At 63.0% G+C, this 54,573-nt stretch carries 60 protein-coding genes (1 of these 60 only partly in view); 25 read left to right on the top strand and 35 right to left on the bottom strand.

The window, feature by feature from the left end; genetic code table 11:
- The 6 genes from VK804_RS32255 to VK804_RS32230 all read right to left on the bottom strand — a co-directional run.
- Positions 1–200, bottom strand: partial view of a tripartite tricarboxylate transporter permease gene (locus tag VK804_RS32255; protein ID WP_414642876.1) — the 5' end (the start) only. 1,294 nt of this gene lie to the left of the window's left edge; only the first 200 of its 1,494 coding nucleotides appear in the window; its start codon is at positions 198–200; the stop codon falls past the left edge of the window.
- 62 nt (positions 201–262) lie between these two features.
- The gene (locus VK804_RS32250) at positions 263–721 is read right to left on the bottom strand and encodes a tripartite tricarboxylate transporter TctB family protein (protein WP_325752340.1); all 459 of its coding nucleotides are present in this window, start codon (positions 719–721) and stop codon (positions 263–265) included.
- Positions 722–1,125: 404 nt separating this feature from the next.
- Positions 1,126–1,251: a hypothetical protein gene (locus VK804_RS32245; protein ID WP_325752339.1), complete on the bottom strand. Its 126-nt coding sequence runs from the start codon at positions 1,249–1,251 to the stop codon at positions 1,126–1,128.
- A gap of 41 nt (positions 1,252–1,292) precedes the next feature.
- The gene (locus tag VK804_RS32240) at positions 1,293–1,478 is read right to left on the bottom strand and encodes a hypothetical protein (RefSeq protein WP_325752338.1); all 186 of its coding nucleotides are present in this window, start codon (positions 1,476–1,478) and stop codon (positions 1,293–1,295) included.
- Positions 1,479–1,580: 102 nt separating this feature from the next.
- Positions 1,581–1,742, bottom strand: a complete 162-nt coding sequence (locus VK804_RS32235) for a Flp family type IVb pilin (RefSeq protein WP_325752337.1) — start codon at positions 1,740–1,742, stop codon at positions 1,581–1,583.
- A 153-nt stretch (positions 1,743–1,895) separates the two neighbouring features.
- On the bottom strand, positions 1,896–2,879 hold the full coding sequence (locus tag VK804_RS32230; RefSeq protein ID WP_325752336.1) for an ABC transporter substrate-binding protein: 984 nt from the start codon (positions 2,877–2,879) through the stop codon (positions 1,896–1,898).
- Between the two features lie 151 nt (positions 2,880–3,030).
- On the opposite strand from VK804_RS32230, the gene VK804_RS32225 reads away from it, so the two are divergent.
- The 5 genes from VK804_RS32225 to VK804_RS32205 are packed head-to-tail and all read left to right on the top strand — an operon-like array spanning position 3,031 to position 6,640.
- Complete coding sequence (locus VK804_RS32225; RefSeq protein WP_325752335.1) at positions 3,031–3,918, top strand: TauD/TfdA family dioxygenase; 888 nt, start codon at positions 3,031–3,033, stop codon at positions 3,916–3,918.
- A gap of 36 nt (positions 3,919–3,954) precedes the next feature.
- Entirely contained in the window at positions 3,955–4,233 is a 279-nt protein-coding gene (locus VK804_RS32220) for a hypothetical protein (RefSeq protein WP_325752334.1), read from the top strand.
- A gap of 50 nt (positions 4,234–4,283) precedes the next feature.
- Positions 4,284–4,856: a DUF1214 domain-containing protein gene (locus tag VK804_RS32215; RefSeq protein ID WP_325752333.1), complete on the top strand. Its 573-nt coding sequence runs from the start codon at positions 4,284–4,286 to the stop codon at positions 4,854–4,856.
- A gap of 29 nt (positions 4,857–4,885) precedes the next feature.
- Complete coding sequence (locus VK804_RS32210) at positions 4,886–5,392, top strand: DUF1254 domain-containing protein (protein WP_325752332.1); 507 nt, start codon at positions 4,886–4,888, stop codon at positions 5,390–5,392.
- A gap of 33 nt (positions 5,393–5,425) precedes the next feature.
- Entirely contained in the window at positions 5,426–6,640 is a 1,215-nt protein-coding gene (locus tag VK804_RS32205) for a mandelate racemase/muconate lactonizing enzyme family protein (RefSeq protein WP_325752331.1), read from the top strand.
- Positions 6,641–6,705: 65 nt separating this feature from the next.
- Here the strand turns inward: VK804_RS32205 and VK804_RS32200 are convergent, their stop codons facing one another.
- Positions 6,706–7,035, bottom strand: coding sequence for a putative quinol monooxygenase (locus VK804_RS32200; RefSeq protein WP_325752330.1), 330 nt, complete (start codon positions 7,033–7,035; stop codon positions 6,706–6,708).
- Positions 7,036–7,240: 205 nt separating this feature from the next.
- On the opposite strand from VK804_RS32200, the gene VK804_RS32195 reads away from it, so the two are divergent.
- The gene (locus VK804_RS32195; protein ID WP_325752329.1) at positions 7,241–8,008 is read left to right on the top strand and encodes a hypothetical protein; all 768 of its coding nucleotides are present in this window, start codon (positions 7,241–7,243) and stop codon (positions 8,006–8,008) included.
- A 136-nt stretch (positions 8,009–8,144) separates the two neighbouring features.
- Positions 8,145–8,330, top strand: coding sequence for a hypothetical protein (locus VK804_RS32190; RefSeq protein WP_325752328.1), 186 nt, complete (start codon positions 8,145–8,147; stop codon positions 8,328–8,330).
- 26 nt (positions 8,331–8,356) lie between these two features.
- Here VK804_RS32190 and VK804_RS32185 read toward each other — a convergent pair whose 3' ends face one another.
- From VK804_RS32185 to VK804_RS32170, 4 genes are all read right to left on the bottom strand, one after another.
- Positions 8,357–9,424, bottom strand: coding sequence for an extracellular solute-binding protein (locus VK804_RS32185; protein ID WP_325752327.1), 1,068 nt, complete (start codon positions 9,422–9,424; stop codon positions 8,357–8,359).
- 78 nt (positions 9,425–9,502) lie between these two features.
- Positions 9,503–10,771 (bottom strand): oxalate/formate MFS antiporter, encoded by a 1,269-nt coding sequence (gene oxlT / locus VK804_RS32180; protein WP_414642874.1) that lies wholly within the window; start codon positions 10,769–10,771, stop codon positions 9,503–9,505.
- A gap of 238 nt (positions 10,772–11,009) precedes the next feature.
- A complete protein-coding gene (locus VK804_RS32175) occupies positions 11,010–11,639 on the bottom strand; it encodes a DJ-1/PfpI family protein (RefSeq protein WP_325752326.1) in 630 nt (209 codons plus the stop codon).
- Positions 11,640–11,654: 15 nt separating this feature from the next.
- Entirely contained in the window at positions 11,655–12,959 is a 1,305-nt protein-coding gene (locus VK804_RS32170) for an MFS transporter (protein ID WP_325752325.1), read from the bottom strand.
- A gap of 204 nt (positions 12,960–13,163) precedes the next feature.
- On the opposite strand from VK804_RS32170, the gene VK804_RS32165 reads away from it, so the two are divergent.
- A complete protein-coding gene (locus tag VK804_RS32165; protein WP_325752324.1) occupies positions 13,164–14,708 on the top strand; it encodes an FAD-dependent oxidoreductase in 1,545 nt (514 codons plus the stop codon).
- 15 nt (positions 14,709–14,723) lie between these two features.
- Here VK804_RS32165 and rocF read toward each other — a convergent pair whose 3' ends face one another.
- A complete protein-coding gene (gene rocF / locus VK804_RS32160) occupies positions 14,724–15,665 on the bottom strand; it encodes an arginase (protein WP_325752397.1) in 942 nt (313 codons plus the stop codon).
- 331 nt (positions 15,666–15,996) lie between these two features.
- Here rocF and VK804_RS32155 point away from each other — a divergent pair, with 331 nt between their 5' ends.
- The 4 genes from VK804_RS32155 (at position 15,997) to VK804_RS32140 (ending at position 18,728) form a co-directional block, all read left to right on the top strand.
- Entirely contained in the window at positions 15,997–16,266 is a 270-nt protein-coding gene (locus tag VK804_RS32155; RefSeq protein WP_325752323.1) for a hypothetical protein, read from the top strand.
- Positions 16,267–16,340: 74 nt separating this feature from the next.
- Entirely contained in the window at positions 16,341–16,568 is a 228-nt protein-coding gene (locus VK804_RS32150; protein WP_325752322.1) for a hypothetical protein, read from the top strand.
- Between the two features lie 453 nt (positions 16,569–17,021).
- A complete protein-coding gene (locus VK804_RS32145) occupies positions 17,022–17,282 on the top strand; it encodes a hypothetical protein (protein ID WP_325752321.1) in 261 nt (86 codons plus the stop codon).
- A gap of 162 nt (positions 17,283–17,444) precedes the next feature.
- Positions 17,445–18,728 (top strand): chloride channel protein, encoded by a 1,284-nt coding sequence (locus tag VK804_RS32140; protein ID WP_325752320.1) that lies wholly within the window; start codon positions 17,445–17,447, stop codon positions 18,726–18,728.
- 55 nt (positions 18,729–18,783) lie between these two features.
- On the opposite strand, the gene VK804_RS32135 is transcribed toward VK804_RS32140, so the two are convergent.
- Genes VK804_RS32135 through VK804_RS32125 form a run of 3 tightly spaced genes read right to left on the bottom strand, consistent with a single transcriptional unit; the run spans position 18,784 to position 21,891 of the window.
- The gene (locus VK804_RS32135; protein WP_325752319.1) at positions 18,784–19,746 is read right to left on the bottom strand and encodes an ABC transporter permease; all 963 of its coding nucleotides are present in this window, start codon (positions 19,744–19,746) and stop codon (positions 18,784–18,786) included.
- On the bottom strand, positions 19,736–20,728 hold the full coding sequence (locus VK804_RS32130; RefSeq protein WP_325752318.1) for an ABC transporter ATP-binding protein: 993 nt from the start codon (positions 20,726–20,728) through the stop codon (positions 19,736–19,738). Before VK804_RS32130 ends, VK804_RS32135 begins: the two co-directional genes overlap by 11 nt.
- Complete coding sequence (locus VK804_RS32125; RefSeq protein WP_325752317.1) at positions 20,725–21,891, bottom strand: NEW3 domain-containing protein; 1,167 nt, start codon at positions 21,889–21,891, stop codon at positions 20,725–20,727. The genes VK804_RS32130 and VK804_RS32125 overlap by 4 nt, the downstream gene beginning before the upstream one ends.
- Positions 21,892–22,191: 300 nt before the next feature.
- On the opposite strand from VK804_RS32125, the gene VK804_RS32120 reads away from it, so the two are divergent.
- Entirely contained in the window at positions 22,192–23,046 is an 855-nt protein-coding gene (locus VK804_RS32120; RefSeq protein ID WP_325752316.1) for an alpha/beta fold hydrolase, read from the top strand.
- 136 nt (positions 23,047–23,182) lie between these two features.
- Positions 23,183–23,407: a hypothetical protein gene (locus VK804_RS32115; RefSeq protein WP_325752315.1), complete on the top strand. Its 225-nt coding sequence runs from the start codon at positions 23,183–23,185 to the stop codon at positions 23,405–23,407.
- 318 nt (positions 23,408–23,725) lie between these two features.
- Here VK804_RS32115 and VK804_RS32110 read toward each other — a convergent pair whose 3' ends face one another.
- From VK804_RS32110 to VK804_RS32095, 4 genes are all read right to left on the bottom strand, one after another.
- A complete protein-coding gene (locus tag VK804_RS32110) occupies positions 23,726–24,079 on the bottom strand; it encodes a phasin (protein ID WP_325752314.1) in 354 nt (117 codons plus the stop codon).
- 95 nt (positions 24,080–24,174) lie between these two features.
- A complete protein-coding gene (locus tag VK804_RS32105; RefSeq protein WP_325752313.1) occupies positions 24,175–24,372 on the bottom strand; it encodes a hypothetical protein in 198 nt (65 codons plus the stop codon).
- A gap of 89 nt (positions 24,373–24,461) precedes the next feature.
- Positions 24,462–24,749, bottom strand: a complete 288-nt coding sequence (locus VK804_RS32100) for a hypothetical protein (RefSeq protein ID WP_325752312.1) — start codon at positions 24,747–24,749, stop codon at positions 24,462–24,464.
- 141 nt (positions 24,750–24,890) lie between these two features.
- Complete coding sequence (locus VK804_RS32095; protein ID WP_325752311.1) at positions 24,891–25,094, bottom strand: hypothetical protein; 204 nt, start codon at positions 25,092–25,094, stop codon at positions 24,891–24,893.
- A gap of 287 nt (positions 25,095–25,381) precedes the next feature.
- Between VK804_RS32095 and VK804_RS32090 the strand changes: the two genes are divergently transcribed.
- Genes VK804_RS32090 through VK804_RS32080 form a run of 3 tightly spaced genes read left to right on the top strand, consistent with a single transcriptional unit; the run spans position 25,382 to position 28,502 of the window.
- The gene (locus tag VK804_RS32090) at positions 25,382–26,431 is read left to right on the top strand and encodes a type III polyketide synthase (RefSeq protein ID WP_325752310.1); all 1,050 of its coding nucleotides are present in this window, start codon (positions 25,382–25,384) and stop codon (positions 26,429–26,431) included.
- On the top strand, positions 26,428–26,943 hold the full coding sequence (locus tag VK804_RS32085; protein ID WP_325752309.1) for an isoprenylcysteine carboxyl methyltransferase family protein: 516 nt from the start codon (positions 26,428–26,430) through the stop codon (positions 26,941–26,943). The genes VK804_RS32090 and VK804_RS32085 overlap by 4 nt, the downstream gene beginning before the upstream one ends.
- The gene (locus tag VK804_RS32080) at positions 26,940–28,502 is read left to right on the top strand and encodes a DHA2 family efflux MFS transporter permease subunit (RefSeq protein WP_414642873.1); all 1,563 of its coding nucleotides are present in this window, start codon (positions 26,940–26,942) and stop codon (positions 28,500–28,502) included. Before VK804_RS32085 ends, VK804_RS32080 begins: the two co-directional genes overlap by 4 nt.
- Before the next feature lie 819 nt (positions 28,503–29,321).
- On the opposite strand, the gene VK804_RS32075 is transcribed toward VK804_RS32080, so the two are convergent.
- The 4 genes from VK804_RS32075 to VK804_RS32060 form a co-directional block, all read right to left on the bottom strand.
- Positions 29,322–31,028 carry a caspase family protein gene (locus VK804_RS32075; RefSeq protein WP_325752308.1) on the bottom strand — a complete coding sequence of 569 codons (1,707 nt, stop codon included), beginning with the start codon at positions 31,026–31,028 and terminating at the stop codon, positions 29,322–29,324.
- A 27-nt stretch (positions 31,029–31,055) separates the two neighbouring features.
- Positions 31,056–31,820, bottom strand: a complete 765-nt coding sequence (locus VK804_RS32070) for an SPFH domain-containing protein (RefSeq protein ID WP_325752307.1) — start codon at positions 31,818–31,820, stop codon at positions 31,056–31,058.
- Positions 31,821–31,865: 45 nt separating this feature from the next.
- Complete coding sequence (locus VK804_RS32065; RefSeq protein WP_325752306.1) at positions 31,866–33,224, bottom strand: ABC transporter substrate-binding protein; 1,359 nt, start codon at positions 33,222–33,224, stop codon at positions 31,866–31,868.
- A gap of 452 nt (positions 33,225–33,676) precedes the next feature.
- Positions 33,677–34,729: a hypothetical protein gene (locus VK804_RS32060; protein ID WP_325752305.1), complete on the bottom strand. Its 1,053-nt coding sequence runs from the start codon at positions 34,727–34,729 to the stop codon at positions 33,677–33,679.
- Between the two features lie 224 nt (positions 34,730–34,953).
- On the opposite strand from VK804_RS32060, the gene bamA reads away from it, so the two are divergent.
- Positions 34,954–37,293, top strand: coding sequence for an outer membrane protein assembly factor BamA (bamA, locus tag VK804_RS32055; protein ID WP_325752304.1), 2,340 nt, complete (start codon positions 34,954–34,956; stop codon positions 37,291–37,293).
- Positions 37,294–37,323: 30 nt separating this feature from the next.
- Here the strand turns inward: bamA and VK804_RS32050 are convergent, their stop codons facing one another.
- Positions 37,324–37,788, bottom strand: a complete 465-nt coding sequence (locus tag VK804_RS32050) for a hypothetical protein (RefSeq protein ID WP_325752303.1) — start codon at positions 37,786–37,788, stop codon at positions 37,324–37,326.
- Positions 37,789–38,044: 256 nt separating this feature from the next.
- Between VK804_RS32050 and VK804_RS32045 the strand changes: the two genes are divergently transcribed.
- A complete protein-coding gene (locus VK804_RS32045) occupies positions 38,045–38,404 on the top strand; it encodes a hypothetical protein (RefSeq protein WP_325752302.1) in 360 nt (119 codons plus the stop codon).
- Positions 38,405–38,466: 62 nt separating this feature from the next.
- On the opposite strand, the gene VK804_RS32040 is transcribed toward VK804_RS32045, so the two are convergent.
- A complete protein-coding gene (locus tag VK804_RS32040; protein WP_325752301.1) occupies positions 38,467–39,018 on the bottom strand; it encodes a DUF6456 domain-containing protein in 552 nt (183 codons plus the stop codon).
- 66 nt (positions 39,019–39,084) lie between these two features.
- Positions 39,085–39,618 carry a GcrA family cell cycle regulator gene (locus VK804_RS32035; RefSeq protein WP_325752300.1) on the bottom strand — a complete coding sequence of 178 codons (534 nt, stop codon included), beginning with the start codon at positions 39,616–39,618 and terminating at the stop codon, positions 39,085–39,087.
- Positions 39,619–39,761: 143 nt separating this feature from the next.
- On the opposite strand from VK804_RS32035, the gene VK804_RS32030 reads away from it, so the two are divergent.
- The 3 genes from VK804_RS32030 to VK804_RS32020 all read left to right on the top strand — a co-directional run bounded on the left by VK804_RS32030 (position 39,762) and on the right by VK804_RS32020 (position 42,310).
- Positions 39,762–40,391 (top strand): S24 family peptidase, encoded by a 630-nt coding sequence (locus tag VK804_RS32030; RefSeq protein ID WP_325752299.1) that lies wholly within the window; start codon positions 39,762–39,764, stop codon positions 40,389–40,391.
- 173 nt (positions 40,392–40,564) lie between these two features.
- A complete protein-coding gene (locus VK804_RS32025) occupies positions 40,565–40,837 on the top strand; it encodes a hypothetical protein (RefSeq protein ID WP_325752298.1) in 273 nt (90 codons plus the stop codon).
- A gap of 51 nt (positions 40,838–40,888) precedes the next feature.
- A complete protein-coding gene (locus tag VK804_RS32020; protein WP_325752297.1) occupies positions 40,889–42,310 on the top strand; it encodes a lyase family protein in 1,422 nt (473 codons plus the stop codon).
- A 117-nt stretch (positions 42,311–42,427) separates the two neighbouring features.
- Here VK804_RS32020 and VK804_RS32015 read toward each other — a convergent pair whose 3' ends face one another.
- Positions 42,428–42,676, bottom strand: coding sequence for a hypothetical protein (locus VK804_RS32015; RefSeq protein ID WP_325752296.1), 249 nt, complete (start codon positions 42,674–42,676; stop codon positions 42,428–42,430).
- A 235-nt stretch (positions 42,677–42,911) separates the two neighbouring features.
- On the opposite strand from VK804_RS32015, the gene VK804_RS32010 reads away from it, so the two are divergent.
- Both VK804_RS32010 and VK804_RS32005 read left to right on the top strand, forming a co-directional pair.
- Positions 42,912–44,477 carry a Spy/CpxP family protein refolding chaperone gene (locus tag VK804_RS32010; RefSeq protein WP_325752395.1) on the top strand — a complete coding sequence of 522 codons (1,566 nt, stop codon included), beginning with the start codon at positions 42,912–42,914 and terminating at the stop codon, positions 44,475–44,477.
- A gap of 181 nt (positions 44,478–44,658) precedes the next feature.
- Entirely contained in the window at positions 44,659–46,002 is a 1,344-nt protein-coding gene (locus VK804_RS32005; RefSeq protein WP_325752295.1) for a sorbosone dehydrogenase family protein, read from the top strand.
- 105 nt (positions 46,003–46,107) lie between these two features.
- Here the strand turns inward: VK804_RS32005 and VK804_RS32000 are convergent, their stop codons facing one another.
- Positions 46,108–46,515 (bottom strand): carboxymuconolactone decarboxylase family protein, encoded by a 408-nt coding sequence (locus VK804_RS32000; RefSeq protein ID WP_325752294.1) that lies wholly within the window; start codon positions 46,513–46,515, stop codon positions 46,108–46,110.
- A 185-nt stretch (positions 46,516–46,700) separates the two neighbouring features.
- Between VK804_RS32000 and VK804_RS31995 the strand changes: the two genes are divergently transcribed.
- Positions 46,701–47,675, top strand: coding sequence for a Gfo/Idh/MocA family oxidoreductase (locus VK804_RS31995; protein ID WP_325752293.1), 975 nt, complete (start codon positions 46,701–46,703; stop codon positions 47,673–47,675).
- Positions 47,676–47,705: 30 nt separating this feature from the next.
- On the opposite strand, the gene VK804_RS31990 is transcribed toward VK804_RS31995, so the two are convergent.
- From VK804_RS31990 to VK804_RS31960, 7 genes are all read right to left on the bottom strand, one after another.
- Positions 47,706–49,178 (bottom strand): YncE family protein, encoded by a 1,473-nt coding sequence (locus VK804_RS31990; RefSeq protein WP_325752292.1) that lies wholly within the window; start codon positions 49,176–49,178, stop codon positions 47,706–47,708.
- On the bottom strand, positions 49,175–49,669 hold the full coding sequence (locus tag VK804_RS31985; protein WP_325752291.1) for a DUF305 domain-containing protein: 495 nt from the start codon (positions 49,667–49,669) through the stop codon (positions 49,175–49,177). The genes VK804_RS31990 and VK804_RS31985 overlap by 4 nt, the downstream gene beginning before the upstream one ends.
- 236 nt (positions 49,670–49,905) lie before the next feature.
- Positions 49,906–50,658 (bottom strand): type 1 glutamine amidotransferase domain-containing protein, encoded by a 753-nt coding sequence (locus VK804_RS31980; RefSeq protein ID WP_325752290.1) that lies wholly within the window; start codon positions 50,656–50,658, stop codon positions 49,906–49,908.
- A gap of 9 nt (positions 50,659–50,667) precedes the next feature.
- Positions 50,668–51,642 (bottom strand): quinone oxidoreductase, encoded by a 975-nt coding sequence (locus VK804_RS31975; RefSeq protein ID WP_325752289.1) that lies wholly within the window; start codon positions 51,640–51,642, stop codon positions 50,668–50,670.
- 141 nt (positions 51,643–51,783) lie between these two features.
- Positions 51,784–52,479: an ABC transporter ATP-binding protein gene (locus VK804_RS31970; protein ID WP_325752394.1), complete on the bottom strand. Its 696-nt coding sequence runs from the start codon at positions 52,477–52,479 to the stop codon at positions 51,784–51,786.
- Entirely contained in the window at positions 52,479–53,234 is a 756-nt protein-coding gene (locus VK804_RS31965; protein ID WP_325752288.1) for an ABC transporter ATP-binding protein, read from the bottom strand. Before VK804_RS31965 ends, VK804_RS31970 begins: the two co-directional genes overlap by 1 nt.
- Positions 53,231–54,394: a branched-chain amino acid ABC transporter permease gene (locus VK804_RS31960; protein WP_325752287.1), complete on the bottom strand. Its 1,164-nt coding sequence runs from the start codon at positions 54,392–54,394 to the stop codon at positions 53,231–53,233. The genes VK804_RS31965 and VK804_RS31960 overlap by 4 nt, the downstream gene beginning before the upstream one ends.
- Positions 54,395–54,573: the final 179 nt, after the last annotated feature.

Raw genomic sequence — 54,573 nt, 5'->3', positions numbered from 1 at the left:
TGGCATGGAAGATTCAAGAGAATCGAGCAGATCGCCCCGCCATACTGGGCACCGTAATAGACGCCGGACAGCATCAGGATCGCCGGCACCGGCGGCATTCCAAAGGTCAACGGCAGCAAGATCGAGATCGTCGCGACCGGGCCCATTCCGGGCAGCACCCCGACGAGATTGCCGACCAGCACACCGAGGAAGCAGTACATCAAATTGTGCGGCTCGAGCGCTACGCCAAAGCCGTACCAGAGATCGGTAATCGCCGTTGAGATCACAGGTTGAACCCTCGTAGCAGCGGGAACGGGATGCTCAGCAGGTAATGGAACAACAGCACACCGAACACCGTGACGCCGGCCGCCAGGATGAGTGAGGATTTATAGGTGGCGGTCTTGTCGCCGAGCGCACAGACAAAGACGCAGGCGAACACCGCCGGGATCATGCCGCCGTACTGCCCCAGGATGATGAAAAGGATGGGGCCGCCAATGATGCAGAGCCAACCGAACCATTGCGGATGTTCCGGCAGGAACTTCTTGTCGTCGGGTTCCGATGACCCCAGCGCGGTACCGGCGATCAGGATACCGAGAAAGGCAAGCACGATTCCGAGCACGACCGGCATGAATCCCGGCCCCATCCGGGCGAGGCTGCCGAACTTGTAGCCGGTACCGGTCACGGCGGCCCCGACACCGAGCAGCAACATCAGCGCGCCTGCATAATAATCACGTTTTATCATGAATTTCGCCGGCAACAGGCGGTCCTCCCGAATGGTCTTTGGGCGGGACCCTACCTGCAGAGGCGCTGCCTGTCGATATAGTCGGGGACCCCGATCGACGGCCGCCAGCGAACGAAAATACCGGTTGTCTGCTGGCCGTCATGCCCAACAAGGCAGCACCGGCATTCGCAGCGACTGCGACAGCCCGCAGGCGGTCGAGTTGCGGCCTATCGGAAGCGATTCAATGGCCCGCAACGCCTCTGGTAGTGCGTAAAGTCCGGCACTTTGCGACCGGGCGGCGAGCGGGAAATGGAGGACAACCGGCGATCAAACCCGATACGAGGAGGGCGCGGGCATTCTCGGTCTCAGCCAAGCGGTCGCGCAAATCTGCGACACTTTGGCCCATGCGCCCGATGTGGCGCGGGCTACTCGCTGGCGAATTCGGTCGGCGCCGGGCGCGAGAAGCCGCCGGAAACCTGGGATGCGATCAGGAATGCCACCACCACCGCGGGCACGCTTATCAGCCTCAGGAATTGATCCACCGAAAGCATCGTCTTCGTCCCCCAAAAACGCCGGCGCCGAAAGGCTGAAATCAATTCACCCGTTGCGCGGCCTGCCGATCGCTGGTCAGAATCTGATCCGTATAGGCCGCCCCGGAAATCGTGAGCAGCGCCAGAATCGAAATTACGGCCAACGTCCTCATGCCGGGATCGTCGTTTTGGATTGTGGCCAAAAACGTCAGAGCTTGGCGCGTTTTCTGGACGAACCAGAGAAACAATCGTGGCCCCATGCCTGTTTGGATGACCTTCGCCGCCGTGGGTGACAGGGTTTCGTTCCTGGAGGGCCAGCCCTCCAGAGATCCGCCACGCGATGCTGCCCGCTACTTCAACGAGCTGTTGATGGAGGTGAACTTGGTGTTCAGCCTGGTGCCAAGGCCGTCCACGATGCTGATGATCGCAAGCGAGATGCCCGCGGCGATCAAGCCATATTCGATGGCGGTCGCGCCGGTTTCGTCCCTCAAGAATTTCAAGAGCAATCGCATTGGAACCCCCAATTTCTTTCCAAACACCTTCTGGATCGAAACGCGGGATTCTCTCGCGGCCCTCCCTGCTTAGGGCAGCCGCATTGATCGCAGCCTAATGAAGAAGGTAAACAGGATTGTAATTTGACTCCTCTCGACGGCCGCCGGCCGCCTTCATTCGATCACCTCGTCGGCGCGCAACAGCACCGAGGACGGCACGCTCAAGCCGAGCGACCTGGCGGTCGCAAGATTGAGAATGGTCGTGAACCGGGTCGCCTGCTCGACCGGCAAGTCGGCCGGTTTGGCGCCCTTCAGGATCTTGTCCACATAGGTCGCCGCGCGCCGAAACATGTCGGGAAAGTCGACTCCATAGGCTAGCAGGCCACCGGCCCCGGCAAAATCCAGAAAGCCGCAGGAATAGAGACCGTGCTTCAAGGCGAGCGCCGCCACCGCCTTGGCCTCGCCGATCAGCATCGCATCGTCGAATACGATCAGCGCCCGAACGCGTTTTGCCGCCATGGCCGCGAAGGCGGCTTCGAACTCGCTGGGTGAACGCGCGTCGAATTGGTGCAGCTCCAGTTCGAGCGACTGGGCGACTTGGGTGACTTGGCGCAGCACCGGCTCGTTCATCTGATTGTCCGGATTGAGCAGCACTCCGACGTCCACCAAGTCGGGTATGGTTTCCTTGAGCAGTTCGAGTCGTTTGGCGTTCAGTTCGGGCTGGAAATATGTGAGTCCAGTGACATTGCCGCCGGGCCGCGCCAGGCTCGCCACCACGCCGGTCGCCACCGCATCGCCAACGACGGCGATCACGATCGGGATCGTCGAGGTCGCCTGCTTGGCGGCCATCACCCCCGGGGTACCATGGGTGACGATCACATCGACGTCGAGATGGATCAGTTCCGCCAGCAGCGCCGGCAACCGCTCGTAGTTGCTGTCGGCCCAGCGGTACTCGATGATGATATCCCGCCCCTCGTGATAACCGAGATCGCGCAAGCCGTCGCTAAACGCCTTGGTGCGTTTGGGCAGGCTGTCGGCGGAAGGCAGTCCCAGGAATCCGACGCGAAACACTTTTGAGGACTCAGCGCGGAGAGCACCCGACCGCAACGTCATGGCTGCGGCGACGCCGAGAAGTCCAACAAACTCGCGTCGCAGCATTGGCGTTACCCCGAGCCCAGACGGTCCGTATACCCGCCGGTTTTTAGCCAGTCGGCATAGCAGTGTATATGAAATTGAGGCCTCCCCTATCGTTGCCGCCCGAGCAGTTTTGCCCTAACGTCGCGCAAACAAAAACGGGGAGGATTTTCCGATGGACGTGATCCCGCTGGGTCCGGGGTTCGCCGCCGAGTTGCGCGGCGTGACGCTTGCGGATGTAGCCTGCGACGATGCCGCTTATGCGGCCGCGCGCGCGGCTTTCGAGGAACATTCGGTTCTGGTGTTTCGCGACCAGGAAGTCACCGACGAACTCCAACTCGCCTTTTCGCGCCGCTTCGGACCGCCTGAAGTGACCAAGGTCGGCTCGCAGGGCGAGGGATCGCATTTCGTGATCCTCTCTACCATCGGCCCCGACGGAAAAGTCGTTCCCGCCGATCACCGGCTGTCCCTGCGCAACAAGGCCAACCAGCTTTGGCATACGGATGCTTCCTTTAAGCGCGTGCCGGCACTGACCTCGATCCTTTCGGCGCGCGTCATTCCGGCTGAAGGCGGCGAGACCGAATACGTCTCGACCCGGCTCGCCTTCGAGCGGCTCGATGCCGGCATGCGCGAGAAGCTCGAGAATTACTTTGCCTGGCACGACTATGCGTATTCGCGAAGCCAGATCGCGCCCGGCCTCGCAACCCCCGAGGAGCGCGCAGCGCTGCCGCCGCAATGCTGGCGCATGGTGTGGAGGAATCCCGTCAACGGCCGCGGCGCGATCTACCTTGCCTCGCACGCCTATGGGGTCGACGGCATGGAGCCGGCGGCGGGAAAGCGGCTGATCGACGAGTTGATGACGCTCGCGACCGCGCCCGGCGCGAGCTATCTGCACCCATGGCGCAAGGGCGACGTCGTGATGTGGGACAATCGCGCCACCATGCACCGTGGGCGACCGTGGCCGGCGCACGAGGCGCGCCTGATGGTGCGCACGACGATCTCGGCGACCGAGGCCGACGGCGTCGGCACCATGCGCTCGCCGTCGTCGCAGGCGGCGGAGTAGCGGCGAGCATGTGGCCATAGCGCGCGCGAATTTCCGATGGCCATGAATGCAAGAGCAGGAAATCAGTCAGGCAAGCTTACGCCGTGGAAGATTCTCGTCTGTATTGCCATTGCGATATTCGCGGCCTATCAGCTCTACGAGTGGTATGAAACCGGGCGCATCTATGCTCGCAAGTTTGGGCCCGAGCACTACGTTTCCTACGCGGAACACCCCGTCCTCTTCACCTGCGCCGCGGTGATCTATGTCAGTTCGTTCCTGCTGTTCGGTGGCGGCCTGCTCGTGATGCTCATCAACAACATCCGCAGCCGGCGATAGGACGAGCCCATGGCGCTTGACGGAACAACGTCGGAAGGGTCGGCATCGAGATGCTTCGAACTCTGAAGGTATTGCTGACGCTGATCGCCGGTATCGCGCTGGGACTGGCCACGACATGGGCGACTGTCATTCACCCCAACGGGAGCGGTGGTGTTGCCGACGGTCCCTGGCGCACCAGCCTCGCAGCGGGGTCGAGCGAAGGCGGTCCCTATCTTCGCGCCTATGTCGCGGTGCATGCGTTGCTTGCGCTCAGCCGCGCGGAGACGATTTATTACAACGCATCGGAAGACAGCGAGGGCCATGCGCTGGATGGCCATTGTTCCTACCGAATCGAGGGGCGCGACCCACCCGCGCGGTGGTGGAGCATCACCGCCTACGGCGCCGATGATTTCCTGATACCCAACCCGGTGGATCGCTACTCCGTCTCGATGAATTCGGTCGCGCGTCACGCCGACGGAAGCTTTGCTGTCACGCTGTCGAAGGCGCAGGCCGAAGCCAACTGGATTCCGGTGGCCGCCGGACGCTTCGACCTGATGATCCGGCTCTACAATCCGGAAGCCTCCGTCGCCGCCGATCCCACGCATCCTGCTCTGCCCACCATCATGAAGGTGGCCTGCGAATGATCGCGAGGGGCTGGAAATGGATTGCAGCCATGCTGCTGGTGGCCGCGGTGGTACATGGCGCAACCGTGTTGTTGCTGCCGCGCTTGATCATGCTCCGCACCATGAACGGGATCACCAAGACGGCGGGGGCTTCCAATGCCATTCTGCACGGCCCGCGCGCGACGTGGCGCTCGCGCACGGTGGTTCGCCCCTCCCCGGACCTTTTGTATTCGATTTGCGTCTACGACCTCCGCGTGGCCGGCGCTGTCCGAGTCTCCACCCATGACATGCCGCAGACCTATTGGTCGGTATCGGTATTCGACGCCGACACCAACAACTTCTACGCAATCAACGACCAGCAGGCAAAGTCAGGTGCTGCTGATTTCATCCTGATGCCGCAAGGAAAGCCCACCGAGGCGAGCCGGTTGCCCGTGGTCGCGGCCCCGACCAATCGCGGCATCGTGCTGTTTCGCACGCTGGTCAATGATGAGGCCGATGTTGCCCAGATCGACGCCGCCCGCCACAATGCGGCCTGCGAGCCCTATAAGACCGAGTAAAGCCTCCCCGGCTCGCCCAAAAAAGGAAACGCCATGACAAAGGATTCGAAGGTAAGAAGCGTCGAACTGCTGGCCTGCGACGCCGGTTGGCGCAACTACCATTTCGTCAAGATCACGACCGAAAGCGGCATTGTCGGCTGGAGCGAATTCGACGAAGGTTTTGGCTCGCCCGGTGTGGGTGCTGCAATACAGCGTCTCGCGGCGCGGGTCGTGGGACAGAACGCCTTTGCGCATGAGCGCATCTACGCGGAGCTTTTTTCGGCAACCAGGCCGGCGGCCGGCGGCGTTGTGGCGCAGGCGCTCGGTGCGATCGAAAACGCCCTGCTCGACGCAAAGGCAAAACTGCTCGGGGTGCCCTGCTACGAACTGCTCGGCGGCAAGATCCGCGACCGCATCCGGGTGTACTGGTCGCATTGCGCCACCTGGCGCATCAACCATCCCACCTGGTACAAGCCGGCGATCACCGATCTCGACGGCGTCAAGGCGATCGGCCGCGAAGTGCGCGAGAAGAAATTCACCGCGCTGAAAACCAACATCTTCACCTATGACGACGGCAAGCCGACGGGCTGGCGACCGGGCTTCGGCGTGCCCTTCCAGCCCGAGATCAATGTCGATCGCAGGGTGCTACGCGACCTGCGCATGCATCTGGAAGCGATCCGCGACGGCGCAGGTCCCGATATCGATATCCTGCTCGACCTCAACTTCAATGCCAAGACCGAAGGCTATCTGAAGATCCTGCGCGCCATCGCCGACCTCGATATGTTCTGGATCGAGATCGACAGCTTTAGCCCGGAAGCGCTGGGCTATATCAGGCGGCAAAGTCCGCATCCGATCTCGTCCTGCGAGACGCTGCTGGGCTTGCGTGAATTCCTGCCCTATTTCCGCGAGCAGGCTGTCGATGTCGCGATCATCGATACGCCCTGGAACGGCGTATGGCAGTCGATGAAGATCGCGGCCAGCGCCGAACATCACGAGGTCAACGTCGCGCCGCATAATTTCTACGGCCACCTCTGCACCATGATGAACGCCCATTTCAGCGCGGCGGTGCCGAATTTGCGGATCATGGAGACCGACATCGACCGGCTGGCCTGGGATCACGAGCTCTTCACCCACGTGCCGGAATTCGTCGACGGCTATCTCGTGATGCCGGACCGGCCCGGCTGGGGCACCGAGCCCAATGAAGAGGGTCTCAAAGCCCATCCGCCGAAGGGCGTCGGCGGACTGCTCAATTATGGCCGCAAGCCCTGAAGGCTGTTTGTCCACGCAGGCGGGCGGATGAAGGCAGGACCCGGTCGATGGCCCGTCGGAGCGGCTCAGACCGCGGTGTATGGCACGAATGGAATGCGTTCGCGTCGGGCGGCGCGCGGCAGCAGCTCCTTGATGGCGGCTTCGAAATGCGGCGTTTCCTGATGGGCGCGCCATCCGTCTTCGTTCACATAGAGTTCGAAAATGAAAAATGACAGCGGATCGGTCGGCGAACGGTAGGGAATGAACAGTTTGACGCCGGGCTCCGCCAGCGTCGGAGCAACCAGACCGCCGAGAATGGCCGCCATGGCGTCCCCTTGACCGGCCTTGGCTTCGATCGTGATCGCCACGACGAAACCGTCGTTCAGCTCCGCCGGGGTATAGCTCGTCTTTTTCATGTGATGCCTCACCTTTGGCCGCCCTCAACCGGATAGCACAGGCGAACCACTGAAAGGTTCGGCGGGGACCGAAGTGTTGCCGATGCAAATTTGCGTTACCGGCGCGATGCCGCGCGCAATCGCCGCAAATCGAACATCGACGCGCCGCACAACATATCTGGCGGGCGGAAGTTGTCTCGTCGGTTACAGCGGCAACCGGATAGACATGCCCGAATCCTTCAGCAAGGTTCCCGAGGTCGCGCTCGGCTTCTGGATCATCAAGATCGCGGCAACGACGCTTGGCGAGACCGGCGGCGATACCGTCACGATGACGCTGAACTGGGGTTATCTGGCCGGAACCGCGCTGTTCCTCGCGGCCCTGATGGTGCTGATCAGCCTGCAGATCATCGCGAAGAAATTTCACCCGTTTTTGTATTGGGCGACAATCATCGCCTCCACGACGTTCGGCACTACCATGGCGGATTTCGCGGATCGCTCGTTGGGGATCGGCTATGCCGGCGGCTCCTCGCTGCTGCTGGTTTGTTTGCTGGCGACGCTCGGCCTTTGGTACCGATCATCGGGCTCGATATCGGTCGACGCCGTCAGCACCCCGAAAGCGGAGATGTTCTACTGGGCGGCCATCACCTTCTCGCAAACCCTGGGCACGGCGCTTGGCGACTGGATGGCCGATTCCACGGGGCTCGGATATGAAGGCGGCGCGCTGGTGTTCGGCGCCGCCCTGGCCATCGTCGCGGCCGCTTACTTCTGGACCGCTGTTTCACGGGTGACGCTGTTCTGGGCGGCCTTCATCCTGACTCGGCCGCTCGGCGCGACCGTTGGCGATTTTCTCGACAAACCCGTACACGATGGCGGCCTCGCCTGGAGCCGCCCGCTGGCCTCGGCGGTTATCGCCATCTTCATATTGGGGTGTCTGCTGGTGCTTCCGCAGCGGGCGGGCGCGCATCCGGTTCAATCCGGATTGGCGGGAAAGTAGCGCGGCTTTTGAAGCTAATTTTCCGAAAATCGAATGACCTGTCTCAAGCCTCGATGAGGGAGCGCGCGCTAAGCTGCGGCAGTTCCGGAGTTTCGAGACGTACCGTCTCCTGATTTCAGTTCGGAGGAAGGGTCCCATGTATTTCGTGGCCGCAGTGCTGGTGGTGCTGTCGGGTCTGTTCTATGCCGCCGGCCAGAACGAAATAGGCAGCTTCGGCGCCGACATGTGCCGATACGGCGGCGCGTTCTGCGACAATCCCGTCTACGTTCTCACCGGCGCCGGTCTCGCGGCGGCATGGGGCGCGTTTGTCAGCGTCCGCTGAGCGATCGCCGCCGCCGCTAACCCCGATCACACTTTGAAGAGTTTGACGTAGCGCGCCTTGATCTCTTCGCTCTGTGCCAGCACCGCCGCGGGATCAGACCTTAGCAATTTCAGGGTCGACAGCGGCGGATGACCGGGCCTTTCCTTGATCTGCGCATGGAACGAGCGAAGGCCGTAATCGTCGACCAGCAATTGCTGCCCTTCCGCGCCAAGGAAATAGCTCTGGAATAGCCGCGCGGCGTTGGGATTGGGTGCGCTGCGAAATATTCCTGAGGGAACGATGATCAGCGGCGCGCCTTCGGAGGCATAGACCACCTCGACCGGTTTGCCCTGATCCTTGAGCAGCAGCAGATTGTAGTCATTGCCGTCGGCCATCACCGCCCGCTCGCCGAGCAGCAGCTTCTTCGGCGGATCGGCGGCCGACTGCACCTGCATCACCTTCTGCTGCGCGAGCTTCTCGAAATACGACCAGCCGAGTTCGCGCGAGAGCACGAACGTCGCCGTCATGATCGCGCCGCTATAGCCGGGATGCGCCTTGACGATCTTGCCCTGCCACTTCGGATCGAGCAGGTCGGCATAGCTTTTCGGTGCGTCCTCGGGCTTCACCAGATCGGTGTTGTAGCCGATGACTTCCATCCAGGCGCAAGACGTCGCCCACAGACCATCGGGATCGAATTGATCGGCGGGGAAATTCGTCATGACATCGTCGGGGAGATAGGGCGCGAGCCAGTCCTTGGCCTTCCAATCCAGATAATGCGCGGGGTCGGTCGAGTTGGCGACATCGACCGCGTTGATGCCGCTGGCCTGCTCCTGCGCGATACGCTGGAAAATCCGCTCCGCGCCCGAACGCTCGACCCGGACCGCTATACCCGGGTATTTGGCCTCGAACGCCTTGGCCACCCGTTCCGCAACGTTCAGCTCGAGCGCAGAATAGTAAGCGACCTTGCCCTCCTTGCGGGCGGCTTCGATCAATTCCGGCGTCACGCTCGCCGGCGGCGGTGCTGCCGCCCGGACCGGCTCGGCGAACAAGACGCCGGCGGCGAGCGCACTCGAGGTCTTGAGGACATCCCGCCGCGACCATTTCTTGTTTTGCATCGCGTTTCCCCGTGAGTTGCCGCCGCCTCCATAGAACGCCGTGACGAACGGGGACTGCGTTTGGCAGCCCCCGCATTTTCAACCGGCCTGCATGTGCCGGCTCCGCATTTTTTTCAGTAGCGTGATCGCCAGCAGCGCGGTCACGGCATCGAGGATCGCGACGATGATGAACACCGAGGTCCAACTGCCCGTCGTCTGCTTGAGGAACGCCGCAGCCGGCCCGCCCAGGATCGAACCCACGCCCTGCGCGACATAGAGAAACCCGTAATTGGTCGCGGCATATTTCGGCCCGAAAGTGTCGGTCAGCGTCGATGGGAAGAGCGAGAAGATTTCGCCCCAGCCAAAGAACACCAGGCCGGTCAGCACCACGAACAAGGCAGGCTGGTCGATGAAGGCAAACAAGACGAGGATGGCGGCGCATTCCAGCGAAAAGGCCAATGCCATCGTCATCTCGCGGCCGATGTGGTCGGAGACCCAGCCGAAGAAAGGCCTTGTCAGCCCGTTGGTGAACCGCGAGAGCGTCAGTGAAAGCGGCAGCGCCGCCATCCCCAACACCAGTACCTGCGCTACCTTGTATTCGTTGGCGAAGGGACCGACATTGGACACGACCATGAGACCGCTGGTCGACATCATGCTCATCATGATGAACAGCAGCCAGAAGGTCGGAGTTTTCAGCATCTCCGCGGGCGAATAACTACGCTTCGCCTGCATGGTGGTCGCAGTTGCCGGCGAGTAACCCTCCGGCTGCCAGCCCTCCGGGGGAACGCGCAACCATTGCGCGGCAATGATACCGATGACTCCCTGAATAATGCCCCACACCACGAGGGTGTGAGCATAGCCGTCGCTCTTGATCATGCTGTCGATGGGAAAGCTGGTGAAGATCGCGCCGAAACCGTAGCCTGCGGCGGCAAGACCCGTCGCCAATCCGCGGCGATCGGGAAACCAGCGCACCATCAGACCGATGATCCCGACATAGATGATCCCGGTCCCGAATCCGCAGATCACCCCGTAGGTGAAATACAAAGCCCAGAGGTCGCTGACGTAACTGGATAAGACCCAGCCGCCGCCCGACATCAATGCGCCGACTGAAATCAGGAGCCGCGGGCCGAAACGATCGACCAGATAGGCCTGCAGCGGCGAGCACCAGGTCTGCAGAATAATCAGCAGCGAGAATGTCCACTGCAATTCGGCGAGCGTCGTTCCAAGCTTCTGGTTGAGCGGACCGGTGAACAAGGTCCATACATATTGCGGCGATGAGATCGCCATCATGGCGATCAAGCCCAGAACTAACTGGCACCAGCGGTTCCAGTACCACGCGCTCGGTATCGTTGGATTCACGACTGTCACGATAGCCCCCCAATTTTCCAGTCAGGTCCAGCCCCAACGGGATGAAAATCATTATTGGTCCGCTTGGGGGGAGACCGCAATGCCGCCAGGGCATCCAGTCGCGATAATCCGCCCAAGTTCAGGTCGGCCGCTCCTGTAGTTGCCCGCGCCCCGCGGCGTTTCCCGTAAATTGCGCACCGCCCTCGTGGACCGACGCATCGATTGACCGGGTCATAACACATGCCGACGATCCAATCTCCTAATCTGCGGTCAGGACCGGCGCAAACCCTTCACGGTTCGCACGCCAGGCGCGTTGATATTCCATGATACGGGCTGTCTCCTCGGCGACATGCTGGCCGAGCATGGCGGCGAGCAGATGAAGCGTGGTGTCGATGCAAAGCGAGACACCGCCGCCGGTCACCGTCGTTCCGCCTCGGTCCACCAGCATCGCCTCTTGCACGTCGATTTGCGGATAGTTGGCGCGCATCACCGCAAGCGGCGAGGTTTCCGGCGGCACGACTTCGCGTTTGGTAGTCGCAGGTCCACCATCAAGGATACCGCTCGCGGCCAATATCATGGCGCCCGTACATACCGACGCGATGCGGTTCGAGGCATGTACGCGCCTGATATAGTCGAGCGTGGTCGGCACCGCCGCCTGGGTGGTCCAGCCGGGTCCGCCGGTGACGATGACGAGATCGCAAGGCGGCGCATTTTCGATGCCGAAATCGGCGGTCACCTTCAGCCCATTGGCGAGCGCGACCGGCCCGGCACGGGGTGCGATCGTGCAGATCTCGATCTCCGGCGCAATCCGGCGCGCCATCGACAATACGCCGAAGGTGGCCAGATCGATCGGCTCGACACCATCGTAAATGAATATGCCAAACCGCACCGGGTCCCATCCAGTTCAGGTCAACGAGCTTCCCTTGGTCTCGCGCGCCGCGAGCGCGGCTGCAAGCGTGATCAGCGCCAGCACGATCATCATGACCGAGACGCCGGTGGTGCCGCCAAAATATCCGACCATCGCAGTGGCGATGATCGGCGCGAAGCCGCCGCCGATCGCCGCCGAGAGCTGGAATCCGAAAGAGGCGCCGCTGTAGCGGACACGCGGCCCGAACAGCTCCGGAAAATAGCATGATTCCGGGCCGAACATCATGCCGTGACCGAAATTCATGGCGATCATGACCGCGGCGAAGATCAGCGCGGTGCTCTTGCTTTCCAGCATCCAGAACAGCGGAAATGCGAACAGCATCGTAAAGACGGCTCCCAGGATGTAGAGCGGCCGGCGGCCGATCTTGTCGGCGAGCCAGCCGAACAGCGGCAGGCTGACCAGTTCCAGCAGCGCAGCATACATCACCGCGTCGAGCATCATCTGCTTGGCGAGGCCAAGCTTGGTCGTTGCATAGACCACGACGAACACGGTGAGCATGTAGACCCAGGAGACTTCGGAGAGCTTCAACCCGACCGCGATCAGAAACGCCTTGGTGTTCTGGCCGACGGCTTCGCCGAACGGATTGCCGGACAGGCCGTCGCGCGCCTTCAGCGCCTCGAACACCGGCGTCTCGGGTACGCGCGACCGTACGAAGGTGCCGAGCGCCAGCAGCACGATGCTGACCAGGAACGGAATGCGCCAGCCATAGGCCGCGAAATCGGCGTCGGGTAGTTTGCTGACCAGCCCGAACACAAGGCTCGCCAGCACCAGCCCAACCGGAAAGCCGATCTGCACGAAGCTCGTGTAAAATCCCCGCTTGTCGGCGGGCGCGTGCTCCAGCACCATCAGCGAGGCGCCGCCCCATTCGCCGCCGAGGCCGATGCCCTGAATGACGCGCAGCACGATCAGGAGGATCGGCGCGAACACGCCGATCGAAGCATAGGTCGGCAACAGCCCGATACAGAAGGTGCTCAACCCCATGATGAACAGCGTCAGAACCAGCATGGATTTGCGGCCAAGCCGGTCGCCGAAATGGCCAAACAGCGCGCCGCCAAGCGGCCGCGCCAGGAAGCCAACGGCGTAGCTGCCGAGCGCAGCCAGGGTGCCCGCGAGCGGATCGAAGGTCGGAAAGAAAGCCTTGTTGAAAATAAGCGCTGCCGCGGTTGCGTAGATCAGGAAATCGTACCATTCAATGATGGTTCCAAAGCAGCTGGCAAATACGATGGAATTGAGCCCCGTGCGCCCGGAGCCGGCGATCGGCGCCGTTGCCGTGATGGTCATTGCGGCCTCCTGCTGACGTACAATCCTCTGGAGAGGCGAGATATTCCGCTAGAATGGATGCAAACTGCATGCCGGATGGGCACCCTCATCGGTCCCGAACCCGCGCTTCGGCTTCGGAGTTATCTGTCGGGGGATTTTGCTATCGAGCTACATTCGGGTATCCGGGAAGCGCGACGCCTGGGATGCCGGTAAACGGAGAAACAGATGAAGCCGTGCGACGTTCTGATCATTGGCGCCGGGCCGACCGGTCTGGTGCTGGCGCTTTGGCTGACCAAACAGGGCGCCAGGGTGCGTATTGTCGACAAGACCGCCGAGCCGGGAACGACCTCTCGTGCCCTGGCGGTGCAGGCGCGCACGCTCGAACTCTACCGGCAACTCGATCTCACGGAGGCCGTGATCGCCAAAGGCCATCAGGTACCCGGCGTCAATCTTTGGGTGAAGGGTGAAAGAGCCGCACGCATGGGATTCGAGACCGTCGGCTCGGGACTTACGCCCTACCCTTTCCTGCATATCTTTCCGCAGGACCAGCACGAGCGTCTCTTGGTCGAGCGGTTGCTAGCGCTCGGCGTTGCGGTCGAGCGGCAAACTGAAATGATCGGTTTCACGGAACAGCAGGATCGCATCGCGGCTCGCCTACGCGGGCCGGACGGTCAGCAGGCAGACTGCGAGGCGCAATATATCGCCGGCTGTGACGGCGCCCGCTCGATCGTGCGGGAGACCATCGGGACCGGCTTTCCCGGCGGCACCTATCGGCAGATCTTCTATGTCGCCGACGTCGAGGCCTCAGGCCCCGCCCTGAACGGCGAATTGCACATCGATCTCGACGAGGCTGATTTCCTCGCCGTCTTTCCGCTCGCCGGACAAGGCAGGGCGCGCCTGATCGGAACCGTGCGCGACGAGCGTGCAGATCGCGCCGACACGATGACCTTCAGCGACGTCAGCGACCGGGCGATCACCCACCTCAAGGTAGTGGTCAAGCAGGTCAACTGGTTTTCGACCTATCATGTGCATCACCGGGTGACCGATCATTTCCGTAAAGGACGGGCCTTCCTGCTCGGCGACGCCGCGCACATCCACAGCCCGGCCGGCGGCCAGGGCATGAATACCGGGATCGGCGACGCCATCAATCTGGCGTGGAAACTCGCAGCGGTCGTCGCCGGCCGCGCATCCGACTCTCTGCTCGATAGCTATGAGGCCGAACGGATCGGCTTTGCGCGGCGGCTGGTCGCGACCACCGACCGCGTCTTCAGTTTTGCCACCGCCGAAGGGAGGATCGCCGAAATCATGCGCACTCGCGTGGCGCCGGTGCTGATCCCCAGGATCGCGGCATTCGATTCGGTCCGCGAATTCATGTTCCGTACCGTCTCCCAGATCATGCTGAATTATCGCAACGGTCCCTTGAGCCGCGGCGCCGCCGGACGCGTGCATGGCGGTGAACGACTGCCGTGGGTACGGGTCGACGGCGCGGATAACTTTGCATCGCTCACAGCGATGGACTGGCAAGTCCATGTCTACGGCTCGGCCAGCGCCGAGCTTACGGCGTGGTGCACGACACACGGCATACCGCTGCACCTCTTCGGCTGGCGATCCGAATACGAAGCGGCGGGATTTGCCCGCGATGCGCTCTATTTGCTGAGGCCCGACAGTTATGTGGCGCTCGTCGATGCCGCGGGCGCGCCCGGCGCGATTGAGCGCTATTTTGCCGATCACGGCATCAGGCCTGCGGCGCGGCCGGCCAGCGCGGCCTAGTCCGCGGATCGGGCTTCACTCGCCCGGTTCGATCGCGTTGCTCGGCGTCGTCCGGTCGGTGATCTGTTGGCCGAACAGGCTGCCGATCAGTTCGACCGCGGTGCGCGCCGTGCGTCCGCGCTCGTCGAGGAAGGGATTGAGTTCGACGATATCGGCGGACCGGACCAATCCGGAATCGTGCAGCATCTCCATCACCAGATGCGCTTCGCGATAGGTCGCGCCTCCCGGCACCGTGGTGCCGACGCCGGGCGCGAGGCTCGGGTCGAGAAAATCCACATCGAAACTGACATGCAGCACACCGTTGCGTGCCACCACCTTGTCGATGACCCGGCGGATCAGAACGGCCACCCCGAACTCATCGATCCGACGCATGTCGGCAATGCTCACGCGACGATCGCGCAGCAAATCCTTTTCCGGTTTGTCGATCGAGCGGACACCGAACAGTTCGAGTTGATCGGGGTCGAGCGATGCGCGCGGCTCATCGCCCAGAAGACCGTCGAGACCAGGCTCGCCGCACAGGAACGCCGCCGACATCCCGTGCATGTTGCCGGACAGCGTGGTCTTCGGCGTGTTGTAGTCCGCATGCGCATCGAGCCAGATCACAAACAGCTCGCGGCCGACCTCGTGCCAATGCCGCGCGATTCCGTTAACTGAGCCCATCGACAGGGTGTGATCGCCGCCCAGAAAGATCGGAATCGCGCCGGACCTCGCCAGTGCGTGGGCGCGCGGACTGAGTGCCCGGGTCCAACGCTGGATCTCCCGATAATGCCTGGCCGTGTCGGGCGGAGCATCGTCGAGTTCGGCCACCTCGCCGATCGAGAGATCGCCGTGGTCACGCACGTCGAACCCCAATCCGTCGAGCACGGTCAGAAGACCGGCCGTCCGCAGCGCCGCCGGTCCCATCAGGGTTCCCCGCTGTGACGCGCCGATATCGATGGGCGCGCCCAACACCGCTATGCTCTTGATTTCTGCTTTCGAAGTGTCAACCACGTCAAACCCTCTGAAGCAGGATTATCTGCCAACACCGGTCGGGAAAAGCCAGAGCCAACGCTCATGCCGGCGGGACATCTCCTCATTCCGTGGCTTGACCGTCATTTCGGGAGGCCAAATCCGGCCGTCATGGGAACAAAATTCTGGACGCCGCATTGTTTGGGCGGGCCGCCACCCGCCGTTCAACACGGCGCCTGTCGCGGATAGCCAAAGGTCTTCGGACCCGCTGTTCATAACAAGCGCACGCGCGGATAGCCAAAGGTGGCGGCCCATCGTGCTGGCGCTTCAAATTTGAGGCATGAAAACCGTGGATTTCGAGACACCCGAACCAACGCTTCAGCCCGGTATGGCGGAACGCGCCATCGATACCGCGACCGACGTGTCGCGTACGCTTACCGAGATCTCCGCGGGCCTGCGATCCGCGGTCGAGCAGTTGAGCGCAGCCATCACAAGCGCGCGGCAGCCGGGCAGACCGCTTGCGATCATCAGCGCGATCACCCGGGAGGCACCGCTCTCGAGTCTTTTCGTCGCATTTCTGTTCGGGGTTGCGGTGGCGCGCCGCCGCTGACTCCGATGGTCTCCGGGGAACCAATCGCCGCACCAGCGGATTGTCGCTGCAACTGGCCTTTCCGGAGAACCACCATGAAGCCGCTGATCTTCGCTACCGTCATTCTTGGCATGGCGTTCGCTCCCGCAGCCGCCGAGGCAAAGGGATGTATCAAGGGCGCTATCGTCGGGGGCATCGCGGGCCACATGGCTGGTCATGGCAAGGTCGGGGTGGTGGCTGGATGCATCATCGGCCATCACGAAGCCAACAAGCACGACGCAGAAAAGACAGATGCGAAGCCGTCTCAGAAGGCGTCGCAATAGGTCCCTCGAGACAACTCCATCGGGCGACGACACGGTTATTGGCGCATCAGGCCTGATTGCGCCGGTCCTGCGTGGAAGGAGTTGACCGGCGTCTGTGGCCAGATGCGCGGTGCGATCGCGCGACATTTCGCAGAGAACACCGAATGGCAAATGGGACTCTCGATGAGTCGGAGGACCCATCCTCCGAATTCGCCTTCTGGCGGAGACCCTGCGCGACCGCCAGCCCAATACTTGAGCAATATTGAGCACACGCAGGCCGGACCGAGCTTGCGGTTCCGGAACCAGGTTGAAAAATAAGGCGCTTGGTCCGGAACAGGACATAGCCCGGAATGCTTTCCCTCGCAGAAGCTTGCTATGTCGAGTTCAAACACTCGTTGTCGACTTATTTTCGGGCCGCTGGGCCGCGTGGAACTCGATCACCTCGAGGAATATGGATGACGAAGGGAGGCGCCCATGGTGGGCCTGCGAAATGATCGCGCTCGCGCTCGCTCCAGGGATTTGCTGGCGACGGTTTATCCGGTGCCGGACAACACGGAATCCCAACGTCTGCGCGAACTTGCCGCCGACTATATCCAGGAAGCGGAGCGGCTCGAGGCCGAGAACAGGGGTCGCGCCACGGAATCGGAAGAATTGATCTCGGCCGCGCTGGACGCAGTGGCGAGGGATTACTTCTCGCGCGCGCTTGCACGCGCCACGTCGCGAAGAAAGCGTTGACCGGCCGCCAAGGTCGATCGCCTTCCGCGCATCCTGATCCGGCCGTTCAGTACGGTGGGACCGAAATGGACCTGCCCATCGGTCATTTGCGTCACCCTACCCACAATCCTGGCCGCCACGAGGCTGTATCAGAACACGACTTCAGGGTTATGCTCGGGGGCAATGGCAGCACCACGTTTCTGGCTGGCGATCGTGCTCACCGGTTTCGGCACTGGTGTAAGCGCGGCTGCGCTGACGCTTATCTTGCAGGCCGTGCAACATCAGGCGTGGCCGGGCGCCAGTCTGCTGGAGGCAGCCAGTCAGGCGCCGCCGTGGCGGCATATCCTGGTGCTTCTAGGCGCAGGCCTGGCGACCGGCGCCGGCCAGATCGTGCTGGTGCGGCTGACCAGCGGCAACAGCATCGACATAACAGAAGCGATCTGGTTCTCGGCGGGACGACTACCGGCATTGCGAACGCTCGGCAGCGCGGTGCTCTCCGTGGTCGTCGTCGGAATGGGCGCTTCGCTTGGTCGGGAAGGCGCGCCCAAGCAGGCGGGAGCGGTTATCGCCAACATTCTGTCCGACAAGGGCGGCCTATCCGACGAACAGCGCCGGCTGCTGGTCGCTTGTGGCGCCGGCGCGGGCATGGCCGCGGCCTATGGCGTGCCATTGGGCGGCGCGTTGTTCGCGCTGGAGGTCTTGCGCGGAATCCTGGCGCTGCGGCTGGTGCTGCCTGCGCTCATGACCGCAGTCATTGCGACCGCTACCGCATGGCTGGTACTGCCGAATGCGCCGACCTATTTCATCCCGCAATTTGAAGCGTCCATTGCCAATATGGCTTCGGTCCTTGTCATTGGACCCGTCGCCGGATTGGTATCGGTGGCATTTGTGCGACTGGTCGCCTGGGGCGATCGAAACCGGCCGCGAGGCTGGTGGCGGCTGGTGGCGCCGGTATTGGCACTTGGGTTGCTTGGAGCAATATCGATTCCCTTTCCCCAGCTGCTCGGAAACGGCAAGGACATCGCTCAGCTGGCATTCGACGACCAGCTGCCGCTCGCACTGCTTGGCGCACTGCTGATTCTCAAGCCGGCCGCCACCCTCATGTGCCTCGGCAGCGGCGTTCCCGGCGGCCTGTTCACTCCCTCACTGGCCCTGGGAGCGCTGCTCGGTGGCCTCGTCGGGCACGTTTGCGCTCCGCTGTTGCCCGGTGTGCAACCGGCTCTCGTCGCCGTGATGGGCGCCGGCGCCGTGCTCGCTGCAACCACGCAAGGACCGATCTCGGCGGTCGTGCTGATGATGGAGCTCACGGGTCAGGACCGCTCATTCATCGTGCCGCTGATGCTCGCGGTGGTGATTGCAACGATCATTTCGCGCGTGATCGAACCTCGCTCGATCTACGATGCACGGCTAACCGATGCTGAGATCGCGGAGCGACAGAGGCTGCGTGAACCGCCGAGCCGCAAATGAGCTGCGTTCCCGCCGCTCCAACCGCATCATGCCTCCGGATCAATGCTTGATCGCATCAGGCCCGCACCTCCTGGCGCTGGAACACGATATAGCCGGCGACGAACAGCACGATGGTGCCGGCGATCAGCGCCACCGTTTGCGGCCAGGCGATGATCAGGCTTTCGCCCAACGGAAGCGGCGCGCCCATCACCGCGCCGCGCAGCTGATCGATGAATACCGGACCCAGCGATCGCGTGGTCGGCGACAGCACCGCCAGCATCGCCTCGCCGAACAAATGGTTCGGCGACAGGCGCGAGAGCGTTTGCGCCCAAATCGCCGTGTCGGGAGTCTGCAGCCCAAGCGCTGCGTAACGCGGATCCGGCGGCGCGATCACCTGGGCGAGAGCCGGCGCCAGCATCGGCCACAAGATGGTCAGGAACAGCCAGACGCCGAGCGCAACCAGCGCCGCGGTCGCGGGCGAGCGGAACACGATCGATAGCAGCATCGCCAGTGCGAGCCAGACGCCGGCATAGAAAATCGCTACCACCAGGAACGCCAGCGAGCGCGCGATCTCCTCTCCGCCCGGCGGGACGCCAAGGAAGAGCAGGCCAAGGCCGATCACCATCAGCCACAGCGCCGCCAGGTTGATCGCGAGCGTCGCAAGGCCGGCGAGGAATTTTCCCATCAGCAGCGCGTCACGGTAGATCGGCTGCGCCAGGATGCGCGAAAGCGTCCGCCGGTTATGCTCGCTGTTGACGGAATCGAAGCCAAGCCCGATCGCCATCAGCGGGATCAGGAATCCCAGGATCGCGACAAAGGACGGCAGGGGGTCGCGACCGACCGTGAACAGCCGCAGCAACAGGAACGGGTCTTCGGCCGTATTCTGCCGCAAACTGTCGATTGCGCCGTAGAGCGCGGCGAGCGCGGTGAGCACGATCAGGAGTTCGAGCACGAACATCCGCGCGCTCGACAGATTGTCGGACAATTCCTTGATCGCGACGGTGCCGAGACCCTGGAACGGAGAACCTTCACGCCGCATGACGCGCTCCTCCCGGCTGCTCGCCCTGGCCCTGGAAATAGCGGGCGTAGATCGCCTCGAGGGAGGGCTCGTCGACGAGGAGCCGGCGCAGCGATCCATTGGCGGCGACCACGGCGCGCGCCGCATCCGGCCGCACGTCGCGGTCCGCCGTCATGCGGAAGCGATCCTCGGCCAGCGTTTCGACGTTGGTCACCCCTGGAATGGTTGCGAGCCGTCGGGCAAGGCCTGCGCCATCGGCCTCGACTTCGACGACAAAACCCGCTCCCAGCACCTGGCGAGCGAGATCGGCGACCGGGCCCATCAGCACGATACGCCCTGCCTGGAACAGCGCGACGCGGTTGCACACCCGCTGCACCTGATCGAGCATGTGCGACGACAGCAGCACGCTGACGCCTTCGGACTTGAGCTCCCCGATCAGGTCGAGAAACTCATGGGTGGCCTGCGGATCGAGCCCCGAGGTCGGTTCGTCGAGAATGGCGATCTCGGGCTGCTTGACGATAATCTCGGCGAGGCCAAGCCGCTGCCGCATGCCGCGCGAGAAGGTCGCGACGCGCTTGTCGGCGACATCGGACAGACGCACGCGTGCCAACGCCGCCGCGATGCGGCGCGTTCGCTCGGGGAAAGCAAGGCCCATCAGCTTGGCGGTATAGGACAGGTTCTCCACCGCGGTGAGATTGTCGTAAAAGCCGACCGAGTCCGGCAGATAGCCGACCCGGCGCTTGACCTGGAGCGGCGCGCGTGCCGGATCATAGCCGAGTACGCTGACCTGGCCCGCGGAAATGTCGGTCAGCCCGAGCATCATCAGGATCGTCGTCGTCTTGCCGGCGCCGTTCGGCCCGAGCAGTCCGAATACCTCGCCCTTGACGATGTCGAAATTGATGGCGTCGACGACGCTGACCTCGCCATAGCGCTTGGTCAGGCCGCGTGCCGCGATGACGATGTCGTTGGCTGTGGTGGCCGCCTTGCCTTGAATGTCGTTCATCGGCGTCCAAACCTTGCAACCGCACCCAACATCAACAGCAGCGCAATTCCGATGACGCCGGCGCCGGCCATTCCCCACACCGTCGAGGTATTCACGGTAATGCGGAACTGGCTGGAGGCATTCTCGCCACGCGAGGTGGCGCTGACCGAGGTCATGTAATCGCCGGCCAGCGACTTGTCGCTCGGCGTCACCAGCGCCTGGACCTCGGCGTCCTTGCCTGGAACCAGCCGTTCGATCGTGGCCGGTTCGAACGTCACCTTCCAACCGGTCGGCGCGCTTGCCGAGAGCGTGACGTTGTCGGCCGGCGCGGTGCCGGTATTGCTGACGACGATCGGGATCGAGCTTTGCTGCGCCGCTACTGCGCGGGCGCTCAAGAGCCCATCGCGTCCCGACACCTGGAGCTGCGGCTGACCCACCACATCAAGCGCAAGCTCCGTATTCGCCGAAGCGTCCTCGGCATTGACCGTCACCTTGACCGGAAAATGCCCGGCATCGATCGTGCTCGGTGGACGAACTTTTAACTTGATGTCCTTAGACTGGCCCGCGTCGATCGGAATCGAAGACAGTTCCTGGCTGCCATAGGCTTCCGTGAACGAAGTTTCGAAATTGGACGGCGCTTGCGCGGCGAAGCTCGCGACCAGATTGCGGCCGCTGTCGTTCTTGATGTTCAAGGTGAACTCGAAGTTCGATTTCGAGCTGCCGCGCAGCGATGGAAGTTTCGACGTCACTGTAAGTTTCGCCGGCAACTCCTTGGCAAGCGATACGTTTATCGGCAGCTCGACCTGGCTTCCCTGCCCTTCCGCCTTCACTGTAAGAGTCTGCCCGCTGAGGCCGGCATTGGCCGGGACATCGAGGCGCAGTTGAAGTGTTACATTAGCGTCCGGCCCCGGCATCGCGGCGGCGACAGGTTGTCCACCGCCCAACAGCGTGGCGGTCCACCCGCTAGGTACGCCCGTGACCGAGAGCTGATATCGTTGCGGGGCCAGCCCATAATCCTGCAGGCGCAGCGGAATGTTCGACGTGGTACCCGGCCGCACCGTGACCGCCGGGTAGTCGGTCATCAAATAAAGCCCCTTGATATCGCGCGGCGTCTCCGCGGCGTGCGCCGCAGGGACGACCAGGGCAACGGCAAATACGAGAGGGGCGAGATCGAGGGCTCGCATCGCAACACTCCTGCTATAGCAAAACACACGGATGTCGGCAATTCGGCCGGTCGGCCAAGACTGCGACGGCGAAGTGCGTGCGAATAAGCGAGGCGATCGTGACAAAATACGGCACGAGCCAATTACGAGTCGGTGATGTCCGATAGGAAATTAGTCTAGGTGCGGGAAGCGGGAAGGATGTGCACCGCTTTGCTGCGGAGCAGCAAGATTTCCGAAATTTAATCCAGGCTGCCCCACCCTGCCTCAGCTGTGGCGCGTTTCTACACCATATCTTGAATCAAAGTGATCGGGACGGAAACGATGAAGCGAGGAATCGCGGTTCTGACGTGCGTCTGTGCCCTCACCGGTGCGGTGTATTTCGGCATCAGCAAGTGGGGCATTGCGCACGAGACGCTCAATCTGTTCGACACCGCGCGGCAGCGGCCGGTCGCGGTCGACCTTGCCGTGCGCCGGGACTACGAGATGAAGGCGGATGACGGTTACTGGAAACTGCCGGTCGCCATCATCAGCAACGGCAACACCGTCAAAAACACCGAGTATTCGTTCCTCGCCAACGTCTTCGCGGCCAGGGGCTATCTGGTCGCCAGCATCCAGCAGGATATTCCGACCGACCCGCCGTTGATGACGAAGGTCGGATTGCCCTATGTCGGGCGGCGCGAAGTGTATGAAAAGGGCGAAGCCAACATTCTGTTCGCGATCGAACAGTTGAAGAAACTGCAGCCGAACGCCGATTACGAGCACCTGACGCTGGTCGGTCATTCCAACGGCGGCGACACCGCGATGTACTTCGCCAAGCATCATCCGGAACTGGTAACGAAAGTCGTCACGCTCGACAATTTGCGTGTCCCCTTCGTACTCAGCAACAAGCTGAAGATCCTGTCGTTCCGCTCGTCGGATCCGAATTTCCAAACCGATCCCGGCGTGCTGCCGACGTCCCAGCAGGCCAAGGCGGACGATATCGATATCATCCATACAAAATTTCAGCATACTTGGATGAGCGACCGCGGCCCTGATTCCGTAAAAGAGAGGATTCAGGCCACCCTCGATCAGTTTTTGAGCGATGGCGGCAGCAGCGCCAAGCTGGCGCCCGCGGACGACGACAAGGCGCCCGCGAACAACATGATCGCTTACAACGACAGAGCGCGGTTTCCTTGAGGGCGGCCTAACCCCAGGAGCGGCTCTCTCCAACTCCCTGCGGCCGCGGTTTGAGCGCAATTTTTGCAACGGCCACTGGAACCCGGGAACGCCTGCTTTCATTGTCCCGGGGCCTATGTTCCAACAGGAGACCAAAATGCGAAATCTGCTCATTGCGGCGTGCTGTGCGGCCCTCGTCGGAGGCGTGTCGGTTGCTTCAGCCCAAACCAGCGGCCCGACCTCCCAGGATTCGATGAAGACCAACAGCCCGGCGAACGCCAACGCCAAGATGAAGAAAAAGAGCACCAAGAAGACTACCAAGTCAGACGACAGCATGAAGAGCGATGCGACCAAGGACGGGATGAAGAAAGACAGTAAATAGCTTTCTCCGGGACGGAAGAGGCCGCGCTATCCCTCGGGCAGCGCGGCTTTTCCTTGTCGGCCGTTCTCCTGCCTGGCGGGGTCGGTCCTGAGAGAGGCGCTGCCCAGGTAAAACACTTCGCGTCCCGCCAAATGCAAATCCCTGCCGGTGGGACCGACAGGGATCAGCAGAAAAGTCGACGGACGGCGAGTGGATCACCCGGTGGCCCGTCAAGGACCTGCGCTCAAATTGAAATCTACGGCGCAAGGCCACGCAAGACTATATTATGGGCAAGGAAATGTTCATCCCCAGCCGTCGCAACGGCCTTCCGCCCGCCCGTCAGTATTTGCCCTTGGTCGCATCCTTTGCCGCGGACATCACGCCGCCGGTGATCTGGCGCATATGCTCCCCGGCATTGGTGAACTGGCTCTTCAGGAACTCGGATTGAATGCGCATGGCCTCCTGCAGATCGGTGGCGTGGACCAGCTTTCGGGCATGCTCGAACGCAGCCTTGATATTCTGCTCGGTCAGGGACAGGGCCTGTTTCGACATCTCCGTTCCGGGGCTCGGAACCGATGCGATCGACTTGTTTGCCGCATCGAAGAACATTCCGAACGCCTTTTCCGCCTGATCGATGGTCTTTTCGGCCAAATCGCGCAATTCCGCCGGGACTTCCAGTTTCGGTTCAATCATCGTCGCCATCCTCCAGTATCGATGAAGGGTTAGCACAGTTCAGGAACCGCGTCTGTGTAGTAATCCGACGCCACCCGGTCCGTCCCGGCTCGATGTCACCGCCCGCTCGTGTCCGTTCGGTGGACCTGCTGAGCGCGCGCTTTGTCGCGCGGTTGTTCCTGTCCTTGCTTATCGCGCACGATGCCCTGATCGGCACCATGTGGAGGCTTGGTTTCGGGCTTCGGCATGCCCTTCTGGCCGCCATGTTTGCCGCCTTGATCCTGCACACCTTCCAGGTCGTTTTCTCTGGGCATCGCGTTTTCCCGCCTTCTTCAGTGAATGGCTCTCAACTTCTTGAATACTTCGCAGGCCGATTAACGCGTTCCCTTGCCGTCGGGTTGCATTAGCCGCAGGCCTTGCGTTTGAAAAGCTGCGCGCTCATGGAACCCAACCCCGGATGGCCGGTTAATCCTTTCGCATCACAATCCGAGGAGGAGATTGCCATGCGATGCAAGCCAGCCATCACGGCCATCGTCGTCGCCGCATCGTTCGCAGTGACGGCGGTGGCATCGGCCCAAACGCCCCCGGCTTCCGGAGCGTCGAGCGAAGCCAAACCTGGATCGGACGCGACCAAGTTGAACATGAAGACGGGCACGACGACGGGCTCGGCAACCAAGGCCCGCACCATCAAGGGGGTCGCGCCAAACCCGGCCTTGCAGAATCCCCGGGACGCCGGCACCGGCCGCGGAAAATAGCCGCTTCACGCGTTGGCGGGCGGACAGGCCCTTCGATGAAGCAAGGGCCCCGACGCGGGGCCCTTTTCCTAGCTCGATCAGTGGTGATGATGATGATGGCCCCGGTGGTGCCAATGCCGATGCCCCATATAGGCATAATCGTTTCTCCCATACCCCGCCCGGTAACCGCCGCCGGTATAGGGATTGCCCGGCCCGTAGTTCTGGCAATTGGCATTCGGATAATACTGCGCGCATTTGCCGGGGTTAGTGATCACCTCCTGCGCCGTCACGGGCATTACCATCGCGGTTGCCGCGATGGCAGCAGCAGCTCACTGCGAATTTCATGTCGTCCTCCCTCGTTTGCCACCCGTGGCCAAATTGGGTCCGGGGAATTGCGTTCCGCCGGTCGCCCAACCGAAGAAGGCTGCTTCCGGTCGATCACCACACATTGGAGAACAACGGAACGCGAAGCTTCTTCCAACTGTCACGTTTAAGTGACCCGTTCGGTCTGATTTTCGCGCCGGCTGCGAAATAAAACGCCGATGCCGCTGTTCTCGTTCATAACGCAAGCGGCAGGAGAGTCCTCGCGATGCCAACGGCTGCCCTGGTTTCGCTGGCGACATCGGTGCCTCCCCACGTTTTCCTGCAGAAGGATGTTCTGGCCGCCGCATGGGAGGGGTTCGGGGCGCGCTTTCCCGACTTCGAGCGGTTCTCGAGCATCTTTACCAACACCGGAATCGTCAAGCGTCACGCCATAAAACCATTCGACTGGTATCTGCAACCGCGGGGCTGGCCGGAACGCACCGAGGCTTTTCTGCAGGGCGCGGAAACCTTGTTCGTCGATGCGGCCAGCAAGGCGCTGGCAAGCGCGCAACTGACCGGCGCGGATATCGACACGGTGGTGACCGTCTGCTCCACCGGGATTGCGACGCCGAGCCTGGAGGCGCGGGTCGCCCGCCGCATGGGTTTCCGATCCGACGCGATGCGCGTGCCGGTGTTCGGCCTCGGCTGCGCCGGCGGAGCCTCGGGCCTGTCGATCGCCTCGCGTCTGGCGCAAGCGCGGCCGGGCAGCAACGTGCTGCTGGTGACAATCGAGCTCTGCTCGCTGGCGCTTCGCCACGACGAACTCACCAAGGCCAACATCATCGCCATCAGCCTGTTCGGCGATGGAGCTGCCGCGGTGGTGTTGCGGGCCGGCGATGGCGGCGCCACCCAAATCGAGAATGCCGGCGAACATCTCTGGCCCGACACACTCGGTATCATGGGCTGGAGCGTCGACCCCGAAGGCTTTGGCGTGATCTTCCAGCGCACCATCCCCGATTTCGTCACCGCCCATCTCAATCCCGTTGTGACTCGGATCCTCGCCGACATGCAGTTGTCGATGGCGGACATCGACCGCTTCATCTGCCATCCCGGCGGCGCCAAGGTGATCAATGCGCTGGAGACGGCGCTCACGCTCGATCAGGGCACGCTCGATTGCGAGCGCCAGGTGATTTCAGACTATGGCAACATGTCCTCGCCCACCATCCTGTTCGTGCTCGAGCAAGTCCGCGCCAAGGGGCTGCCGGCGCGCTCGCTGTTGACCGCGCTCGGGCCCGGCTTCACCGCAAGCTGCGTCGCGCTGCGCCACGCCGCGTGACACCCGCCGAAGTCATTCTCGGCCTGGCCACGCTGCAGCGTGCGGCAGAACTCGTCATTTCCAGCCGGAACACAAGCAGGCTCAGGGCGCGCGGTGCGGTCGAGCTGGCGCCGAAACATTATCCACTCATTGTCGCGGTGCACGCGGCGTGGCTGATATCGCTGTGGCTGCTCGGGCGCGATCAGCCGATATACCTCCCGGCCCTATCGCTTTATCTGGTGCTGCAGGGTTTTCGCATCTGGGTGATGCGCACCCTCGGCCCGCGCTGGACGACGCGGATCATCGTGCTGCCGGGCGAGCTGTTGGTGTCGGCCGGTCCCTATCGATTCATGTCGCATCCCAATTATGCCGTAGTGGCCGGCGAAATCGCCGTGCTGCCGCTGGCGCTGGGCCTGCCGATCGCGGCCGCCATCTTCACGGTTCTCAACGCGGCGGTGCTTGCGATCCGCATCAGCGCCGAGAACCGGGCGCTCGCGGCGTTGCGTGAACCGATGACGCGCGGCGCCCGATGAACGAGAACGCCACCCGGCCGACCGAGGCCAACGCGGCCATCTGGGCGGGCTTTGCATTGATGTGCCTCGGCATGTTCATGGCGATCCTCGACATCCAGGTCGTGGCGACGTCGCTGCCCGCGATCCAGCAAGCGCTTTCGATATCGCGCGAGGCGATGAGCTGGATCCAGACCGCCTATCTGATCGCCGAGATCATTGCGATTCCGCTGACGGGGTGGCTGACGCGCGCGCTGACGTTGCGATGGCTATTCGCAGGCGCGGTCACCCTCTTCACCCTCGCCTCCATTGGCTGTGCGTTCAGCGGCGGCTTTGCGACCCTGGTCGGCTTCCGTGTGCTGCAGGGATTCGCCGGCGGCATGCTGATTCCAGCCGTGTTCTCCGCGGTCTTCCTGCTGTTTCCCTTTTCCCAGCATCCGATCGCGACCACGATGGCGGGCATCATGGCCGTGCTGGCGCCGACCATCGGGCCGGTGGTCGGCGGCTTCATCACCGAGACGTTTTCCTGGCATTGGCTGTTCCTGATCAATGTCGCTCCCGGTGTGGTCGCGGCGGTGGTGACGCCCTTGCTGCTGCCGCCCGGAAAACCGCGGTTTGCCGATCTCGTCACGCTCGACGGATTGTCGCTGGCGCTGATGGCGACAGCGCTCGCGAGCCTCGAGATCGGACTGAAACAGGCGCCGCAGGACGGTTGGCTTTCGCCCGTCTGTTTGCTGCTGTTTTCGATCAGCGCTGCGGCGACGTTGATATTCGCCATCAGGACGCTGCAAGCAGGGCATCCCATCGTCGAGCTTTCGACCTTGAAGAACCGTTCGTTTGCGATCGGCTGCGGCTTGAGCTTCTGTCTCGGCGTCGGATTGTTCGGCTCGGTCTATCTGATGCCGGTGTTCCTCGCCTATGTCAGGCGTCACGACGCTTTCGAGATCGGCACCATCATGCTCGTGACCGGCGTTGCCCAGCTCTTGACCGCGCCGATTGCCGGCCACTTCGAGAGCAAGTATGACGCGCGCTGGTTATCGTCGCTTGGGTTCGCGCTGTTTGCGCTCGGGCTTGGCTGGAGCGCGCTGCAGAGTCGCACCGCTGATTTCCACGAAATGTTCTGGCCGCAGGTGTTGCGCGGCGTCGCCATCATGTTTTGCCTGCTGCCGCCGACCCGGCTGGCGCTGGGCGCGCTGGCGGAAGCGCAGGTGCCCGACGCCAGCGGCCTGTTCAACCTGATGCGAAATCTCGGCGGCGCGATCGGCATCGCGCTGATCGATACCATCCTCTACGGCCGCACCGGCGGACACGCCGCAGCGCTGCGCGACCGGCTGATCGCGGGCGACATTACCGCGGCGCAGGCGATCGGACTCGATCTGCAACTGTTCCAGCACCCTCCATCTGGTGTATCCGACGCCACGGTGGAAGCGTATCTTCGCCCGATGGTCGAGCGGGCCGCGTTCGCGCAGAGCACCAACGAAGCCTGGGCCCTGCTCGCCTGCATCGCGCTGCTCGGGCTGCTGCTGATGCCGTTCGCGGGGTCTCTTCCGTCAAGCCCCGCCGCGGACGCGAGCGAGCGGTGACCGGAGCGCGCGCTCTGATTCAATTTTCAAACAGCCTTATCAACGTCATTGCGAGCCAACGGGTCGCGCGAATGCGCGCCCGATGACAGGCTCCGCGAAGCAATCCATAGAGCAACAAAAAGAAAGAAAGAGTGGATTGCTTCGTCGCAAGCGCTCCTCGCAATGACGTTGAGACATGACTCCGCGATCTCGCCGCATGATTTTTTTTGCGCGAGGTGTTCATTTATTCCCGCCCTTCAAACAAAGGGCGCAGGGAATGCCGGGCGGCCGATGCGCCCGATAGCCGCGTGTGCGATGGGTAGTGATAGAGTGCACACGCGTTAGTCAGGTCACACCGGAATCACCCGGCATTCCCCACGCAATGGTTTACGGATTATAACGTGCCCTCCCCGGTGCTCGGGCTCTTTGGTCACCGTCACCCGCGAAAGTTTCCTTCCACGAACTTGACACCAGCGTCGAGGTGCCAGGACCACACGTCTTTTCCGTCCGCTTCAAGTGCCTTCGTCAAGAGCACCGTCGGCGTCCACCGCATCCCGCCCCGCGTTGTTGACGTTGCGCAACGCCCCTTTGGTGGGGCGGGATGGGAGGAATATAGGGGTGATTTGGGTATTCTGAAAAGCCGAATTGTCTGCGGCAAAACGACCCGTCGGGCAAATCACCTGTGCGGTAGGGCCGATTGGAGCCCAACGGTTCGCGCAAAGCGCGGCCCGTTGGGCGTAATCCGCCGTCACAAGCCCCTTGCCAAGCGCCGGTGTGAAGTCGAAGAGGCGGGTTACGCCTTCGGCTACGACCCGCCCTATTCGCTAATTCCCGCCGCCGCTAACACCACGTCCAGCCGCAGCCGATGATGCGAATGCGGCGATAGATGACGTAGCGGCGCGTCGGGCCGGAGGCGCGGGCTTGTCGATGCGACTGGTTTTCGGCGGCGATCTTGCGAAACACCGCGACCGATTCCGGTTGCCTGCTGCCGTCGGGATCGACCTGCTGCGCCCGCAGCCGCAGGGCGCCCGCCTTTTCCGGATTGGGCGATCCCAACAGGCCGACCTCGTACATGTTGGCGAGAAATCGCAGCGCGTATCCGTTGTTGAGATCGGCGGCCTGCTGAAAATATTGCGCAGCCATCGCATAATCCTTCGGCACGCCGTGGCCGTTGAAATACATGTTGCCGATCTGCTGCAAGGCGTCGGCATTGCCGGCCTCGACCGACTTCTCCAGCCAGTCGAGCGCCTTGCCGAAATCCTGCTTGACATAAAGCCCGTTGGCATAGGCGCCGCCCAGGCTTTCCATGGCGACCGGCGAGCCCGCGGCCGCCGCCTTGCTGTAGAGCTCAAAGGCCTTCTGGTCGTTCTTGACCACGCCAAGCCCCTTCTCGAAGCAATAGCCCAGCGCGTTTTCCGCCTCCGGCACCGCGTCCGCGGCGAGCGCGAGATGACGCGCGGCTTCGATGTAATTCCTGGCGAAGAAATAGGCCTTGCCGAGCGCGAACTGGAAATGCGGCTCGCGCGGCTCGGCCTGCAGCGCCGCCTCGCAGGCGACCACGGCCCTGTTCCAGTCGGTCTTCACGACGACGGGACCAGCGGTCTGGTCCGGCGGCGCCGTCAGGCGATCGCATTCACCGACGACCGCGGGCAAGGTGCTGGCGCGATCGGTCGGCTGAACCGATGCTATCGGCGGGACGACGGCGGGCGCGGGCGGCGCGGGCGCAGTGGTGACGGCCGGGGCCACGTTTGGCCTGCTGCTCGCGGCTGCATCAGCGGCCGGTGCGCCCGCCAGATAAACGTCGCCCACGAGCGAGGAACTGTCCCACGGGGTCTGGCGGCGGTCGGTCGCCTGCAACACGTCGCCGCGCACCCTGGAAATCATCTGCCGGACTTCGAGCCCTTGGGTACCGACATGCTTCAGCAGCGCGGCCGTGAACGGCGAATTGCGTCCCGAGCCGTCGAGCGCGACATTGTTCGGCTGCGTCGAATAAACGATCAGCGAGCCCTCCCCCGTCGCATCGACGCGGCCGAGGCCGCGCGTGGTCACGCCGCGGCCGCCGCGCGCGAGCTTTTCGGCGAACGGATTGTTGCGGCAGGCATCGAGGATGATGATGTTGGCGCGCCCGCTGCCTTCCATCTCCTGCTGGATGTCGCTGAGATTGATGGTGTTGAAGCGCACGTCGGCGGCGCTCTCGATCCTGGCGTCGACCGGCAGCAGATAGTTCTCGCCGTTCATCTGCAGGCCATGCCCGGCATAGAAGAACAGCGCGACGTCGGCGCCGTGCAGCCGCTCGGAAAAGTCGCGCACCGCCTTCGCCATGACGTCGCGGGTGGCATCGCGCTGCTCGATCACCTCAAAGCCTGTGGCGCGCAAGGCCTGCGCCAGATCGGCGGCATCATTGGCGGGGTTTTCGAGCACGGGGACGGCTTCGTACTTCGCATTGCCGAGCACCAGCGCCAATTTTACCCCGGCGGACGCCGGTGAAAACGCCGCCCCAAGGCAGAACAGGGCCAGAAACACAACGAGAAATCGATGCCGTTTCATCACGGTCTCCGGGCAGTGTCGGTCGGGTTATTTCGGCGACGAATCCCTTGATAGCAACGCGATCGCCTCCTGCACCGTGGTCATGAATTGCGCGGGGAAGATGATGGTCGAATTCTTCTCCACCGAGATTTCCGCCATCGTCTGCAGGGTGCGCAACTGCAGCGCCACCGGATGCTGGGTGATGATGTCGGCCGCCTCGCCGAGTTTGACCGCGGCCTGATATTCGCCTTCGGCGGCGACGATCTTGGCGCGGCGCTCGCGCTCGGCCTCGGCCTCCTTGGCCATCGCCCGCTGCATGTTGTCGGGCAGCGTGATGTCCTTGATCTCGACCGCGGTGACCTGGGTGCCCCACGGCTCGGTATGGGTGTCGATGACGTTTTTGATCTGGTCGTTGATGCTGGCGGTATCGGACAGCAGCTGATCGAGGCTGAAGCGGCCGACCACGTTGCGCACGGTGGTCTGGCTGATCTGGTTGATCGCGTTGTAGACGTTCTCGATGGCGATCACGGCCTTTTCCGGATCGGTGATGTGATAGTAGGCGACCGCCGCGATATCGATCGACACATTGTCCCGGGTGATGATCTTTTGCGAGGGGATCTGCATGGTGACGGTGCGCAGCGAGACCCGCACCATCTGCTGGATCGGCACGAAGATCAGCGTCAGTCCCGGTCCGCGGACGCCGGCGAACTTGCCGAGCAGGAATACCACGCCGCGCTCGTATTGCCTGAGCACGCGCAGCGAGACGATGACATAAAGGACGATCAGAATGACCAGAACGGAAATGAAGCCCATGGCGTCCTCATCGGTTGTTTTGCCTTCAAGACTAGCACTTTGCGATCAGGTAGCCAGCGGAAACCCGTGCCGGCGCGCTTCCCCGATCGCGGGCGTACGGGCAGCAAGCAGCAGCCGGCGCTGATGGACGAGATTGTCGATCCGATGCGCGACCCCGATCAACGCATGGATTTCCGACGCGCTGTCCTCGCGATCGGCGGATTTTGCCAGCTGCGCCCGGAGGATGGCATCGACTTCGTCCTCGATATCGGCGAGTTCGGCTTCGTTGTCGACTTTTCGTATCCGCGCCGGCAGGACACACAATTCATCCAGCGTCGTACATGCCGTTTCGCTCGAGCGGACCCCCAGGAATCGCCATGCCGCCGCAAACATCGACGCGAGCGCCCCGAGCGCCATCGGGGTCAGGTAGATGGCATTGCCGTATCGGTCCATGAAACTTTCCAGGGTGCCGTTATAGAAGGCTGCTGCTCCCGGATGCACCGGGAGGTAAGCGTCGGCATCAAGGTCGGGCGCCGATATCCCCGACAGCAGCGGTTGCTCACCGATGAGATCCCTGCGGACGCTGATGACCTTGCGGGCGAGCTCGCCGACCAGGCTGGAGCCAAGGTGCCGGTTCGCAACCAGATAATAGCCGACCCGCAGGCTCGTCACATCGTCATCCGGCACCGGCGGCGCGCCGCGCAGCGTGCCCTTGGGAATGTCGAAGCTTTCGTAGGGTCCCTTGACATCGGCGATCGCGCCGGCGGAATCGATCGGTATCAGCACCGGCGTGGAGTTCGCGCCTTCGCGAAACAGACCCTTCACATAGGCGAGATGCTTCTCGGTCAGCGGCACCACCAGCAGGAGCGCGCCGACCTCCTTCGCCTGCAGCGCGCGGCGGGCGTCCGCCGGCGCGACGTCCTTGAAGACGACATTGGCGCGGCCGAGGTCATATTCCTTTTCCAGCACCTCGACGAGGCCGTGATTGATTTCACCGCCGACCACGCCGACGGTATGGCCGCGGAGCTTTTCGATGCTGGTGATGCCGGATCCCGGTGGCGCCACGATCATCGCGACGCCGTGAGCGGTCAGCGCGACGGTGCGGGCCAGCTGGCGATCGACGCTGTCCGCCCGCACCACCGCCAGATCGGCCGTGCCGGCGGCAAACGCCTTTGAAACATCGAGGGCGTTGCCGGCGTTGACGACCTTCAGCCTGATCGGCGACTCCGTCGTGGCGAGCCCGCCGGCGATGATCGAAGCGATCTGCCTTGCCTCGCCGTCGAACGACCCCACCGCGATGGTCAGCGTCGTCGGCCGCAGATAAAGCCGGTAGCCGATCAGCCCGGCGCCGGCCAGCAGGCAAAACAGGCCCGCCAGCAGCACGGCGCGGAGGCGGAACGGCAGGGCAGTCTGAAAGGCTTTCATGGGCGTCCGGTGCGGAAACGATACGCGAGACAACGATCTCAGTTATCGGTATCGCCCGGCCGCGCTTCGGTTCGAAACATCCGCATTACCGATCGGAAACGGTTGGGGCGGAGCGACGAGGAATCATCGCCCCAAAGGGCCGCCATGGCCGGCGCGTTACTTGAGGCATCATGCCGGTGCCGGATGCTATGCCGCTTCGCCACGCGATGCTGACGGGCCGCCCGCAGGACAGACCATGACAGGCAATGATACCGCGACCATGACATCGTCTTCATCGCACTCTCCATCGGCACGCAGATTGGTCGGTCGCGATCAATGCGTCGTTCGAAACAGGGGGATTACGATTTGGAAAGTGTGCCGCGGACTTACGCCGTCCGCCCGCGGCAGGCCGATAGCCGGTGGACGACAGTACTTGAGCGGCCTTCCCGATGAATCCGGGCGGGCCCGCCGGTTCACTGCTGCTTTTCCCAGAACGACAGCAGGCCTTGCGAGGCCGAGCCGCCGATCACGCAGGGGATGCCGACCTCGACCTGGCCGAGCGCCGCCGCCGAGACGCAGCCGAGCGCGACCGCGCCGACACCGACCTGGCCCCAGAAGTCGAGATTGCGGTGCGAATCCGAACCCTTGGTCTTGAGTTCGTCCACGGCGGCGAGCGCATCGCGGCGCACCGCGCCGAGTTGCACGGTGTCCGCGGCATCGATGACCTCGCCGAGCGGCAGCTTGACCGCTTCCGGCTGGTTTGCCAGTTCACTGCGGAGAAATTCGCGCAAGCCGGTATCGCGGACCGCATAGCTCGCCAGCGTATAGCGCGCCATGCTGCCGACCGTCAGCTTGTCGACGGTATCGCGGCTCTTGCTCCACGGCAGCATCTGCATGATGCGCAGGATCGGAAGATGCGAGCCGGTCGCGAAATAATAGCCCCACAGCGTATCCAGCAGATCCTGATTGCTGGCGAAGGTCTGCACCATCCTCAGCCTCTTGTCGTCCTTGGCGAACGGATTTTTGGTGAAGACGCCGCGCAGTTTGTCGAACATGCCGGGTTTTGCCTCCTCCAGCGGGATGTTGGCGAGCGTCGGCAGCGTGTTGGCGAGATAGCTGTCGATCATCACCTTGCGTCCCGGCATCCGTGGGGCGACCTTGCGCAGGAGATTGCGCCAGTCCGGCAGTCCCGAATAGGCGATGGCGCGGACGATCACCCATTCGTCTTCGGGAGCCACCGGAAAGAAGCTGGTGACGAGTTGCTCGGCCTTGGCCGGGTTCGATCCGATCGCGCCGGCGATGAAGCCGAGATAGATGCCGGAATTCTCCGGCTCCTTGAAGCTTTGCGCGTGAAACAGCACGCGCACCGCGGCGGGGACATGGGCGTAGTCCGGCTTGGCCCGGTAATTGTAGATCCATTGCTGGACCACGCTGAGCGAGGCGCGCGGGTCGATCTCCGGCGTGACCGCGGCGCTCGCGGGCGCAATCAGCATGATGGTAGCGGCAAGGAAAGCGGCGTAACGCATGTGATACTCCCGGCAAGCCCGTTCGCGAGCGCGGCGACCGCAAGCCGCGAACGTTTCCGCCCCTCAGGCTAAAAAGAATTTGAAGCGGCTATACGACGCGCGCGGTGCGGCGCTGCGTCGAAATTGTGGCAACGCGTTAACGCTTAAGGCGGCAAGTCACCTTGCCCCCGACATTCTTTTGCCCCGGACAGCCCCTTCGATGACCCTGCCAATCGGAGACGGTGATGACGAACGCAAGGGCGACGGCCGCGCAACGCCGCGGGACGATGGCGGCGGGTGCGCTGCTGATCGCAGCAGCCGCGCTGTTTTCCGCGCCGGCCGCCGCGGCCGAGACCGTCGAAGTCGCAGGCAATCGCCGCGTCGATGCCGAGACGGTTCGCTCCTATTTCCACGCAACAAGTGACGGGCGGTTCGACGACGCCGCGCGCGATGCGGCGCTGAAGGCGCTGGTCGCGACCGGCCTGTTCGACAAAGTCACGATCGAGCGCAGCGGCGACCATCTTGTCGTGCACGTCACTGAAGCCCCGGTGCTCGACAAGGTCGCCTTCGAAGGCAACAAGAAGATCCAGGACAAGGAGCTCAATGCCGTCATCGAGTCCAAACCGCGCGGCACGCTGCAGCGCGCCGAGGTGCAGACCGACGTCGGCCGCATCATGGAAGCCTACCGTCACGCCGGACGCGACGATGTCGGCGTGGTGCCCAAGATCATCAACCGCGGCAACGACCGCGTCGACCTCATCTATGAGGTGACCGAGGGCAAGAAGACCACGGTCCGCCAGATCAACTTCGTCGGCAATCACATCTTCGGCAAGCGGCAGCTCGCCGCGGTGATCAAGACCTCGGCCACCAACATGCTGAGCTTCCTGACCGGCGGCGACGACTACGATCCCGACCGGATCGCAGCCGACCGCGAGCAGCTGCGGCTGTATTACCGCAGCAAGGGTTATGCCGACGTCAGCGTGACCTCGGCGACGGCCGAATACGATCCCGCGCTGCACGGTTTCACGCTGACGTTTACGATCGACGAAGGCCCGCTCTATCATTTCGGCGGGATCACCGTGGCCAGCGAGGTGCCGGGACTGGATGCCGAAAAACTTCGCAGCCTGCTGGTGGCGCGGCCCGGCGCGGTATTCGACGGCGGCGCGCTAGACAAGACCGACGAGGTCTTGGCGATCGAACTTTCAAAACTCGGTTTTCCGTTCGCGCAGGCCACCCCGCATATCATCCGGGACGCCACTGCGCGGCGGATCGATGTCGCCTTCACCGTCGATCAGGGGCCGCGCACCTATATCGAGCGCATCGACATCCACGGCAATACCAGCACCCGCGACTATGTGATCCGCCGGGAATTCGACATCGCCGAGGGCGATGCCTACAGCAAGACGCTGATCGACCGCGCCGAACGTCGGCTGAAGAACCTGAACTATTTCAAGACCGTCAAGATCACGCGCAAGCCCGGCTCGACGTCCGACCACGTCGTTCTGGATGTCGAGCTGGCCGAGCAATCCACCGGCGAATTCAACATTTCCGGTGGCTACTCGTCAACCGATGGCTGGCTCGCCGAGGTCAAGCTGGGCGACCGCAGTGTCCTGGGATCCGGCATCGCGGTCAATTCGTCCGTGACCTACGGCCAGTACGCCAGCGGCATCGACCTGTCGGCGACGGATCCGTATTTTCTCGGCAGCCGCGTCTCCGCCGGCATCGACCTTTACGGCAGGCAAAGTGAATCAAGCCCATATCAATCCTACGGCAGCAATATCTACGGCGCGACCATGCAGCTCGGCACCCCGATCACCGAGCAGATCGGCGTGCAGTACCGCTACTCCATCTACAATCAGGACGTGACGCTCGACCCGGCTTCGCTGGCCGGGGTACCTTCGCTGCCGATCCAGCTGGCGGCGCTAGCCGGCCCGCAATGGGTCTCCTCCGTCGGCGACACCGTCACCTACAGCACGCTGGACAACGCAAAGAACCCGACCAGCGGCTTCAACTCGCAGCTCAAGGAGGATATCGCCGGCCTCGGCGGCGATGTGAAGTTCCTGCGCACCACCGAGGACGCACGCTACTACCAACCGATCAACGACGACGTTGTCGCGCTGGTGCGCGGGCAAGGCGGCTATGTTACGGGCTGGGGCGGCCAGCAGGTGCCGCTGCTCAACACCTTCTTCGGCGGCCCGTCGATGGTGCGGGGATTTGCGCCGAACGGTTTCGGTCCGCGCGACCTCACGCCGGGCAGCACCATGGATAATGTCGGCGGCAGCATGTACTGGGCAACCACGGCGGAGCTGCAGAGCAACATCCCCGGCGTACCGAACGAGTACGGCCTCAAGGCATCGGCCTTCGTCGATGCCGGCAGCGTGTTTCGTTACAGCGGCCCAACGGCGTTTCCTGGCTCCGCGCAATCCCTGCAGGTCGCCAACAACAACATCCTGCGGTCATCGGTCGGCGTCGGCCTGAGCTGGGCCTCGCCGTTCGGCGCGCTGACCGTCAGTTACGCGGTACCGGTGACCAAGGCCGCTTACGATGTGGTGCAGCCGATCAACTTCGGCGCCGGACCGTTCTAGTGGATTGGTCGCCGCGCCGCTTGGCGACCGCTACTGCTTCTTCAACGTATAGACCTTGTCGTTGAGGCCGATTTCCGCGGTCGTCGCATCGACGAAATGAAAGTCCATCTCGCATCCGGTTTCCAGCGTCTTGATGTTCTTTCCCAGAAAGCCGAGCGAGGTGGCAAGCCTGTCGGGATCGACCGACTTGTCCTTTGACTGCATTTCCTCGAAGGCGCCCTGAAAAATCATGTCGGCGGAAAAATCGCTCTCCTTGTAGTGCGGCGCCTTGCAGGCGAACGGCGGCGGCCCGTCGATCTCGCCGGCCTTGAAGACGATCGCCTTGCCGAGCAGCCGCGCCTGCTCGGCCCGGTCAGGCTTTTGCGTCGGATCGGCCCACGGCGCCGTCACCGCGCCGGAGATCTTCCATGTCCCGAGATAGAAGGTATCGGCCGATTTGGCCGGCGTGCCGGTCGCGACGGCAACGCCGATAAGGGCGAGGAAAGCGTATCTCATGTTGGTCCCCCGGAAAGCGGCAACCGCGGTTTGACTGTTCCGCCGCCGGTCAGGTTCATTCATCCAAAGGCGGACCGCAATATCTCTCTAGCGCGGGAACCTACCGAGCGCCCCCCCCGACTGCCCGCCGCATGGCGTGAACTCAAACGCCTCAGGGCGCGACCAAGCCTTCGTGCGATCAAGCCGCGTCCGTTTCACCGCGCCAGTGGTGGAACGTCGGAGACGCGTGCGTCACCAGCCAGCAAGGGGCGAAAACATGGTTTCTCAGCGCCGTCAATTGAAGTACGCCGCGCTTGCGGCTTTCATTCTGGCCGGCTCCCAGGCCGCGCGGGCCGAGGAAGCCAAGATCGATCTGTTCAAGGTCGTCACCGTCAAGGACGAAATCATCATCGGACTTTCGGCCGACGAACTCAGCGCGCTCGGCGGGCGCGACGCGAGCGCGGTAGCGCACGCACTGGCGCAGAAAGGCGACCTGACGGTGTGGCAATACAACGTGCACCGCGGACCCAACGGCGAATTGCAGCAGGCACCGACGGCGAAAATCGGCCTGCTCGCCAATTCCTCACTGCGGGTCGAGCCCTACACCACGCCTTACGCGATAGTGCCGCATCAATGAATTTTCCGCCTCCCGCGTTTGGTCGAGAATGGCACGGCTAATGGCGCGCTCGCGCGGCGGCACTACCGCCGCTCCGTCGCAAAGCCGTAGATCAGCGCCAGCCGATCCAGGCATTCGCGCAGCCGCCGTGAGAAATAATCGGCCCAGCGCTGGGTGGCCAGGCCACGCCGTTGCCCGACCTGTTCCATCGTCATGCCGAGGATCAAGACCTCGTGCACCAGCGCCGAGCCGTCGGCACCGAGTTCGCGCTCGGCGCGGTTGAGCCGCAGCACCGCCTTGCGCTGGCGCTCGGTAATCGGCTCCCGCGCCCGTCCGCCATCGACATATTCCCGGGTCGGATCGACCGCGCGCGGACCGCGCTCGGCCTTTTCCCAATCCTCCTGGAACGCGCGACCGCCCTGATACTGCGCCTCGTCGACCTGGTGGTGCGAGTGCAGCCTGCCGAGAGGATCGTTGCGCAGCGAGCGCAGCGTGACGATCCTTTCGCCGGGCTCGAGCGCGAGCGGATCGTCCACCTCGATCGCCGCCACTTCGGCGTTGCGCGGCAGATCCGTCGACCGCCGGTCGTGAATCTTTTGCCGCTTGTGCAGCCTGCTGCGTCTAGCCTGTGCCATGTCGGCTGGTTCCCTTGAGTGAGAGGAGTTTGAGGGTGAATTGCGGTCGCGGTTTCATCCAGTGCGTCATGCCGCCACCAGCCGCAGCAGGACGGCGCCGGCGGTGCGCTCCGACAGCGTGCCGGGACCGCGCGTCAGATGAAAATGCGGCGCGCAATAGCTCGATCCCTCGCGCCGCGGATGACCGCAGAACGTAATGGCTTCGCCGTCCCGATCGCCGCCGTACGGATAGCGGCAATCGGAGGCTTCAAGCTCAAGCAATGAAAGATGGCGCGGGGCGATTTCAACACAGCGCAGTTTTGGCGCCCTGACGCGTTCGAAGACCGCTCTAGGCCGCGGGGCCTCGGGAACGTGCTTGCACGGCGGCGGCGCCTTCGCTTTCGCCTTACCGAGCCGTTTGGGCAGACGCTTGATTCTACCTTTCGGCCGGTCCGGACGGGCGAGCCCCATCCGCCTGGCACGGCCGATCGCGGCACTGCGCGTATAGGCGGTCCCGAACGCCGTGTTGATGGCGGCGGCGATCTGCGCAAAGGACAGGCCACGCGCAAAATGCTCGCGCAGCGCGGCGCAATGCTCCGGAGGCCAGTCGAACGCCTGCATTCCCGTTCTGCTCCCGTTTCCAGCTACGGGGGATATATTATGGTATTCCGAATTCAAGGTCAACTACGATTTCCGAAATACGTAATTGATTTACTTTCTGGAATTCGGAATGAATAGCGCCATGTTCAGAAAGGGATAGCGTCATGATGGATGCCAAATTGATCGAATACGGGCTGAAGAGGACGGGCAAGTCCAAGGGCGGGCTCGCGATCGCCATGGGCGTGCGCCCGGGCGCCGTTTCGGAGATTTTGAGCGGGATCCGCCTGGTCAAGGCGTCCGAAATCGAGCCGATTGTCACCTATCTGGAGCTGAATCGGGTGCCGATCATGGGCCGGGTCGGCGCCGGCGCGGTGATCGAGCCGGACCTCGAGCAGATACCGCCGGAAGGCTTGGGCGATATCGAACTGCCCTTCCCGCTTGCGGGGGAAACCATCGCGTTCGAGGTGGTGGGCGATTCAATGCTTCCGAAATATGAAAATGGAGACGTTATCGTGGTCTATAAGGACCAGCGCCATCCGGTCTCGACCTTCTACGGCGAAGAGGCGGCGGTGCGGCTGAAGACCGGCGAGCGCTACCTGAAGACCATTGAACGGGGCAAAACCGCCTCCCAGGTCAACCTGACCAGCTTCAATTCCAAGCCGATCAACGGGGTGAAGCTGGACTGGATCGGGGAGATCTGCGTCACCTTGCCGAAGGGCCAGATCGGGCGTTTGCGGGCCAAGGCGGCCGGCCGGGCTCGCAAGGCGGCAAAGGCGCGCCTGGCCGAAAAGTGAGGGGCGAGGCCGAATCGGCTGGAGCCCCGATTCGCTCCGGCCGCGGCCGTCCGGGGCCACCTGCTCCGCTAATTTACGATTTTCGGCATTATCGGGCTTGACTGCATTCCGATTTTCGGAAACAATGCCGGCATTTCGAGCCTCTTGCTTCGGGGCGACAGGGCCGGCGCCATATGCAATATTTCGTCGTGATGATCGACTACGGCCGGCGCGGACGCGAGGCCATCGTCGATCCCGAGATCACCCGGCGCGAGGTGGTCGCGCGCATCACCTCCGGCGAGTACAGGAACATCAGCTTCATCCACGAAATCGCCGATTCCGCGGTCTGGGACATCACGGCCGAAATCCTGGCGGAGGCGGCGCTGCCGGAAATTGCCGCTACCGGCGCCGATCTGCAGGCCAGCCGCTTCGACCATCTCCGCGACCTGCGCAAGGCGGAGACGTAGCAAGCGATATTTCGGTCCGTCGCCGCTAAAAACAAATCAAAGGAGTAGGTCGTGGCAAATCTCTCACTTCCGGGGAACCCCCGGTATCAGCCGAAGGACCTGCAATCAGTCTTCGGCTACGACAACCTGTTTCGGGCTGTTGCCGAAGTGGAAATCGCGACGCTTAAAACCCTGGCCGAGATCGGGATCATTCCCGAGGCCAACATCGCATCGCTCACGCCCGTCGTTGAGCAGGAACTCCTCGCCATTTCGACAACTGAAGTCGATGACGTGGAACGCGAGGTGACCAAGCACGACATTCGCGCATGGGTGCGGATCGCTCAGAGCAAGGTGGACCCGGGGCTGCGGCGCTGGATTCATGTTCCGCTCACAAGCTACGATGCGCTCGACACCGCTCGGGCTCTGCAGTTCGTGCGCGGACACGAAGCGGTAAAGCGACTCACCGACAAGGTGATTGGTCTGTTCGTCGAACAAGTCGATTTATTCGCGCTACAGCCTCAGATCGGCCGGACACACGGACAGCACGCGCTGCCTATCACCGTCGGCTTCTGGTTCGCAACGATCCTCAGCCGGATTCTCGCCAACATCCAGAGTGCCAACAGCGCCGCGGAAAAGCTGGTGGGAAAAATCTCCGGCGCTGTCGGCGTCTACAACGCTCAAGTGGGTCTCGGCATCGCAGCTCGCTGCGGTGACAAAACCTTTGAGGAGCGCGTGCTCGAAAAGCTCGGCCTCAAAGCGGCGCCGATCAGCACGCAGATTCTGTCGCCGGAACCACTCGCTGATTACCTGTTCGCCTGCGTCAAGCTTTCCGCTGCCTTCGGCCAGTTTGGCCGAGACGGCCGACACTTGATGCGGACCGAGATCGCCGAACTCGGCGAACCCTTCGAGAAAGGACAGGTCGGATCGTCGACCATGGCTCACAAGAGGAACCCGATTAATTTCGAAAACCTCGAGGGGACATGGATCAAGAACCAGGTCGAATTCGCCAAGGTTCTGGCGACGATGGTCAGCGAGCACCAGCGTGACCTGGTCGGCAGCGCAATCGCTCGTGATTTCCCGACGATCGTGGTCAATCTGGTCAATCAACTCAACACGCTGCTGCGCGAAGCGAACGGGATACCGTTCATCTCGCGTATCTCGGTCGACCAAGCGTCGCTCAAGCGCAACTTCGAAGCTCAAGGCGATGCTATTCTTGCCGAGCCGATCTACATCGCTCTCCAGATGGCAGGCTACGAGGGAGACGCTCACGAGTTGGTGAATCACATCGCCGTGCCACATTCAACACAGGGCGGGGTCTCGCTTCTTGAAGCGACGCAATGGGCGCTTCAGCAGCAGTCGGCAGACCAGGTGTGGGGTAAAATCCCGCCGGAGACGATCAACATGCTGAGCAAGCCGGAGACCTATACCGGTGCCGCCGCGGCGAAGGCCCGTGAAATCGCTGGGAGTGCCGAGATTTACCTCAAGGCGCCGTGATCATGTTGAAGTTCGCAAAGCAGAAAAGCCATCAGACCTGTTCGGGAAACCGGATCGGTCTATTTTACCCACTCCTGAAGACCCAAAATCAAGAAGCGCGCCGCGACGGCGTTCGCGTCACATCCTGCGGGCCTGGCTTGGTCGGTCGGCGATAGCGGCGTGGGCAGTGCCGGGAGCGTCCGTTCGAGCGGTCGCGCCGAAGGCCGAGACATGATCGCGATCCTCGGAATGCAGGGCCATCTCGTCCTGCGCCTTGTGATGCCACATCTCCGCCTGAGCCAGCAGTCGCCAGCTTTCAAGGGGACGAAATACCGCGCCCTGACGGCACAGCGACTCCATCGCGCGGTAGCGAACGAGGTTTTGCATGTCGCGCCTCCAACGCCCTGCCCGGAATGATTTAAAACCTGTTTTCAAGACGGTGTCATTACGATTCTGAGAAGGGAAGAGTTCGTTGTGAAATCGGAACCCTCCGGCTCCCTCGGGGGGAACTTTCAGACCGAATGAAGGTTATGGGATACGGGACGAAACCGCGCCTACAAGCGGCTCGCCGGGATGGGCGTTCGAGGGTGCCATGTCCAAGTGGAAAATCTGTAGCGTTGTCGTGTTGACGGCCGTCCTGGCCGGCGCGGCCTTTGCGGCGCCCGGAAGAGGCGGTGGTGGCGGCGGAGGACGTGGCGGCGGCGGCGCGCATTTCGGTGGTGGCGGTGCCCATTTCGGCGGTGGCGCGCGTATGGGCGGCGCCCATTTCGGCGGCGGCGCCCGGATCGGCGGCGGGCCTCGCTTCAGCGGCAGAGTGGGGGTATCCCGGTCTGCGGCGCGGCCCAGCTTCCATCAACGTTCATCTGCGCCACGCAGCACTGCGAACCGGCTTGCCGTTCATGGTCCGGCGTCGCGTGCCAATCGGGCCAGCAGGGTCAGCGGGAATCCAACCCTCCGTTCCAATCGAAACGCCAGCGTAAGGTCGAACGCGGTGCGGCACGCCCTGGGTGCCGGCGCGGTCGCGGGCGCACTGCACAACAGGGCCGCGCTGCGCAATCCCAACACGCGCGCCCAAATCACGGCAAGCGCAGCGATGGCGGGATGGCACGATGGCCGCGGCCGCGGCGGATGGTGGCGACACCGCAATGGCGGCTACGGCTGGGTCGGTCCGCTGTTTTGGCCGTTCGCCTATTACGACATCTATGACTACGCGATGTGGGGCTACGGCTACGACGACCCGTTCTGGGACTATGGCTACGGCGACATCTATGCCGGCCTCTTCTCGCCCTATGGCTACGACGACCTCGCCGGCTACTTGCCGCAAGGCGCCGGGGGTCCTCAGGCCAGTATCCAACAGCCCTCCGGCACCAGCGCCCAAGCCGCGACGTCCGACCAGCTGGCGCAAATGTGCGGCGAGGACAGCCGCGACATCGCAGGCCTGCCGATCGATCAGATCCAGCAGGCGATCACACCCAACGATGCCCAGCGCGCAGCGCTGGACGATCTTGCCAACGCCTCGGTCAAGGCGGCTCAGGACATCCGCGCCGCTTGTCCGACCCAGATCGCGCTGACGGCCCCTGCCCGGCTCGCGGCCATGCAGCAGCGGATCGAGGCGATGATAGCGGCGGTTAAAACGGTTCAGCCGCCGCTGCAGAAATTCTACGACCTGCTCAGCGATGAACAGAAAGCACGGCTGAACGCGCTGGGCGAGGATCAGCACCGGGCAGACGCCGCGAACAAAAAGAGCGGCTCCCTCACCGCTAACTGCGGAGCCGCGCAATCCGGCGTGCTGGGATGGCCTTCGGCCCAGATCGATAGCAGGCTGCATCCGACCGAAACGCAGCGCACCAGCCTTGCGGCATTGCAGGACGCCACCGCAAAGGCCGAAGACATGCTGAAGAGTTCATGCCAGGCGACTGAGGCCATCACGCCGCCGGCACGGCTTGCGGCGGTCGGCGAGCGGCTCGACGTCATGTTGCAGGCCGTCAAGAGCGTGCGCACGGCGCTCGACGACTTCTACGGAAAGCTCAGCGACGAACAGAAGGCGCAATTTGAGGCGATCGGACGGCGCCATACGGCGCTTCTTACCGAACCGCCGACGGTCGCGCAAACCCACGGCCGCCGTCACCACTATCATGGCGTGAACGTCGCAGGCTTGATCCGGCATTTCATGTGGCTCGCGCGCTAAGCCGGGAACGCTAGGACTAGCACGGCAGCGCTCCGGCTCGGTCAGGGTGAAGGACCTGTCCGGCCGACATCACATGACCAGGTAGAAGCCCGAACCACCGCCAAACGTCGCGGCGGAGTGATTTGCATCGCGAGCGATATCGTTGTGTTGTGACAGCGCTGGCGACTGACGGGCGAGGATGATGGAATCCGCATATAATCACATCGAAATTGGTTTGGTCCTGCTGCTTGGCGCAGCTTTCGTCACTCCCGCATTCGCTCAACCGGCACCGCTCGTCGGCGCCGCGGCGTTTGGCGACTGGCGCGCCGACAAGCCTGGTGTCATCAGGCTGATCAGGCCCGAGGATTTGCCGAAGCCGGGGGCAACGCCATCGGCCGCCAATGCCTCTCGGGTCGTCCGCCGGCCGCCCTCCGCAACCCTGCAAGTCCCCGCCGGATTCAAGATAGAATTGTTCGCCGAGGGGCTGAGTGGACCGCGGCAGATGCGGGTGGCGCCGAACGGGGACATCTTCATCGCGGAAACCGGGCCGGGAAGAATTCGGGTGCTGCGGGCAGCCGATGGAGGCGCAAAACCTTCGGTAGACCAGATTTACGCCGGCGGCCTCCACCAGCCGTTCGGCATCGCGTTTTTCCCGAACGGCGAAAATCCGCAGTGGGTTTACGTCGCCGACACCGATCGCGTCGTCCGCTTCCCCTACCGCAACGGCGACCTGAAGCCGACGGACAAACCCGAAATCGTCGTTGCGAAATTGCCGCACAGCTACGGCCATTCGACCAGGGACATCGCCTTCACCCAGGACAACAAGCGGATGCTGGTTTCGGTTGGGTCCGAGAGCAACGACGCGGAGGGTATGGGAAAGCCGCCTGATGGATTGCCGTCATGGGCGGGCCAACACCCGCTCGGCGCAAGCTGGGGGAGCGAGAGCGATCGCGCTGATGTGCTGGTGTTCGATCCCGACGGCAAGAATCCGGGCGTCTTCGCCACCGGCATCCGCAATTGCGTGGGGCTTGCCGTTCACCCCAAGACCGGCGACTTCTATTGCTCGACCAATGAACGCGACGGTCTGGGCGACAATCTGGTGCCGGACTACGTTACCCGGATACGTGAGGGCGCGTTCTACGGCTGGCCCTGGTACTATATCGGCGGCAATGAGGATCCGCACTACACCGGCCAGCGTCCCGATCTGAAAGGAAAGGTCACCGTTCCGGATGTCCTGCTCCAGGCGCACTCGGCCTCGCTCGGACTGACTTTCTACAACGGCAATGCGTTTCCCGCCGAATATGCCGGCGACGGTTTTGCAGCCGAGCACGGCTCGTGGAACAGGTCGTTGCGCACCGGCTACAAGGTGATCCGCATTCGCCTCAAGGACGGCGTGCCGACCGGCGAATATCAGGATTTTGTAACCGGCTTCGTGATCAACGACACCGAGGTATGGGGCCGGCCCGTCGGGGTCGCCGTCGCCCATGACGGTGCGCTACTGATATCGGAAGACGGCAACGGCACGATCTGGCGGATCACGCATTGATCGCTAGAGCCTTTTCCGTTTCGATGGAATCGAAACGGGGCTCTGGATTCTTGTTTTGACGCGTTTTCTTCACGCGAACCGGTGACCACTTCGCTCGAAAACGCTCTAAGGTTTGCCCGCCGCGCCGGAAGCCGGGTCGGACGCTTCGCTGAATATTTCCGCGGCGATGCGGTTGGTCTCGATTGCCGCGGGCACGCCGCAATACATCGCAACCAGGAGCAGGACGTCCTGTACCTGTGCCTTCGTGCAGCCGTTCGCCAATGCTCCCTTGGCATGGACGCGAAATTCGGCGGGCTTGTTGCTGGCAGCCGTAATCCCGAGCATGACCAGACTGCGGATATCGTCCGGCAGACCGGACCTCTCCCAGATATCGCCATAGACATAGGCGTTGATGATGTTCTGCAGCGGCGCGCCGAACTCGCCTGCTGCCGCCATCCGCTTCTCGACGTCGGCCTCGCCGAACATCTTTTTGCGCCGGCGAAGGCCGCGCGCGTACAATTCCTTGGTGTCCACCGCTTCACTCCCCCTGTACGATCGATAGGTGGTTTATACGGTCAAATCATTGTCGCCTCAATCGAACAAGCCCGCTCCGAGTAGCGGCAATATCTTGCGCCGGTCCGATTTGTCCGTATAAATTCGCAAGGGAAGAGACATCGCGGCCGTCATCGAGGCGATCCGGCGGCATCCGGAGTCATCAGATGATCCACGTCGCGATCGCCGGCCTCGGCCGCTGGGGCCGCAATCTCGTCGAGGCCTCGCTCGGCCACGAGCGGCTGAAAATCGTCCGCGCCGTCGAGCCCGATATCGAGGCGGCGCAATCCTTCTGCGGGCAGCATCGGCTCGAGCTGACGGACCGTCTCGAGACGGTGCTCGCCGATAGCGCCATCGACGCGATGCTGCTGGCAACGCCGCATTCGCTGCATCCCGCGCAGGTGATCGCCTGCGCCGCCGCGCGAAAGCATGTATTCTGCGAGAAGCCGCTGGCGCTGCACCGCGCCGATGCCGTGCGGATGTTCGATGCCTGCCGCGAGGCGGGCGTGGTGCTGGCCGTCGGGCACAACCGCCGCTTCTGGCCATCGATGCGCGCGCTGCGCGACATCGTCGCGGGCGGCGAACTCGGAACCATCCTTCACGTCGAAGGCCACAACAGCAACGAGAACTCGCAAGCGGTTACCAAGGGATGGCGATTGTCGCCGAAGGAATCGCCGGGCGGCGGATTGACCGGCGCCGGACTGCACGTGCTCGACGCCTTTGTCAGCATGCTGGGACCGGTCCGCCAGGTCTATGCGCAACTCCATCAGCACGAAGCCGGACCTCCGCCGCTGGATACGGCGATGATGACGCTGGATTTCGAAAATGGCGTCACCGGCACGCTGGCAACCGTGCGGGCGACGCCGTTCTACTGGCGGGTCCATGTGTTCGGAACCAGGGGTTCGGCCGAGGTGCTCGATGATCGCACCCTGGTGCTGCGCAAGAGCGGCAGCGAGCCGCGACTGGTGAACTACCCCGCGGTCGACGTGCTGCGCGCCGAGCTCGATGCGTTCGCAGACTCAGTCGAGATGCGGCACCCGTTTCCGGTGCCGGAGGCCGACGTGCTCGTCACATTGTCGGCATTCGAGGCCGCGCTGCGATCGATGACCGCGGGCGCGCCGGTGAAGTGCGCTGGCGGTTGACAAGCCGCCGCACACCGCGTCGGGCATTCGCTACTTCATCTGCACCTGCACGACCGGACCGGGCTTGTCGGGATGGCCTTCCGCGATCACGAGATAGCGGCGCGGGATCTGTTGTTCGCCCTGCACGATCTGCCTGATCGGTCCGGCCGTGTTGACGATGGCTGAACCGGCCGGGTTGGTCATGAAGGCAGCGATCACTTCCAGCTCGCCCTTGCCGTCCGGTTCGCTCGAAAGCGCCAGCACGTGGGGCATTTTGGGCTGCAGGCCGGTGGCGGAGGCCTGGAACACCTGCGTCAATCCCTGGTCGAACAACGCCACGCTGGTCGGGGCATCTTCCGCAGTCTCTTTCGTCTTGCCGCCGGCGAGCGGGACCAGCACGAGATGGGTGGCCTTGCCCGCCAGGTCGAGCGGCTGCAGCCCCTGCGTGCCGTCGCCGTCCGGCACCGCGTTCGGAACATAGGCGATGGCCTGCGGCGCCTGCCCGACCGGGCTGGTCGCGATGAGCTTGTTGGTCGCGGTGTCGATCGCCGCCATGCCGTCGGCATTCTCGAGCCCGACATAGATGCGGCTGCCGTCGCCGGACGGCCAGATGCCGTGCGGCAACTTGCCGACCGGAATGGTCGCGACTTGCGAGAAGTCGTCGGTGCGAAACACCTTGACCTCGTTCAATCCGCCGATCGTCACATAGGCAAAAATCGTGTTGGCCTTGCGGACAAAGTTGACATGGTTGGTGATCGGCCCGGTGTCGATCGTCTTCAGCACCGAGAACGGCGGCTGCGCGTCGAACACCTGGGTTTTGCCGATGTCCTTCAGCGTAAACCAGACTTGTTTGCCGTCGGGAGAGGCGGCGATGTTCGGACAGAAGGGGCTATCCTGCTTGACGTGGCCGACGATGGCATGATCGGCAACGGTGATGACGACCGTCTCCGGATTGAACGACGAGCAGACATAGCCGTATTTGCCGTCCGGTGAGAAAATCTGCATGCCCGGTCCGCCCGGCACCGTGATGCGGGACGTCTCCTCGAACGTCTTGCCGTCGAGCACGGCGATATAGTTCTCGCCGCGGACGGTGACCCAGACCTCCTTGCCGTCGGGCGTGAAGAACGCCTCATGCGGCGAGCGGCCGACATAGGTAGTGTGCCTGACCGCGTTGGTCGCGGTGTCGATGAAGGCGACGGAGTTGCTGCCGATCGACACCACCGCGAGGGTCTTGTGGTCCGGCGAGAAGCCCATGCCGTGGACCAGAACCTGTCCCTTGTAGAGCGGGCTGAAATTGGTCGGCTGCGGCTCGCCAAGGCGGATGACGCCGAGCAGCTTGTTGTCGACGGGATCGATCACCGAGACCGTGTTGGAGAATTGCTCCGCGGAATAGACCCGGTCGTGGTGGCTGAGGGGAATATCCGGATCGGACGCCGCGCCGGGCGCCTGGCCGGCCCAGGCTGCGGTCTGACCAGTCAGGCAGGCACCGGCGAGAAATCCTGATATCAACAGGCTGCGCTTCATGGGAGCTCTCCTGCTTTTTGGGTGCGAGTGAGGACGGGGGACGACGAAACGGAGATTTGCGTCGGTGACGCGACCGGTGGCGCCTCGCCGACCGCGAGCCGCATGGCCACGATCTCCTGCTGCTGCGTGACGATGATTTCCTGCGCGAGCCGCCTGATCTGTTCGTTGCGGCCGCTGCGCAACACCGCCTCCGCCATCTCGATCGCGCCCTGGTGATGCGGCGTCATCAGCGCCACGAAATCGCGGTCGACGTCGCCGGTCGGCTTGATGACCATGCCGGCCATCATCCTGGCCATGGCCGCGTCGTTTTCCCGCAAGTAGGGCGTTTCCGCCGGGAATGCCGCTTCGGTCGCCGCCGAGCAGATTGCGAACGGTGAGACCGGGGACGGCGAAAGGCTTTCCCGCCCCGCGGCAAAGGCAACCGCGCCCACCATCGCAAGGGCGGCCAGAATGACGGAAGAGGAAATCGACGCGTGCGAGGAAGACATCATGGGCAATGCTCCGGAACGTTCGATTCAAATTTGCTTCGTTGGGACTCCGGATGCTCGATCCGCCGACCGGAACAGTGTTCGCGAAACGACGTGGAATTTCAAATCGAGATCGAGTGAAGCGTTCCGGCAGCGGCTATTTCAGCATGGCGGCGAACGTCTTGGCGAAGGTATGGGCGTCGCCCGGCCATCGCGCCGAAACGTAGTTGCGGTCGTGGACCACGAAGGCCGGGGTCTCATCATCCATGGTGTCGCGCGCTAGGCCTGAGGTCTTGCGGCGATAGAGCGGATCCTCCCTCGGCACGTCGCAAAAATCCTCCGGGCGCGCCAGTGTGCGCGTCACTTCCTGCTGCACCGACATATAACCCTGCGGCTGCCCGCCTTGTTCCAAGGTAGGTCCGGTAGTAGTCCGGGTCCCAGAACCGCGTGATGCGTGCGACCGACCACGCGCTCTTTTCGAACGCCCAGGTCAGAGCGGTGGTCCGGTATCCGGAAAGCGCCGAACGCCCGGTCCGTTTCGAGATGCTGCGCGCCGCCAGCAGCACGCCGTGACAGATCGCCGCCACCGGCTTTTCTTCCTCGAAGAACCGGACGACGAGATTTTGCAAGGTTTCGCTTTCCAGGTATTCGCGCATGCCCCGTGCGCGATGTCCGCCGGGCAGCAAGAGCGCATCGTAGGCGGAAGCGTCGATCGCGTCCCAGCGCTGCGGCGCAAGATAATTGGGATCGGCGATCATTTCGGCATAGGCCCGCCGCGCGGCGCGATTGGCCCGCATCAGCAATCCGACCAGCGGCAGCCTGCGCAATAACGGAATCGCGCCCCAGGGATCGAGGCCCTGCCCCGTCAGCATCATGTCGTCGGCGGCAGCAGACCGTCCATCGGGGGTGGCAAAATGGACGGCGTGACGCGCGTTCGTCAGTACCCGCCAGCTCACCGCGGCTTCGCTCGGATCGAAGTCGCGCGCCGGCAACGGGACGAGAACGCGCGCCATCGCCGGGTCTTACACCGTCAGCACCGTCGATCCCGTGGTCTTGCGCGCGGCGAGATCGGCATGCGCCTTCGCCGCATCCTTCAGCGGATAGGTCTGGTTCACCTCGATCTTGACCGCACCGGATTTTACTACGTCGAACAGCTCCTTCGCCATCGCGACCAGATTGTCGCGCTTGGCCGCATAGGTGTTGAGCGTCGGGCGCGTGACGTAGAGCGATCCCTTCGCTGCCAGCAGGCCGAGGTTGAGCGGATCGACGGCCCCGGAGGATTGCCCGAACAGCGCAGCGACGCCGAGCGGCGCCAGGCAGTCGAGCGATTTCAGGAAGGTGTCCTTGCCGACGGAGTCGTACACCACCGGCACCTTCTTGCCGCCGGTGATCTCGTCGACGCGCTTCACAAAATCCTCGCGGGTATAGACGATGGTGTGGGCGCAGCCATGGGCCTGTGCGAGCTTCGCCTTTTCGTCATTGCCGACGGTGCCGATCACGGTGGCGCCGAGATGCTTCGCCCATTGGCCGAGGATCAGGCCGACGCCGCCCGCCGCGGCATGCAGCAGGATGGTATCGCCGGATTTGACCCGATAGGTCTGGCGGATCAGGTATTGCGTGGTCAGGCCCTTCAGCATCATGGCGGCCGCGGTCTTGTCGTCGATGCCGTCGGGCAGTTTCAAGAGACGATCGGCCGGGATCAGCCGCTCCTCGGCATAGGCGCCGATCGGGGCTGCGCCATAGGCGACGCGGTCGCCGGCCTTCAGGTCGGTAACCCCGGAGCCTACTTCCAGCACCACGCCGGCCGCCTCGCCGCCGAGGCCGCTCGGCAGCTGCCCGGGATAAAGGCCGGAGCGGTTATAGATGTCGACGAAGTTCAGGCCGACCGCGGTGTGGCGTATTTTCGCTTCGCCCGGGCCGGGCTTGCCGACATTCACTTCCTCCCAGACCAGGACTTCGGGGCCGCCGGTTTTGTGAAAACGGATGGCATGCGTCATAGAATCACTCCCTCACCTTTGATGACAAAAATTGGAAAAATTGTTGGCCGAGCCGGCCCGGCAGCGATGATTACAACGCGCCGAGGGAAACGGCCACACCCTGTTCGCCACGAAAGCGTTACTTTGCCGATTGGCTCCCAATCAGACCTCCAGCCATTCCCTGCGCACGGCCGAATTCGCGCCGAAATCATCGGGCGTTCCCTCGAAGACGATCCTGCCATGGCCCATCACATAGAGCCGGGCCGAAATCCTGAGCGCGATCGCCAGCTTCTGTTCCACCAGCAGAATCGAGACGCCGCGCCGGGCGATCTCCGTCAGCAATTCGCCGACCTGCTCGACCAGTTTCGGCGCCAATCCTTCCGTCGGCTCGTCGATCAGGATCAGATCCGGATCGCCCATCAAGGTGCGGCACATCGTAAGCATCTGCTGCTCGCCGCCCGACAGCACGCCGGCCAAGGTATCCTGCCGCGCGCCGAGGTTCGGGAACAGGCGAAAAATATCGGCAAAATCCCAGCGGCCGAACTTGCCCGAACGCTTCAGCCCCAGCTCCAGGTTCTGCCGCACCGTCAGCGTCGGAAAGATCTGCCGGTCCTCCGGCACATAACCGATGCCGCAATGCGCTATCAGATGCGGCGGCAGGCCGGCGATATCCTCGCCGCGAAACCTGATCGCGCCGTCGGCGGTCACCAGACCCATGATGGCCTTGCAGGCCGTCGACCTGCCGACGCCGTTGCGCCCCAACAGGCTGACGATCTCGCCATCGCCGACATTGAGGTCGACGCCGTGCAGAATGTGGCTTTGCCCGTAATAGGCGTGGAGATTGCTGACTTCGAGGATCATGCGGCCGCCATTGCCCCGAGATAGGCTTCCTGCACAGCCGCGTTGGCGCTGACGGCCTGCGGCGGGCCCGACGCGATCACCTTGCCGTACACCAGCACGGTGATCACGTCGGCCAGGTCGAACACCACCTTCATGTCATGCTCGACCATGACAAGGGTCTTGCCCGCGGAAACGCGGCGGATCAGTTCCACGGCGTTATTGGTTTCGGAATGGCTCATTCCCGCGGTCGGCTCGTCGAGCAGGATGACGGAGGCGCCGCCCGCAATCGTCATGCCGATCTCCAGCGCGCGCTGGTCGGCATAGGACAATAGTCCCGCCGCGGTGTCGCGGCGCGGTGCGAGATTGAGATCTTCCAGCATCAGATTGGTGCGCTCGGTCAGTTGGCGCTGCAGCCAGAGCGGCGTCCAGAACGAGTAGCGATAGCCCATGCTCCACAACAGCGCGCAGCGCAGATTCTCGAATACCGACAGGCGGTGGAAAATCGAGGTGATCTGAAAGCTCCGCGACAGGCCCATGCGATTGATTTGGTGCGGCGGCAACTGGTCGACGCGGGCGTCATTGAGCAGGATCTCGCCGGAGGACACTTTGAAGCGGCCGCTGATCAGATTGAACAGCGTGGTCTTGCCGGCGCCGTTCGGCCCGATGATGGCGTGACGCTCGCCTTTGGCGATTTCGAGGTCGACGCCGCGAATGATCTCGGTCTGTCCGAACGCCTTGGTGACGTTGTGCAGGCTGAGCGCGTTGCCGGTCATGCCGCGCTCCTCTGCGGCTTGAGTTCGATCATAAGTCCTTCCCAGACCCGCCGGAACGCGCGGGCTTCCGGCCGCAGCCATAATCCACCGCCCAGAAGGCAGGCGCTCGCCAGCAGCCATGGCAGTGAAGCGTGAACGTCGATCCTGCGGCCGAACAGGATCAATGTCTTGCCCTGCGCCGCGCCGATGGTCAGGAACGAGGTCAGTTCGACCAAGCCGACAAAACCGAGCACCATGAAAATGCCGGGCACAATGACCCTGAGATAGGGTACCGCCAGCCGGCCGAATTGTCCGGCGCGTACGATCGGCCCGTGGGCCATCACCAGTCCCATGATTCCCTGCGGCGCGAAGATCACCATGGCAATGAACAGCACGCCGACATAGACCAGCCAGGAATTCGACATCAGGCTGACGCCGCTTTGCAAGAGCGTGATCAGCACCGCGCCCAGGATCGGGCCGCCGAACGCGCCGGCGCCGCCGATATAGGCCATCAACAGCGCATTCGCCGACAACGGCGCGGCCAGCGCGTCGAAGGTCACGATCTCATAGGTGATGGCATAAAGCCCGCCGCCGATCCCGGCGAACAGTCCGGACAGCACGAACTGAAGAAAACGTACGCGGCGTGGATCATAACCCATGAATTGCGCACGCTCGAAGTTGTCCCGTGTCGCGTTCGCCATCCGGCCAAGGGGCGTGTGGGTCAGAAACAGCATCGCGGCGGCGGCGATCAGGGTCCAGGCCAGAATCAAATAATAAACCTGGATGCCGGACGCATAGGTCAGCCCGAACAGGCTGCGGCCGATCATGCGATTGGTGGTGACACCGCCCTCGCCGCCGAAAAAGTGATGAAACATCAAGGCCGCCGTGGTCATCAATTCACCGATGCCAAGCGTAATCATCGCGAACGCCGTGGCGCGCTGTTTTGTCGCCATGTAGCCGAATATGACAGCCAGTTCGAGACCCGCGATCCCGGCCGCGAGCGGCACAAGCTCCATCGGAAGCGGCAGTCCGTCATCGCCGATCGCGGTCAGCAAATGCGCGGTGGCATACCCGCCCATACCGAAAAATGTCGCGTGGCACAGGGAAAAGAGCCCCGATTGACAAAGCAGCATGTTGTAGGACAGCGACAGGATAACCATCATCCCCATCTGACTGAGCATCGAAATCATAAAGCCGGAATGACGGTGATGAGCCCAATCGTAAAAAAGCCAGGGCAGGACGAGGGCCAGCAGAATGGCGAAAATCCAGAGTTTCGGGAACTTCATGTGTCGCGTGTCCCCATCAGACCACGCGGCCGGAACAACAAGATCAGCACCATCATCGCGAACGGCAAAAGGGC

The organism is Bradyrhizobium sp., from assembly GCF_035484855.1.
In the GTDB taxonomy this organism is placed as follows: Bacteria; Pseudomonadota; Alphaproteobacteria; order Rhizobiales; family Xanthobacteraceae; genus Bradyrhizobium.
Note: the sequence above shows the minus strand (reverse complement) of the source record. Positions and strands in the feature narration are given on the sequence as shown.

What these genes read in the sequence shown, in the direction of transcription:
- VK804_RS32045 (WP_325752302.1), top strand. Translation starts at nt 38,045, where the DNA reads ATGGTTTCTCAGCGCCGTCAATTGAAGTACGCCGCGCTTGCGGCTTTC.
- VK804_RS32025 (WP_325752298.1), top strand. Translation starts at nt 40,565, where the DNA reads ATGCAATATTTCGTCGTGATGATCGACTACGGCCGGCGCGGACGCGAG.
- VK804_RS32040 (WP_325752301.1), bottom strand. Translation starts at nt 39,018, where the DNA reads ATGGCACAGGCTAGACGCAGCAGGCTGCACAAGCGGCAAAAGATTCAC.
- VK804_RS32205 (WP_325752331.1), top strand. Translation starts at nt 5,426, where the DNA reads ATGACAAAGGATTCGAAGGTAAGAAGCGTCGAACTGCTGGCCTGCGAC.
- VK804_RS32030 (WP_325752299.1), top strand. Translation starts at nt 39,762, where the DNA reads ATGATGGATGCCAAATTGATCGAATACGGGCTGAAGAGGACGGGCAAG.
- VK804_RS31990 (WP_325752292.1), bottom strand. Translation starts at nt 49,178, where the DNA reads ATGAAGCGCAGCCTGTTGATATCAGGATTTCTCGCCGGTGCCTGCCTG.
- VK804_RS31980 (WP_325752290.1), bottom strand. Translation starts at nt 50,658, where the DNA reads ATGGCGCGCGTTCTCGTCCCGTTGCCGGCGCGCGACTTCGATCCGAGC.
- VK804_RS32170 (WP_325752325.1), bottom strand. Translation starts at nt 12,959, where the DNA reads ATGACCATCACGGCAACGGCGCCGATCGCCGGCTCCGGGCGCACGGGG.
- VK804_RS32080 (WP_414642873.1), top strand. Translation starts at nt 26,940, where the DNA reads ATGAACGAGAACGCCACCCGGCCGACCGAGGCCAACGCGGCCATCTGG.
- VK804_RS32090 (WP_325752310.1), top strand. Translation starts at nt 25,382, where the DNA reads ATGCCAACGGCTGCCCTGGTTTCGCTGGCGACATCGGTGCCTCCCCAC.
- VK804_RS32235 (WP_325752337.1), bottom strand. Translation starts at nt 1,742, where the DNA reads ATGCGATTGCTCTTGAAATTCTTGAGGGACGAAACCGGCGCGACCGCC.
- VK804_RS32140 (WP_325752320.1), top strand. Translation starts at nt 17,445, where the DNA reads ATGGCAGCACCACGTTTCTGGCTGGCGATCGTGCTCACCGGTTTCGGC.
- VK804_RS31995 (WP_325752293.1), top strand. Translation starts at nt 46,701, where the DNA reads ATGATCCACGTCGCGATCGCCGGCCTCGGCCGCTGGGGCCGCAATCTC.
- VK804_RS32060 (WP_325752305.1), bottom strand. Translation starts at nt 34,729, where the DNA reads ATGCGTTACGCCGCTTTCCTTGCCGCTACCATCATGCTGATTGCGCCC.
- VK804_RS32250 (WP_325752340.1), bottom strand. Translation starts at nt 721, where the DNA reads ATGATAAAACGTGATTATTATGCAGGCGCGCTGATGTTGCTGCTCGGT.
- VK804_RS32215 (WP_325752333.1), top strand. Translation starts at nt 4,284, where the DNA reads ATGCTTCGAACTCTGAAGGTATTGCTGACGCTGATCGCCGGTATCGCG.
- VK804_RS31960 (WP_325752287.1), bottom strand. Translation starts at nt 54,394, where the DNA reads ATGCTCAGTCAGATGGGGATGATGGTTATCCTGTCGCTGTCCTACAAC.
- VK804_RS32200 (WP_325752330.1), bottom strand. Translation starts at nt 7,035, where the DNA reads ATGAAAAAGACGAGCTATACCCCGGCGGAGCTGAACGACGGTTTCGTC.
- VK804_RS32035 (WP_325752300.1), bottom strand. Translation starts at nt 39,618, where the DNA reads ATGCAGGCGTTCGACTGGCCTCCGGAGCATTGCGCCGCGCTGCGCGAG.
- VK804_RS32075 (WP_325752308.1), bottom strand. Translation starts at nt 31,028, where the DNA reads ATGAAACGGCATCGATTTCTCGTTGTGTTTCTGGCCCTGTTCTGCCTT.
- VK804_RS31985 (WP_325752291.1), bottom strand. Translation starts at nt 49,669, where the DNA reads ATGATGTCTTCCTCGCACGCGTCGATTTCCTCTTCCGTCATTCTGGCC.
- VK804_RS32125 (WP_325752317.1), bottom strand. Translation starts at nt 21,891, where the DNA reads ATGCGAGCCCTCGATCTCGCCCCTCTCGTATTTGCCGTTGCCCTGGTC.
- VK804_RS32195 (WP_325752329.1), top strand. Translation starts at nt 7,241, where the DNA reads ATGCCCGAATCCTTCAGCAAGGTTCCCGAGGTCGCGCTCGGCTTCTGG.
- VK804_RS32050 (WP_325752303.1), bottom strand. Translation starts at nt 37,788, where the DNA reads ATGAGATACGCTTTCCTCGCCCTTATCGGCGTTGCCGTCGCGACCGGC.
- VK804_RS32070 (WP_325752307.1), bottom strand. Translation starts at nt 31,820, where the DNA reads ATGGGCTTCATTTCCGTTCTGGTCATTCTGATCGTCCTTTATGTCATC.
- VK804_RS32145 (WP_325752321.1), top strand. Translation starts at nt 17,022, where the DNA reads ATGGTGGGCCTGCGAAATGATCGCGCTCGCGCTCGCTCCAGGGATTTG.
- VK804_RS31975 (WP_325752289.1), bottom strand. Translation starts at nt 51,642, where the DNA reads ATGACGCATGCCATCCGTTTTCACAAAACCGGCGGCCCCGAAGTCCTG.
- VK804_RS32130 (WP_325752318.1), bottom strand. Translation starts at nt 20,728, where the DNA reads ATGAACGACATTCAAGGCAAGGCGGCCACCACAGCCAACGACATCGTC.
- VK804_RS32190 (WP_325752328.1), top strand. Translation starts at nt 8,145, where the DNA reads ATGTATTTCGTGGCCGCAGTGCTGGTGGTGCTGTCGGGTCTGTTCTAT.
- VK804_RS32245 (WP_325752339.1), bottom strand. Translation starts at nt 1,251, where the DNA reads ATGCTTTCGGTGGATCAATTCCTGAGGCTGATAAGCGTGCCCGCGGTG.
- VK804_RS32110 (WP_325752314.1), bottom strand. Translation starts at nt 24,079, where the DNA reads ATGATTGAACCGAAACTGGAAGTCCCGGCGGAATTGCGCGATTTGGCC.
- VK804_RS32230 (WP_325752336.1), bottom strand. Translation starts at nt 2,879, where the DNA reads ATGCTGCGACGCGAGTTTGTTGGACTTCTCGGCGTCGCCGCAGCCATG.
- VK804_RS32065 (WP_325752306.1), bottom strand. Translation starts at nt 33,224, where the DNA reads ATGAAAGCCTTTCAGACTGCCCTGCCGTTCCGCCTCCGCGCCGTGCTG.
- VK804_RS32115 (WP_325752315.1), top strand. Translation starts at nt 23,183, where the DNA reads ATGCGAAATCTGCTCATTGCGGCGTGCTGTGCGGCCCTCGTCGGAGGC.
- VK804_RS32095 (WP_325752311.1), bottom strand. Translation starts at nt 25,094, where the DNA reads ATGGTAATGCCCGTGACGGCGCAGGAGGTGATCACTAACCCCGGCAAA.
- VK804_RS32220 (WP_325752334.1), top strand. Translation starts at nt 3,955, where the DNA reads ATGGCCATGAATGCAAGAGCAGGAAATCAGTCAGGCAAGCTTACGCCG.
- VK804_RS32005 (WP_325752295.1), top strand. Translation starts at nt 44,659, where the DNA reads ATGGAATCCGCATATAATCACATCGAAATTGGTTTGGTCCTGCTGCTT.
- VK804_RS32120 (WP_325752316.1), top strand. Translation starts at nt 22,192, where the DNA reads ATGAAGCGAGGAATCGCGGTTCTGACGTGCGTCTGTGCCCTCACCGGT.
- VK804_RS32155 (WP_325752323.1), top strand. Translation starts at nt 15,997, where the DNA reads ATGAAAACCGTGGATTTCGAGACACCCGAACCAACGCTTCAGCCCGGT.
- VK804_RS32210 (WP_325752332.1), top strand. Translation starts at nt 4,886, where the DNA reads ATGCTGCTGGTGGCCGCGGTGGTACATGGCGCAACCGTGTTGTTGCTG.
- VK804_RS32165 (WP_325752324.1), top strand. Translation starts at nt 13,164, where the DNA reads ATGAAGCCGTGCGACGTTCTGATCATTGGCGCCGGGCCGACCGGTCTG.
- VK804_RS32185 (WP_325752327.1), bottom strand. Translation starts at nt 9,424, where the DNA reads ATGCAAAACAAGAAATGGTCGCGGCGGGATGTCCTCAAGACCTCGAGT.
- VK804_RS32135 (WP_325752319.1), bottom strand. Translation starts at nt 19,746, where the DNA reads ATGCGGCGTGAAGGTTCTCCGTTCCAGGGTCTCGGCACCGTCGCGATC.
- bamA (WP_325752304.1), top strand. Translation starts at nt 34,954, where the DNA reads ATGACGAACGCAAGGGCGACGGCCGCGCAACGCCGCGGGACGATGGCG.
- VK804_RS32015 (WP_325752296.1), bottom strand. Translation starts at nt 42,676, where the DNA reads ATGCAAAACCTCGTTCGCTACCGCGCGATGGAGTCGCTGTGCCGTCAG.
- VK804_RS32105 (WP_325752313.1), bottom strand. Translation starts at nt 24,372, where the DNA reads ATGCCCAGAGAAAACGACCTGGAAGGTGTGCAGGATCAAGGCGGCAAA.
- VK804_RS32225 (WP_325752335.1), top strand. Translation starts at nt 3,031, where the DNA reads ATGGACGTGATCCCGCTGGGTCCGGGGTTCGCCGCCGAGTTGCGCGGC.
- VK804_RS32150 (WP_325752322.1), top strand. Translation starts at nt 16,341, where the DNA reads ATGAAGCCGCTGATCTTCGCTACCGTCATTCTTGGCATGGCGTTCGCT.
- VK804_RS31965 (WP_325752288.1), bottom strand. Translation starts at nt 53,234, where the DNA reads ATGACCGGCAACGCGCTCAGCCTGCACAACGTCACCAAGGCGTTCGGA.